The organism is Blautia sp. OF09-25XD (assembly GCF_003482095.1).
GTDB classification, from domain to species: Bacteria; Bacillota; Clostridia; order Lachnospirales; family Lachnospiraceae; genus Fusicatenibacter; species Fusicatenibacter saccharivorans.
The window spans coordinates 57,672-101,159 of record NZ_QUMG01000015.1 but is presented as its reverse complement, the minus strand read 5'-3'; the positions used below and the strand labels follow the sequence as shown (position 1 = coordinate 101,159).

56 protein-coding genes, 1 tRNA gene and 2 pseudogenes (1 of these 59 cut by a window edge) are annotated in these 43,488 nt (G+C 40.6%); all 59 read right to left on the bottom strand.

The window, feature by feature from the left end; translation table 11 throughout:
- Positions 1 to 248 precede the first annotated feature (248 nt).
- Positions 249 to 470, bottom strand: coding sequence for a hypothetical protein (locus DXA93_RS12570; protein ID WP_117802163.1), 222 nt, complete (start codon positions 468 to 470; stop codon positions 249 to 251).
- A gap of 27 nt (positions 471 to 497) precedes the next feature.
- Entirely contained in the window at positions 498 to 686 is a 189-nt protein-coding gene (locus DXA93_RS12565; RefSeq protein ID WP_118640188.1) for a hypothetical protein, read from the bottom strand.
- 474 nt (positions 687 to 1,160) lie between these two features.
- A pseudogene (locus DXA93_RS12560) lies at positions 1,161 to 1,748 on the bottom strand (transposase); the annotation flags it as partial.
- Positions 1,749 to 1,818: 70 nt separating this feature from the next.
- Positions 1,819 to 2,244, bottom strand: a complete 426-nt coding sequence (locus DXA93_RS12555) for a hypothetical protein (RefSeq protein WP_119208514.1) — start codon at positions 2,242 to 2,244, stop codon at positions 1,819 to 1,821.
- Between the two features lie 93 nt (positions 2,245 to 2,337).
- Positions 2,338 to 2,814 (bottom strand): JAB domain-containing protein, encoded by a 477-nt coding sequence (locus DXA93_RS12550; protein WP_118640184.1) that lies wholly within the window; start codon positions 2,812 to 2,814, stop codon positions 2,338 to 2,340.
- Between the two features lie 72 nt (positions 2,815 to 2,886).
- Positions 2,887 to 3,183 carry a DUF5983 family protein gene (locus tag DXA93_RS20970; protein ID WP_119208512.1) on the bottom strand — a complete coding sequence of 99 codons (297 nt, stop codon included), beginning with the start codon at positions 3,181 to 3,183 and terminating at the stop codon, positions 2,887 to 2,889.
- 236 nt (positions 3,184 to 3,419) lie between these two features.
- Positions 3,420 to 3,611: a hypothetical protein gene (locus tag DXA93_RS12540; protein WP_117802169.1), complete on the bottom strand. Its 192-nt coding sequence runs from the start codon at positions 3,609 to 3,611 to the stop codon at positions 3,420 to 3,422.
- A gap of 21 nt (positions 3,612 to 3,632) precedes the next feature.
- Entirely contained in the window at positions 3,633 to 3,812 is a 180-nt protein-coding gene (locus DXA93_RS12535) for a hypothetical protein (RefSeq protein WP_117802170.1), read from the bottom strand.
- A gap of 29 nt (positions 3,813 to 3,841) precedes the next feature.
- A complete protein-coding gene (locus DXA93_RS12530; RefSeq protein WP_118640183.1) occupies positions 3,842 to 4,258 on the bottom strand; it encodes a hypothetical protein in 417 nt (138 codons plus the stop codon).
- Between the two features lie 199 nt (positions 4,259 to 4,457).
- A complete protein-coding gene (locus DXA93_RS12525) occupies positions 4,458 to 4,667 on the bottom strand; it encodes a hypothetical protein (protein ID WP_117802172.1) in 210 nt (69 codons plus the stop codon).
- Between the two features lie 3 nt (positions 4,668 to 4,670).
- A complete protein-coding gene (locus DXA93_RS12520) occupies positions 4,671 to 5,465 on the bottom strand; it encodes a hypothetical protein (RefSeq protein WP_118640181.1) in 795 nt (264 codons plus the stop codon).
- Positions 5,466 to 5,697: 232 nt separating this feature from the next.
- A complete protein-coding gene (locus DXA93_RS12515; protein ID WP_117802174.1) occupies positions 5,698 to 5,934 on the bottom strand; it encodes a hypothetical protein in 237 nt (78 codons plus the stop codon).
- 4 nt (positions 5,935 to 5,938) lie between these two features.
- Complete coding sequence (locus DXA93_RS12510; protein WP_117802175.1) at positions 5,939 to 6,613, bottom strand: hypothetical protein; 675 nt, start codon at positions 6,611 to 6,613, stop codon at positions 5,939 to 5,941.
- Between the two features lie 166 nt (positions 6,614 to 6,779).
- The gene (locus tag DXA93_RS12505) at positions 6,780 to 7,127 is read right to left on the bottom strand and encodes a hypothetical protein (protein ID WP_117802176.1); all 348 of its coding nucleotides are present in this window, start codon (positions 7,125 to 7,127) and stop codon (positions 6,780 to 6,782) included.
- Between the two features lie 39 nt (positions 7,128 to 7,166).
- Positions 7,167 to 7,382 (bottom strand): annotated as a pseudogene (locus DXA93_RS12500) (single-stranded DNA-binding protein); the annotation flags it as partial.
- Positions 7,379 to 7,726 carry an ASCH domain-containing protein gene (locus DXA93_RS12495; protein WP_117802177.1) on the bottom strand — a complete coding sequence of 116 codons (348 nt, stop codon included), beginning with the start codon at positions 7,724 to 7,726 and terminating at the stop codon, positions 7,379 to 7,381. The gene DXA93_RS12495 and the pseudogene DXA93_RS12500, both read right to left, overlap by 4 nt.
- Positions 7,720 to 8,109: a helix-turn-helix domain-containing protein gene (locus DXA93_RS12490; RefSeq protein ID WP_119208510.1), complete on the bottom strand. Its 390-nt coding sequence runs from the start codon at positions 8,107 to 8,109 to the stop codon at positions 7,720 to 7,722. Before DXA93_RS12490 ends, DXA93_RS12495 begins: the two co-directional genes overlap by 7 nt.
- Positions 8,110 to 8,224: 115 nt before the next feature.
- Positions 8,225 to 8,413, bottom strand: a complete 189-nt coding sequence (locus DXA93_RS12485) for a hypothetical protein (protein ID WP_118640177.1) — start codon at positions 8,411 to 8,413, stop codon at positions 8,225 to 8,227.
- 59 nt (positions 8,414 to 8,472) lie between these two features.
- Positions 8,473 to 8,724 carry a hypothetical protein gene (locus DXA93_RS12480; RefSeq protein WP_118640176.1) on the bottom strand — a complete coding sequence of 84 codons (252 nt, stop codon included), beginning with the start codon at positions 8,722 to 8,724 and terminating at the stop codon, positions 8,473 to 8,475.
- 22 nt (positions 8,725 to 8,746) lie between these two features.
- Entirely contained in the window at positions 8,747 to 9,358 is a 612-nt protein-coding gene (locus tag DXA93_RS12475; RefSeq protein WP_119208508.1) for a hypothetical protein, read from the bottom strand.
- A 284-nt stretch (positions 9,359 to 9,642) separates the two neighbouring features.
- Positions 9,643 to 10,035, bottom strand: a complete 393-nt coding sequence (locus DXA93_RS12465; protein WP_119208504.1) for a hypothetical protein — start codon at positions 10,033 to 10,035, stop codon at positions 9,643 to 9,645.
- 15 nt (positions 10,036 to 10,050) lie between these two features.
- Positions 10,051 to 10,320: a hypothetical protein gene (locus tag DXA93_RS12460; RefSeq protein ID WP_147343068.1), complete on the bottom strand. Its 270-nt coding sequence runs from the start codon at positions 10,318 to 10,320 to the stop codon at positions 10,051 to 10,053.
- Between the two features lie 9 nt (positions 10,321 to 10,329).
- The gene (locus DXA93_RS12455) at positions 10,330 to 11,163 is read right to left on the bottom strand and encodes a hypothetical protein (protein ID WP_119208502.1); all 834 of its coding nucleotides are present in this window, start codon (positions 11,161 to 11,163) and stop codon (positions 10,330 to 10,332) included.
- Positions 11,164 to 11,292: 129 nt separating this feature from the next.
- Positions 11,293 to 11,547 (bottom strand): hypothetical protein, encoded by a 255-nt coding sequence (locus tag DXA93_RS12450; RefSeq protein ID WP_119208500.1) that lies wholly within the window; start codon positions 11,545 to 11,547, stop codon positions 11,293 to 11,295.
- Positions 11,548 to 11,858: 311 nt separating this feature from the next.
- Positions 11,859 to 12,533 carry an ImmA/IrrE family metallo-endopeptidase gene (locus DXA93_RS12445; protein ID WP_118640173.1) on the bottom strand — a complete coding sequence of 225 codons (675 nt, stop codon included), beginning with the start codon at positions 12,531 to 12,533 and terminating at the stop codon, positions 11,859 to 11,861.
- A gap of 8 nt (positions 12,534 to 12,541) precedes the next feature.
- On the bottom strand, positions 12,542 to 12,826 hold the full coding sequence (locus tag DXA93_RS12440) for a hypothetical protein (protein ID WP_117802187.1): 285 nt from the start codon (positions 12,824 to 12,826) through the stop codon (positions 12,542 to 12,544).
- Between the two features lie 22 nt (positions 12,827 to 12,848).
- Positions 12,849 to 13,094 carry a hypothetical protein gene (locus tag DXA93_RS12435; protein WP_117802188.1) on the bottom strand — a complete coding sequence of 82 codons (246 nt, stop codon included), beginning with the start codon at positions 13,092 to 13,094 and terminating at the stop codon, positions 12,849 to 12,851.
- A 1-nt stretch (position 13,095) separates the two neighbouring features.
- On the bottom strand, positions 13,096 to 13,260 hold the full coding sequence (locus DXA93_RS17880) for a hypothetical protein (protein ID WP_158568357.1): 165 nt from the start codon (positions 13,258 to 13,260) through the stop codon (positions 13,096 to 13,098).
- A 59-nt stretch (positions 13,261 to 13,319) separates the two neighbouring features.
- Complete coding sequence (locus DXA93_RS17875; protein WP_158568358.1) at positions 13,320 to 13,490, bottom strand: hypothetical protein; 171 nt, start codon at positions 13,488 to 13,490, stop codon at positions 13,320 to 13,322.
- A gap of 325 nt (positions 13,491 to 13,815) precedes the next feature.
- Positions 13,816 to 14,133, bottom strand: a complete 318-nt coding sequence (locus DXA93_RS12430; RefSeq protein ID WP_117802189.1) for a hypothetical protein — start codon at positions 14,131 to 14,133, stop codon at positions 13,816 to 13,818.
- Positions 14,134 to 14,155: 22 nt separating this feature from the next.
- The gene (locus DXA93_RS12425) at positions 14,156 to 14,335 is read right to left on the bottom strand and encodes a hypothetical protein (protein WP_117802190.1); all 180 of its coding nucleotides are present in this window, start codon (positions 14,333 to 14,335) and stop codon (positions 14,156 to 14,158) included.
- Between the two features lie 194 nt (positions 14,336 to 14,529).
- Complete coding sequence (locus DXA93_RS12420; protein ID WP_117802191.1) at positions 14,530 to 14,781, bottom strand: hypothetical protein; 252 nt, start codon at positions 14,779 to 14,781, stop codon at positions 14,530 to 14,532.
- Between the two features lie 6 nt (positions 14,782 to 14,787).
- Positions 14,788 to 15,597, bottom strand: a complete 810-nt coding sequence (locus DXA93_RS12415) for a radical SAM protein (RefSeq protein ID WP_119208498.1) — start codon at positions 15,595 to 15,597, stop codon at positions 14,788 to 14,790.
- A 335-nt stretch (positions 15,598 to 15,932) separates the two neighbouring features.
- Positions 15,933 to 16,005 (bottom strand) — tRNA-Gln (locus DXA93_RS12410).
- 143 nt (positions 16,006 to 16,148) lie between these two features.
- Positions 16,149 to 16,832, bottom strand: coding sequence for a hypothetical protein (locus tag DXA93_RS12405; protein ID WP_158583297.1), 684 nt, complete (start codon positions 16,830 to 16,832; stop codon positions 16,149 to 16,151).
- Between the two features lie 144 nt (positions 16,833 to 16,976).
- On the bottom strand, positions 16,977 to 18,218 hold the full coding sequence (iscB, locus tag DXA93_RS12400) for an RNA-guided endonuclease IscB (RefSeq protein ID WP_119208494.1): 1,242 nt from the start codon (positions 18,216 to 18,218) through the stop codon (positions 16,977 to 16,979).
- A gap of 394 nt (positions 18,219 to 18,612) precedes the next feature.
- Positions 18,613 to 19,011 (bottom strand): hypothetical protein, encoded by a 399-nt coding sequence (locus tag DXA93_RS12395; RefSeq protein WP_147399554.1) that lies wholly within the window; start codon positions 19,009 to 19,011, stop codon positions 18,613 to 18,615.
- Positions 19,001 to 19,195: a hypothetical protein gene (locus DXA93_RS12390; RefSeq protein ID WP_119208490.1), complete on the bottom strand. Its 195-nt coding sequence runs from the start codon at positions 19,193 to 19,195 to the stop codon at positions 19,001 to 19,003. Before DXA93_RS12390 ends, DXA93_RS12395 begins: the two co-directional genes overlap by 11 nt.
- A gap of 159 nt (positions 19,196 to 19,354) precedes the next feature.
- Positions 19,355 to 19,774, bottom strand: coding sequence for a hypothetical protein (locus tag DXA93_RS12385; protein WP_118640166.1), 420 nt, complete (start codon positions 19,772 to 19,774; stop codon positions 19,355 to 19,357).
- Positions 19,775 to 19,954: 180 nt separating this feature from the next.
- The gene (locus DXA93_RS12380; RefSeq protein WP_117802198.1) at positions 19,955 to 20,878 is read right to left on the bottom strand and encodes an AAA family ATPase; all 924 of its coding nucleotides are present in this window, start codon (positions 20,876 to 20,878) and stop codon (positions 19,955 to 19,957) included.
- A gap of 75 nt (positions 20,879 to 20,953) precedes the next feature.
- Complete coding sequence (locus DXA93_RS12375) at positions 20,954 to 21,505, bottom strand: leucine-rich repeat domain-containing protein (protein WP_158581765.1); 552 nt, start codon at positions 21,503 to 21,505, stop codon at positions 20,954 to 20,956.
- Between the two features lie 170 nt (positions 21,506 to 21,675).
- Positions 21,676 to 21,903, bottom strand: coding sequence for a hypothetical protein (locus DXA93_RS12370; protein ID WP_117802200.1), 228 nt, complete (start codon positions 21,901 to 21,903; stop codon positions 21,676 to 21,678).
- A gap of 192 nt (positions 21,904 to 22,095) precedes the next feature.
- Entirely contained in the window at positions 22,096 to 22,635 is a 540-nt protein-coding gene (locus DXA93_RS12365) for a DUF3841 domain-containing protein (protein ID WP_119208486.1), read from the bottom strand.
- A 169-nt stretch (positions 22,636 to 22,804) separates the two neighbouring features.
- A complete protein-coding gene (locus DXA93_RS12360; RefSeq protein ID WP_117802202.1) occupies positions 22,805 to 23,026 on the bottom strand; it encodes a hypothetical protein in 222 nt (73 codons plus the stop codon).
- Positions 23,027 to 23,114: 88 nt separating this feature from the next.
- Positions 23,115 to 23,519, bottom strand: coding sequence for a hypothetical protein (locus DXA93_RS12355; protein WP_119208484.1), 405 nt, complete (start codon positions 23,517 to 23,519; stop codon positions 23,115 to 23,117).
- Between the two features lie 161 nt (positions 23,520 to 23,680).
- On the bottom strand, positions 23,681 to 24,088 hold the full coding sequence (locus tag DXA93_RS12350) for a DUF3592 domain-containing protein (protein WP_117802204.1): 408 nt from the start codon (positions 24,086 to 24,088) through the stop codon (positions 23,681 to 23,683).
- A gap of 648 nt (positions 24,089 to 24,736) precedes the next feature.
- Positions 24,737 to 25,696, bottom strand: coding sequence for a hypothetical protein (locus tag DXA93_RS12345; RefSeq protein WP_119208482.1), 960 nt, complete (start codon positions 25,694 to 25,696; stop codon positions 24,737 to 24,739).
- Positions 25,697 to 25,785: 89 nt separating this feature from the next.
- The gene (locus tag DXA93_RS12340) at positions 25,786 to 28,410 is read right to left on the bottom strand and encodes a CAP domain-containing protein (RefSeq protein WP_119208480.1); all 2,625 of its coding nucleotides are present in this window, start codon (positions 28,408 to 28,410) and stop codon (positions 25,786 to 25,788) included.
- 285 nt (positions 28,411 to 28,695) lie between these two features.
- Entirely contained in the window at positions 28,696 to 28,947 is a 252-nt protein-coding gene (locus DXA93_RS12335; RefSeq protein WP_147399552.1) for a hypothetical protein, read from the bottom strand.
- A gap of 77 nt (positions 28,948 to 29,024) precedes the next feature.
- Positions 29,025 to 29,219 carry a SipW-dependent-type signal peptide-containing protein gene (locus DXA93_RS12330; protein ID WP_119208476.1) on the bottom strand — a complete coding sequence of 65 codons (195 nt, stop codon included), beginning with the start codon at positions 29,217 to 29,219 and terminating at the stop codon, positions 29,025 to 29,027.
- A gap of 17 nt (positions 29,220 to 29,236) precedes the next feature.
- Positions 29,237 to 32,209, bottom strand: a complete 2,973-nt coding sequence (locus DXA93_RS12325; RefSeq protein WP_119208473.1) for an MSCRAMM family protein — start codon at positions 32,207 to 32,209, stop codon at positions 29,237 to 29,239.
- The gene (locus DXA93_RS12320) at positions 32,176 to 33,225 is read right to left on the bottom strand and encodes a hypothetical protein (RefSeq protein ID WP_119208471.1); all 1,050 of its coding nucleotides are present in this window, start codon (positions 33,223 to 33,225) and stop codon (positions 32,176 to 32,178) included. The genes DXA93_RS12325 and DXA93_RS12320 overlap by 34 nt, the downstream gene beginning before the upstream one ends.
- Entirely contained in the window at positions 33,212 to 34,357 is a 1,146-nt protein-coding gene (locus DXA93_RS12315; RefSeq protein WP_119208469.1) for a hypothetical protein, read from the bottom strand. Before DXA93_RS12315 ends, DXA93_RS12320 begins: the two co-directional genes overlap by 14 nt.
- A 105-nt stretch (positions 34,358 to 34,462) precedes the next feature.
- Positions 34,463 to 35,317 carry a SipW-dependent-type signal peptide-containing protein gene (locus tag DXA93_RS12310; protein WP_118640155.1) on the bottom strand — a complete coding sequence of 285 codons (855 nt, stop codon included), beginning with the start codon at positions 35,315 to 35,317 and terminating at the stop codon, positions 34,463 to 34,465.
- Between the two features lie 54 nt (positions 35,318 to 35,371).
- Positions 35,372 to 35,884 (bottom strand): signal peptidase I, encoded by a 513-nt coding sequence (locus DXA93_RS12305; RefSeq protein ID WP_158568361.1) that lies wholly within the window; start codon positions 35,882 to 35,884, stop codon positions 35,372 to 35,374.
- Between the two features lie 20 nt (positions 35,885 to 35,904).
- Positions 35,905 to 36,111 carry a hypothetical protein gene (locus DXA93_RS12300; protein ID WP_117802211.1) on the bottom strand — a complete coding sequence of 69 codons (207 nt, stop codon included), beginning with the start codon at positions 36,109 to 36,111 and terminating at the stop codon, positions 35,905 to 35,907.
- 346 nt (positions 36,112 to 36,457) lie between these two features.
- A complete protein-coding gene (locus DXA93_RS12295; protein WP_119208467.1) occupies positions 36,458 to 36,958 on the bottom strand; it encodes an HD-GYP domain-containing protein in 501 nt (166 codons plus the stop codon).
- 80 nt (positions 36,959 to 37,038) lie between these two features.
- Positions 37,039 to 38,871 carry a VaFE repeat-containing surface-anchored protein gene (locus DXA93_RS12290; RefSeq protein ID WP_256372650.1) on the bottom strand — a complete coding sequence of 611 codons (1,833 nt, stop codon included), beginning with the start codon at positions 38,869 to 38,871 and terminating at the stop codon, positions 37,039 to 37,041.
- Positions 38,853 to 43,488: the 3' portion of a VaFE repeat-containing surface-anchored protein gene (locus DXA93_RS12285; protein WP_119208463.1), read on the bottom strand. It continues 1,181 nt past the right edge of the window; only the last 4,636 of its 5,817 coding nucleotides appear in the window; its start codon lies beyond the right edge, outside the window; it ends in the stop codon at positions 38,853 to 38,855. Before DXA93_RS12285 ends, DXA93_RS12290 begins: the two co-directional genes overlap by 19 nt.

The following is a 43,488-nucleotide window of genomic DNA, read 5'->3' as shown; positions in this document are numbered from 1 at the left end:
ATTCTATTTGTATAACAATAAATCTAATGTTTTTTCTAAATGATAACATCACATTTATGAAATGTTTCTAAAAATTTCTAAAATCCTTATTTCACACTTGTAGTCTAAGAGAAAATATCCTATAATAAAACTGAAGTTATTAGAGTTCACTAGAAGACTCCAAGTATCTTCACTTGAACCGAGAAAAACGTGGAAATAAGGGGCTGTAACAGAGCAAATATTTGCCGATGTTGCAACCCCTTATTTCATTATTCTGGATAATTACGTTGTTTTACGAAGTATTCCGCCCCATATTCTTCCGCATCAGCCCTGTTATACACGGTCTGTACGGTATATTCAGGAATATTGTATCCGTTTTCTGCCTGCCACGATTCAAACAAATCTGTGGCTTCTTTTTTTGTGTAGCTGCAAAACTGAATAGTACCAAATCCATCAACGCTACTGCTGTAATTAAACTGATAGGTATACATTATATCCTCCATTTCATTCTTCTGTTTTTATACCAGTTCGATATAGTCAATGCAATCCCTTTCAAGATTATTTTTGTCACAGAAATCATTCCATAATTGTTCAAGATCCCGAGAACCAAACGCAACGAACTGTCGTTCGTCTCCATCGTAAAATCCAATATCGTAAACATGTCCACCAGGAATGACAACATCTCGGCTTGCTTCTTTATAGGTCATTTTCTAATTAATCCTCCTCATATAATCAAGTGTTTTTTATTGAAAATTCAAGGTTTTTCAACCTTTCATATCTCAGTGAATAAGCCACAGCTATGAGCATTTCGATGTATCAGGTACTGAAATAGCGGTTGAATGGTATACGAAATAAAACGTCATTGATTTTCGCTTTACTGGCCTTGTGTATACCCTTCCCTCTATGGCAGCTAACCTCCTATATCCACCAGGATCATCTCTGTCTCCAGAGGTCCTAACTTCCTTCGTCCTGCCTGTCCATAACCAGGGTGTCAGCTATGCTCCTATACGGGGTCTCGCCCCATGGAAAATATTCCTGCCGACTACTGGCTCATTCTTTGTATTATTGATTACTGACTCGCTTCCTGTTCCAGCACTGTGATCAGTGGACGTTATCTGTTACATTCTGCTTAATTCAGTGGCTATCCACTTGACAGCCTCCATTACAGTTACTTGTCTTTCTTACGCAGCCTGTAGATAAACGGCCGGTCTCTTGATGTCACTGACCATCTTTTTCGGATCATAATCCACACCTTTTGTCAGCATGGCATAAAAGACACGTATCAACTTGGCTGCAATCGCCATAAGTGACTGCATTTTCTTCAACGGATTCAGCCTTCTGGTTGTGTAATAATTATGGAGTTCCCTGAACTCCTGGTTCTTCGACACAAGTGACATTGCAACCTCAAAGAGCAGATATCTGAGTCTCTTTCGACCTCGTCTGCTTATTGTTGTCTCGCCCTTGTGCATTCCCGAACTATTTTCAACCAATGCCAATCCTGCAAGCTTCTGCAGTTCCTTCGGATTGTTGAAGCGGCTGATATCACCTACTTCTGCAAGGAACCCTGACACTGTCCTGATTCCCACACCTTTGATCTCTAACAGCTTTTCAGCCATCGGAATCTTTCTTACCAGTTCTTCAATTAGAACCATAACTTCCTGTAGACGCGTATTTCTGGATTCATAGTCCTCCAGAAGCATTCGGATTTCCATTCTTGCAGACACCGCACCTTCTTTGCTTCCAACGCTGTGCTCTGCAGCTTCTATCAGGTCTTCGCCCTCGCTTTTCCAACTCCAATATCAAGAAACACAAAGCAATTCAATATATAACATGAAATCGTCATTTCTTCTGCTCGTCAATTAAATCCAATACCTCACACAAAGTTTTATATCTACCTTCTTCCATATCATTCATATTGCGATTTACCGTTTCATTTTCTAAATCCTCAATAAGCTGCTCAATTTTAATTCTTAATTCGTCCACTGTTATACCTTCCAATCTCTTTCCAATCTCTTCGTTACTTGGATACTTCTGTAATTGATTTATTGAAACATGTCGCTGTTCAATATAACCATCTTCCATTTCAAAATCAACATCTGCCTCCTCATTTGGGTTTTCCCATGCATAATCTACAAATATTCCAAACAATTTTAAATTTTTGTGAAATACTTTATCACCTTTCTTAAATTTCATTTGTTTCACCTCATCTAATAAATCAAATATATCTCTATATCCATCATATTTTCCTTGCTCTAAATCATTCATATTACGATTTCCAATCAAGTCTATCCCACCTGTCCTGGGAATTTTCAGTCCACATTATGGTCCACATAATTATATCGCTCCTTTTGAAAATTTTTATCCAAATAGTTCCTTTCCATACTCTTCCAGCAGGCTCACATATCGTCCATCGCCAATAATAAGATGGTCCACTAACGGAATCCCTATTGTCCTTCCAGCGTTTACGATATTCTTCGTACTATCGACATCATATTTTGATGGTTGCAAGTGTCCGCTTGGATGATTGTGGCAAATAAGAAAATGGGTTGCTCCAACGATAAGCATTCGAATCAAAATTTCTCTGGCTGAAAGCAAGCTTGCAGCAACAGTACCTCTGCTAATCTCAAAAACACCAATAATACTACTTCTCGTGTTTAGAGCAATAGCATATACATGTTCTTCTGGCAAATTGCTCATTTGAAAACATTTCTCCATGATTTCTGCGACGTTTTCCGGCGAATTACAATTGCTTTCACATAAATACGATTTTTTCTTTTCTAAGTATGGAATTTTTGATGCATTAAGCAGCATCTGATATTCTTGTATTCGTTTCATCCGCTATTTCTCCAATATCTGATTTTCTCGTGCTGTTGCCAGCACGAGAATTTATAAATTGATTTTGCTTGATTACGCACAGCGTCTGCTATTACCACTCATATGTAGGAGCTCACTTGTTTCACACGCATCGGAATCCAAAAGGATCAACTCGATATCATGTTCGTACGCGTACTTCAGCACAATTTGCAGATCATTTGGGAGGGCTTGGAAAAAATCCGCGAACTCCTCTTCGCTGCTTCTATCCGGAACGATAATAAAAACGCCATAGGGGTATTGATAACTATACGGAGGCTGGACTGTATTTAAACTATTCACAGTTTCTTCCGTAAGATGGCTTGTGCATAACTCCAAATATTTTTTGATCATATAATTGTCCTCTTCTGCTGAAAATTTTGAGTTACTTGAATGGCTGCCGAAAATTTGTAATTAAGGCTCAAGCCAATCAAGTTCTTCCGGTGAAAGGCCACATTCTAAAAGTTCAGTTTTTAAATCGCTTATGGTTTTGTCAGGATTGATAGCTAATCCAACAGAGGTTTTTGTAGAAGCTAAATATTCGTCAACTGAAATCGGTCTGATCTCAGAAAAAACATAATAGTCTTCAGCTAGGCCAAAATTCCATATAAATCGGCCATATGATCCCAGTCATCTCCAAACACGATTCCTGAACCGCAATATTCATCCCTTATGAATCCGCCGCCAAATTCTTGAGGAATCAAAATTTTATAAATATCACCAACGGCAATATTTTTTCGTTGTGTCGTTCGTTCGGCTCGCAGCCATGAAAACGCTCCCATATTGTGTTTCCTCCATTTTCCTTATTCGACAATCTCAAATCCGTCATGAAGCCAGCCGCTCATATCAGAAAGCCAATCTGATATAGCATCTACATCCGGACCTGCATCCGAATCCATGAAGCAATCCGGAATAGTGACTTCGTTTGGCAGATCGATTTCATATCCATCAGTTTCCCATTTAATATTAATTACTTTTGCCATAAAATTTCCTCCAGGTCAATGATCCTGTATTACCAAATAAAATCCAGCTTAACACCAGTAATGGACTTAGAATCTGTGTACACTGGGTCCATTAGCCGATATAATCCCGTAAGATTTTCCTTACCATTGTATTCTTCCAGAAATTCCTTATAATTTCCGTCATAAAGTCCATTACGATTTTCAGCGTAAATTTCCCCAATTTCTTTCCATGAACTCAGAATTCCATTTACCTGAATCTCTGAACCATGCCTGGTTTCTATGCTGTTTTTCAAGAGTACCACGGCATCTCCATTGATTGCTTTTTGAATTTCCGCATATGTTTTAAGCAATGTAGATCTTAAATTTCTTACATGAAAATCAAAAAAATTGGAGTTAATTTCCTGATCTTCAGTAAGATACAGCTCATATACCCGTGCTTTGATTTCGGATGTCGATGTGAAATTCATGCTACTTTTAATATCCTTTCTTTGACATAATGTATTTCAGAACGTGTATTTTTCTTCTCCTTTCTTATAGATTGTCCTGATGTGTATAGAATTAGCAAAGAGAGCTAAAATAATATTTCTGTTTTGTAATCTTTAAATCGTTGGGATAAAGAAAACCGCGCCAATATTCGGCGCGGTTTATCAAATAATATGTGTTTGATTAATTTTGGTCTTTACAAAAATCGAACATATCCTTATGCGTTTCTGCGATCGAAACTAAGACAGGATACAGAATATCATGGCTTTCTTTCAGCTTATAGATACTTTTTTCAATCTCTTGAACCTCTATATCATAGATGTCAGCATAGTCATCAGCGTCCATATCTGTACTCAAATTATACAGAATATTTGCAATTTCACAATCTTTCATATGTTATCCTTTCCGGTTGCTCCACAAAAAGCGGTATTGTTCGATCAGCATCATATGGGAACGAATCCACTTTTTAAGCTCTGTTTTATTCAGGCTGCGGACGTACGTTTCTTCACCACTAGGAGAAGTCATAACGAGCAGCCCATCTTCAGACATCTTCTGCATTAATCGCATGATATGGTCTATTGTTTGACCAGATCCGTAATTTCTTCCATCATTTATTCCCAGTCTTTTCAAGCGATGCTTCATCGCAAGCGCTCTGCTGATTTCGATTGCATCATAGAATCGTGTGATTCTCGGAGTTTGGCAAACGTCAAACAGATCTTTTTTGAGGGCTTCATCCTTAAACATAAGATACTTCTCATATGCTTCGTCAGAAAGCACATATACGGTATCATGCAAATCCACCCAGCGAATGGAAGACAGTGACATACATTCAATCGCTTCTGCCACTTTTCTGACATCATTTTTAAGAATGACTCCACTAATTTGCTGTGGATGGGGATATAAGTAAGCACGTTTTTCAGCGCTGTTTTCAACATTATACCCGCTGTCCTCCAGAATGTCAAAGGATGCGATCACTTTGCTTGCTGCAGCATACCACTCATCTCGCGCTTCATCCGATGCAAATCCAAAGGCGGAAGGATCTTTGTCATGCATATATGACGGAGTATTGATATTGAAGTAAACTTCAACGTATTGTGATCCATAGTCATAATCTGGATTCCAATTATCTGTAAGGTAATGATCATCTCCATAATCATTGCCGCATCCATACTGATGATATTTAATTCCCATATTTACCTCATTTCTTTCGAAAATCTTATTATTTGTCAGATCTCAGCTTAGGGCAGAGAGTGAGGCCGCCATCAATCGATGGAACTCTTCTGTAAGCATTTCTGTGCTGGCAACCTTTTTTACTGCATTCCGGGCAATAGCATTTTTGGTATTGCTCATATGACATTTTCCAGTTTGTTCGGCTAAATTCTTCTTTCGTCATCATGATTTTAATCCTTTCCAATCTGTTTGATCAAAGAGCGGCCTGCTGAATTACTTTGAAAAGCTCCCGATCACAACGTAAACCGTTTGAGATGTGTGCGCACAAACCGAACGGTGTTTCTTGTGGATAGGGATACATTTTCGTTACAAAATCGTACAGGCTGGCAGGCTTATTCCATGCTTCCCTGAAATTTCCAAAAGTAACAAACTTCTTTCCGTCAGATTTACGTTCCATCAAATAGCAATAGGTTATTTTACGTTTTTTCATTTTTTTATACCTCCACAATGAAATGTCTGCCCTTGGTCCAGTTTGCCGCATCCAATGCTGTCTGATAGGTGTTGATTTTGACATTTAACTGTCCGAGATCATCAACCCAGTAGCTGGTATTATCGCGTTGCTGGTGAAACAATTCGCAAAACTCTTTCTTCATCTCTTCTACTTTTTTTCTGCGTTTCAGGGTCAATTCGGCATCATACGGGAATTCATCCCCATAACGATATGCTGCAGAAGTGCCTTTTTTCTGACAGTCAGAGAATACACGATATCCGGCAAGATTATGTAACACGACAACCTCTTCAAAATCAGCATTGCAATAGGTATTTACAAAGTTCAGAATATTTTCTTTGGTATATTTCACCTTTTCAATATACAAATTCCGCTCACACGGCAGACGGGATTCCATACAATCATTGATTTTGGGATCATCTGTGATATAATGGCAGGAATCACAAAACATATATCCATATTCGGATTTTATAATCCATTTTTCCCGCATATCTTTTCCAGATTTATCCTCTTTTTTTATTGCTAAACTTTTGCAGCCACATATCAATTCAATGTACACCTTTTTTCCGTCTCTGTTCGTAAAGGCAGTTCTGATTCTTCCGCTCTCAACATCGTTGTGCAGAATATAACAGCCAGCAGCCTCAAAATATAATGTTTTCATATCCGTCTCCTTTTAAAATGAATATTTTCCAATAGTGACATATGGTTTTTCAGAACGTGGTATTGTTACACTCCTTTCTTGAATAATGGTTCTGATAGAGATAGAATATGGAATATTGCAGAAAATAAAATAAGGGACCAAATTGGTCCCTTATCCATGGTAATACTCATGTTGTTTCACGCTCGCTCCATAACGCCGGTACGGAGCAACCATATAATTTGTTACAATATCTATTCATCATGTTGCGGAAAAAGAATTCCTCTTCCGCTGTCAATTCCCAATCAAAAGATTCCATGTGGTCATCGTAGTCTATTTCGTACATTGCTGTGATCCTTCCGTCCTTATGATAGAAAGTATAGAAATTGATCCAACTAGATGATTCACGAGTATGTGTTCCGAAATATTTGTCCACATCAAACCACAGTTCATATGTGATGTTGATGGAATCGTTTGGATACACATCAAAATCATCACAGCACCGAATATCTTCTTTGATAATATCAATTTCTCGCATTAAATCCTCCTATTGTATTTTTAAATCGAATTTCTGCGGCATTATGGTTTTCGTCCCTTTATGCAGGTATCTCTCAGCGAACTCTCCCGCCTTGCCGAATGCAACGCACTGGATGAAGTCTGCTGAGTTTTCCTGGTTTTTTCCTCTTCTGTCAACTGCCAGGGTGTATCTCGCTACTGCCATAGCCTGCTCTCCCTGAGTATATCTAACTTCCGGATCACGTGTGAGGCGACCCATTAAAATTACTTTGTTCATTGTCCTGCTCCTTTCTCGATTTCCTGTATTTTTAACACGTAGTATAACTTTCCCGGCTCAGCTCCCCATTCCGGCTTGCCTTTTCCAAAATGTAATGTGCATTTGCAGATGATTTCCGGAGACTCTTCGGAATAGCCATTTCTAAATACTATTGGTACCGGCCACGGCTTCCGGATTTCTTTCGGTGCTGCATCTCCATATACCATCTGACCTCCAACCAGGAGAAAACCGAACGCATTCATAAACCTGCTGTCGTAATACGGCTTGATTTCTCTGTACTCCTCTTTCTTTTCTCCGGAGGCGATCATATCAAACCACTTCTTTTTTATTGGCAGCGTCAGCATCGCTCTCCACCTTCCTTCTCTTTCAGATATTTTTCACATTTCCGGTATATTTCCGGATCGAACTCTTTCTTCTCGCGTTCGTAGGAACTGTACTCTGCCGGACTACATCCAGCAATCTGCGACATTTTCATCATTGTTATTTTGGCATCTTTCCTCAGTGCTGCAATATGGCCTGCATACATTCCCTTCTGACTGTTCAAGTTCTGAATCTTTATTCTTTCCTTGACTGCCTCTGACTCTGTAAATCTCTTCACTTGATAAACCTCGCACTGCTCATTTTTGCAATCAAACAGGCATCCGTGCCTGCCCCTTGGTCCATCGAAGAACCCTGCCACGTATTTCGTAGGTTCTTTACAGAGATTACATTTTGCATTCACCACCATGCGTCAGTCCTCCCTTGATTTATCCAGCAAATTCGTATGTTTCAATAAACACTTCTTACATCCGTTCTGGGTAAAACTCCTTTCGTAAAAAATTATTATATGTACTTTTCAAATTTCAGTCAGCGGACTTTCCAGAACCTTCAACAGGCGCCTCAATTACTTCAACAATTCCGGCATCGACTAAAATTCTTTCAATTTCTCTTGGCTTTGAATCTTCTGAAAGCCAATCGCAATCGGAAATTCCCATAATTTCCTCAATAATGGAATCCATGGATTCTCTTGTGATTCTGTTAGAATTAGACATCTTTATACCTCTTTCTTTTAATATTTTGCATTACTAAATTTTGGGCCGCATGAAAATAATTACTCCCAATCAACCAAAACCTGTTCTGTATCTCTGTTTACCACAGAATAATCCAATTCCTGATCCAGAGATTCTTTCGCTAGAGATTCTTTCACTTCCAGATCAAAATGCTCCAGCAGTGAATTTACTAATGGACTTTCTCCAGCCCTAATTTTTTCCAGTTGTTCCGGAGTAACATCGAGACATCTTTGAAACCGTATGGTTTTTTCTACAGTAATGCGAATCGGGATCGTTTTAATATCATTTTCCATATCAATCTATTTTCCTTTCTTTTCAATGCCAATCAAACAGCACGGACTCCATCTCACTGTTTACATCTGAATCATCAGCTTCTGCAACCGGAACCTCTTCCTCAGTTTCAGAACCATCTAAGGGCTGTTCTGGATCACCATACGAAAAAGAATATTCGAGTTCATAACCCAGATCAGCTTCGTTGGTGGCGTTAAGTGCATCTAACGTCGCATCCATAAGATTCAGTGTTTCATCCAGGAGTGTAATAGGGACCTCTTTGCTCTCTGCCGAATCCTCTTCTTTAAGTCTCTCTAACTGATCCAGGGTAACATCAAAACGCTTTTTGAACCGAATATTTTTATAGAGAGTAACATAAACAGGGATCGTGTCGGTAAGCTCGTCCTTTATAGGCTGTTGCGCAGAGGCCGTTCTTTCAGCTTTTACGCGGCGGATTTCTTCTGCTACCCTCTTCGGATCAGCAATATCCGTGAGTCGATGCGTAACGAAATTCATTCGTGACGGATTTTCTTTTTGCATGCAAAGAAATTCATGTGCAATTGCCCGATCATGGCATTCGATATTTTTATAAGCGATGAGCTTATCAATCAGCTCATCTTTGGTCATTTTTTTGTATAATACTCTTTCTAAGTCCATATGGTACTTCCTTTCATCATATTTGTTATTCTTGAAAATTATATTCCGGATACACGCAGTCCATATTGAAGTCATTTTCGAACCAGCAATGTTTCGAAATCTCGGGAATATCCACGATAATATGATCCGGATATGTCTCCTTAACTGTCCCTTTGCAAAATTTTTCATCCAGCCGGCATCGAACAGGCTGCCCAATAGTAAATAAATGCGTTAAATCTGACATTTTGTCCTCCAATCAGGATAGAGCCTGCTTGGAGCAGGCTCATTTTCCCCATTTTCATAAATCAAATTCTATCCAGTCTTTCCAGAAAGAAAAACAGCAGTCTCAAAAATCTTTTTACCATTGTCTGAAAACCTGCAGAAAATAAACACGGTGCAGCGGCAATCGCTAAAAGAGATATGAGAATATTGGTCCAGATCCAGTTATATTTTCGCATTAAGAGCGAATCATAATAATAGGCATCCGGTAAGCTGCCAAACATTTTCTGATGCCTTTTCGTTTCCATAAGCTGGCGTAATGCCACGATAATCTTGAACGACTGAAAAAAATCCAGAAAGATTATGTATGTAGCCACTCTGTAGTCAAAGTGATAAGCCGCAAGGATGATTGCACTTAGAAGAAAAAGTATCACTTCTGCTAAACTCACTTCACGAATAGCGTATTCTGGCTTTGCCATAGCTAAATATCCTTTTTAATGACTATATTTTTTCGCAGTGACTTGCAAGACTTTCGCATAGTTCCCGATCGGATATTTAGATGGTCCGCAGTAATCCTTAAAAATTTTACCTGTAACCATACTATTTCGATATACTGCGCCACCAAGATAAAAGGCGGCCAGATATCGTAAATCGGTTGAGGTTAATTCGTTTACATTGATGCCTGGGAGCAGTCCGATAATCACTGTGTCGGTATTCAAGCGATGCAGGAGTGAAAACTTTCCTGCCAATTTGTTCTTTTTCATAACATTCACCTATTCTTCCTCAAGTACAGTTACCTTTGAAAAATCTGTGTGAATCAGTTTTGCTACGCCTTCTGACATAGCGAGAAAACGTTCATCACTTACCTTTTGCATGGTAGAATGCACCTGAATAATCTGGTTGAGTGCCAGATAAACATCAATTCCTGTTCCGGAAGTCATCTGCAGCCGCAGATCTTCTAAGACTTTCTCCGCCGCTTTCTTCGGCAGAAAAGCATTTTTCTTAACCAGGGTCGCAACAACGCCTGGAACGTCTTTTACGTCCATATTGCCTAATTCTTCAATCCGGTCTTCATTCGCCTGCAGAACCGATCCGAGTTCTCCGCATTTCTCCTCAAAGACTTCAACAGAGGCTTTATCTCCTTTGTGTTCCATCTGAATTCCCGTACCAAGCGGCATTGAGATGCCATTGATTTCCAGAAACATACTGAGGAATACACTGGAAAGCCCAAGGTCCGAGGAAGAAAAACGAATGCCAGCTCTTATGGATTTTACGTCACATCCGGCATTTTTCATGGTTAATGCTAATGACTGCTCCATAACCGGATCATTCAGCCAATAGTTGGCAATCAGGTATTCGAAAGACAGCGTTCCAGAGTGAAACTCCAGATCCGGATGTTCTTTCGTTACAACCTTTTTCATTGCTTTCAGAAGATCAATATAAGGCAATGGAACGTACTGATCCGATACGACACCGGGAACGCAGCCATCCAGCGTAATGACATAGCACAGTTTCGAGTTCAACTGGGCTACCCTTGTCAAAATCTGTCCTTTCTCACGCACTGGCAGTGGTAAACGGTCACCACCTTTGATATCAAACCGCATCATGCTCCGCAGTCCATCTCAAGTCGTTTCAGGATAGAAATGTATCCCACAGAGATTAATGGACGGATTTCATATCCGTATTCACCCGGATATGCAAGGAACATGCCGTCTTTTTGAATACAGATAGCATTTTCAGCTATATGGGTCTATGCTGCCGACTTTCAGGGGGGAACCATGCAGATTGACAGCAATATTGCTACACTGCTCCTGCAAAAACAGCTCCTGCTCCTTGTCTATTCCAATTACAGCGACATCATTGATGACACATGGAATATACTTTTCAAGTCGTTTCATCTTCTCAACAAGATCCCAAAGCCGATCTTCTGTGGAGATCTGAATAAGATCCTCTTCTCCACTAAAAATTTTTTCAGTAACTACTTCTCTCATGATTATTATCCTTTCATTGACAAATTGATATTTCAGATCGTTATTTTTTCGTATGCTCCTTTCGTTATATTGATCTGATAAATATAGAATTATAGAAAGGGTAAAAAACAAAACGACCCGCATAAAACTGCGGATCGTTTGTGGAATTCTATTATAATCGTTGAGATGCCGTTCCTGCCCATTTTTATTCTGAATTTGATTTCTTTTTGCGTTAGTCCTGCTTGCCCTTCTATTATTGTTGAGTTTTCCGGTTTCATTACTGCGTAAATTCGATGGTTATATCTTATATCACCATGCTAAAGCCAGAGGTTTTACGACATCTCATAATAAGCTCTTTCAGATAATCCCAAAATCTTTGCTCGAGTATATGCCGCACTCAGCGACACATTGAAGAAGTCCGCCACTGCCTGCATATGAATAGTTCTTTTTCCAGATTCTGCAATGTCCGACGCTGCTTCCAAAGTAAGGAAAAAAATATATCGCGGCATTAAAAGAGCAGCTGCAAACTCATTTGCCTGCCGCACCTTTTCTGGATCTTTTTCTTGAAACGGAACTTTATCAGCTTGTTTTTCCCAAATTTCAGCATTTGTTTTGTACCCCATATGCAGAAAAAGATGCCCTAATTCTTGCGCGATAGCAAAACGTTTTCTCTGTTCATCTTGATATGAAGATACAATTATTTTAAAACCATCTCCATTTTTTTCGAGTGAAGCATAGGAAAAATCTTTTTTCATTTGGATAGATCCGCCCAGTTTCTGAACCAAATCGTTTATATCATCAACTCGGAAACCGATTTTATATATATCTAAAATATCTTCGGCCAAAGAATTGATCATATTTCTTATATAATCCGTCATTTTTGCTTTTTCCTTTTCGTGTATATACAATTCCAGCAATACCTCTTTTTTAGTCAAGGTTAAATCTTTTAAAATATTTTCAATTATGTCCGATGGTAAAAACTGAAAATATTTCTTTACGTCTTTCATTTCATTAATCAGTATAGCTTTTGCGCTTTCTCTATTATTTTTTCATCAGTCACAATATAATTTTTATTTCTAATGGGCATAGGTAAACCATCGTACTCACCAAGATAAAACTTTTCACAAGGTTCTACTTGGAAATCATTTTGACCAGGAATATCCCAATTTTTCCTTAAACATGTTCCCATATACATAATGCTATGTAAAACGTCATCTTCAGATAACCAAATCAAATCTCCAAGTCTAATTACATTATCAGAACTGGCTTTTGTAACCGTATACAATTTATTCCTTTCCATTTGTCTATCTCCATTTGTAATCTTATTTAGAAATGTTTTCTACTTCTCTGACCGTTTCGCTCCATCGTGAGACATCTAAATAGTGTGTCTTGCAAGGCTCGACTTCAAAGTCATTGGTTCCAGAAGCGTCCCATTCTGCCTTTGAGAGCCAACCCTTTCCTTTGCAGCTATTCAGATCTCCATTCGCAGAAAGCCAGATAATGTCTCCAGTCACGAAAGTACCATCAGAACTAGGCTTTGTGACGGTATATAATTTCAGCTTTTCCATTTTACTGTGCTTCCTTTCTTAACTTTTTCAGACACTCCGGGCAAAGATTGCCATATTTTTCGTCATATGCCCAATTTTTGACCATTTTCTTTAGGGTACTCACATCTTTGCTGGTGTTGTAATATCTCGATACAACCCCGCCGCACTGGTCACAAATAACTTCCATAAAAATTATCGCTCGTTTAATTTAGATCACCCTCATTTAACGTAAGAATTGCCTCTGGTTTACTGATCAATATTTGTTCCAAAGATATACAGCCGCAGCAACATGTCCTTTTCTTCGGCAGTCATATCTTCCAGCATACTTTCAATTATGTCTTTAGGCAAAATTTTGAAGTCGTCTTTGACTTTCGCCATCTCATCAATCAGCTCTATTGATGCATGTTTATTATTCATTAGATTCACCTCTCTCTGCAAATCTTTTCCAATAGCTATAGCAAAATTTGTAGTTATCTACGGATTTTTCGGAGCGTCCGCCGGTGTAAGATTCGATGCAACCCAGACATCTTTTAGAATAGTCTGTATCGGAAGAAATGCACTGATTACATCTTGAACGTAGTCCCCATATATCCTTTTCTGTTCTGACGATTTCCTCAAGCTGCTTCAGATCATAGATCTCTTTAAAACTTTTCTCCGTATAGATACGATCCGCTATATACCATTGAATAATTCTTACTTTATCGCACTTTTTGATGAAAATCACTTCCTTTAGAAGGCAAATTTAGTCAATGCCTATGCTGCCATAATCTCTCTCAACGTAGATAATCTTTTCCCGCTTCATTGCAGTAATTACTTTTGAAACTTCGTTTTTCTTAACGTCTAATACGCTGGCCACATAGTCCACGACGGTTTCTTTAGACAGTTGTTTACCCTTCAAATAGGAATAGATACAGTCTCTTATATCAGCATTGGAAATCACAGAATCGTAATTAACTTCCGTTAAGAAATATATTTTTTCAATATCCTCTTTCTTTATGCTTTTTACTGCATCTGCAGAATTTAAAATTTTATCACCGTTAGTTGTTTTTACCAAATACATGTGCAATTCCTCCTTGAAATTATTATATTTCGTTTTTAGCATGTCCTTTTGCTTTTGAACATTTGTTTTTTAAGAGTGATAACTCTTCTATTGCCTCTGAAATAGATCCGTCTTCGTCACTGTCGATGCCGGAACTTAGGACGGCACTCATTATACGACCAGCAATATCAATAGCCTTTTCCAACTTTTTACTTAAATTCATCGATTCTCCTTGTACTTTTTTCTACGCTTTTCTCTGGATTCTGATCTTTGTTGCTTTAACAATTTACATCCGCCGCAATTATTCCGGTTTTTGCAGAACCAGCAATTATCATTGTCAAGCGTCCACCACCAAGGCGGCTGCGGCCGCATTTTTCTTTTTGCCTTTCCCATTGCAGCTCCTATACTTTCCAGAATCTAAATATGTCTTTCCCTATCTGACACCATGCTACCATAAAATCTTTTGGCTGTCTCTTCAAAAAACAGCTTTTCAGCCAAATCAATTGCCTGTGCATTCGTCTCGAAAGGATACACGCTTGCTAATTCTTTAGCATATGCCCTAATCATTGTACTTTTCGAACCAATCATGTTGCTTTCCAGCATATCATGATAGATTTTCAGCATTTTGTCATCTGAAACCTTTGAAAAAATGTCCATTTTACTTCCCATATTATCCTATTTTCCTCCACAAAGATAGTACGCAGTAGGATGAACTTTCTTTAAGTTATCCCATGCAATTTCGCATTTCTGGCAAGTGCATTGTCTAATGTCCTGAATGATTGCCGCTTCACTTTTATATATGTTAGACACTTCAGGACATAATGCCGATTCACCCAGTTTGATACCGCCATTCGGAGCAATCACCGGCGTGCAAACCTTACCGTGCTGGAGCAGGCAGGTTACCATCTGAGAAATGGAGTTTACATTCTGCAAAGTAAGAAGCCTGCAATTTGCACACTTAGGGCCTATAACATTCCAGTCAGCATTTGGAAAATTCTGAAGGGCGCGGCCTTGCGGGTATAAGCACTTCTGCGGATTCTGCGGGTTTCCCGGGACCGCCTCAATGATGGCTCCCAGCTTATTCAACCAATATTTTTCCTGTTTAGACAGTGGATCTGGATAGAAGCGCGGATCATCTGTAACCTGAATCAGTACCAAACGATTCCCATATCTTTTGATAAACTGCGTCACCCTTGCATATACTTCTCTGTCCCGGGCTAATTTACGCCCATTCGTGATAAAACATATGGGACATCTAAATGCCAGCTGGGTCCATTTGAACTCTAAAACATCCAGAATTTCCATGATCTGCGGATGCTCAAACATTTCTCCGCCGGAAAAATTCCATGTTGGGATTTTATAGGTCTGCAGGAAGTTTAAGGAATTTCGAAAGGTCTGTATGGGCATATGCAGCCCATCCGGAGTACAATCTGACATGCAATGGGAACAGCCCATATTGCATGCATAGGTAACATCAATAATCATAAGTCGCCTCCTTTTTATTGTATGCGTAAAGACTATGTAGTCAATTCCATTACCATTTTCGATAAATAAATTTCATCCATATTATATGGCAACGCATTTGTATCAGCATTTATGCCAGCATATTTGTTCTGCAGTCTTGCGTAAAAGGCTGTTATGTTGCAAAAAATACGCCAACATACACTGATTGATTGGAATTTAATATGAAAATACTACATTTCCTTCTGCTTAATGCTGAATTTGTGACAGAATCAAACGTATTCTCTGCATCATATATTGTAGTATCAGCCAAGACTAAAGTAGTCGAAATTGCGACTATTTATGATGCGCGAGAAAAGCTGGGGCAGTCGGATTCGAACCGACACAGTTCAGCAGTCAAAGTGCTGTGCCTTACCGCTTGGCCATACCCCAGTAATGGATAGAAGGCTCAACAAGTTCTTCTTTACATAGTATTATAAAAAATTTTTAGATTCGTTTTCACGTACGAAAAAAAGCTGAGCCTTTTATATTTGTTTATGATTGCTTTTGGCGATTTGAAGCTGTTATTTTTAACATCACTCCGCAGTGTCTTCTCTTCCAGCGGTATAATAAGCGTCCTTGTCCCGGAAGAGCTGGATTTCTTTTTTGCATCCATAACACGGAAAACGGAACTGCTCCTCTTCAATATTTGTCATGTATTTATATGCCATTCCGCAAGTACATTTTAAGAAGACCTTTTTCAAATCTTTCAGCGGAATTGCATTCCCACACTTGCAATGGCATTGCTTTATCGCTTCATGGTAACATGCACCCCAGGTATTCCCGCATTTTGGACACCGGATGAGCAACATGCCCTTATAAAAAACGGGAGCAGTTTTTGTATCTTCATCTGACTTTGTAGCAGCTTCAATTCCTTCTTCTGATGCTGCCGGAGCTTTTTCTTTTGCGGTTTCCGGTTGGAATTTTTTCAAAACATCTGATAATGGATAGGTAAGCGAATCTGGATCTGAAATAGGTTCCACCGGAGCAGGGTCCTCTGAAAGTGGATCGGGATATTCAATCTCAGAGCTAAAAGGTACATCCTGCTGGAAAAGATCCTCTACTGCTGGTAAAGCTTCAATGTTTTTACTCGCTGCCGGACCGATAACGAATTCTGAATTGTCTGGGGCTTCATCGAATTCCGAAACGTCCGGAAGATCAAACGGGGGACAAAATAACGGGTTATTTGAATCCTCCTCATTCAGAGTTGAAACAGCCATCTGATATGCTTCGTCGATAAGTTGTCGTGCCTGCATGGATGTAACCTGAAATTCCATACAGGTATACGGCGTTTTGATTGTTAATAACATAAAAACCTCCTTGAAATAATATAACTAATTACGTCTAAGTATAGACAAACGTGTTTAGCTCGCATTCTCAAACCAATAGATTTTTGAATATTTCCATAGTAATTTGCACTTCCTCGCATTAACTTTTTTACAATGTTTTGTTGGGCTTTGAAAATTAATCGCTTTTTGTTCCGGGTATAGTGCTGTTACATATCCTCTGTGAGTTTCGCCATTTTTTAATGTATACTCAACCAAATCTCTATGCTTAATTCCTAAAACATTGTCGGTTTTCGCTTTGCTTTGTCTACGCATGGGTTTCACTGTCCATTCTTTCATATCATAGGTGTCAGGCTGCAAATTCGTAATACAGACAGCATCATTGGCGTGTGATTTCTCAATATTCCAGTCAATGCGTTTATTGGCTGTATCTCCGCCGTTTGTCAGATATAATACTCCCAAACTGGACAATTGTTTTCTAAGCCACTCTTTACCAATCATTACATGTTGTGCATAATTCAGGTTTTTATGATCAGAAGATTTTAATAGAGAGAAATATCTATCCATATATAATTCTTCCTGGCCTTCCGTTTTCTGATGGCAGCTTTTACATAATGTAATTAGATTATCTAACGTGTCAGAACCATTTCGTCTTCTTGGTTTAATATGATGAACTTCTAACCTGCAATTCAATTTTCCGCATTCCATACACTTGCCGCCATCTCTTAGAATAGCTGCTTTACGGATATTTTCATCCAGTCTATTAGATTTTTGATATTGCCAACGATAAGGTTTATACCCATCTGTCAATGCTCGAATATCAATAGAAACATCTTCTAACCAATAATTTGTTATATTTATCCACTTATTAAGCCAATGGATCACTCTTATTATAGCTTGTCGTTTCTGTAAGATACTTGGAGCAATTCGTTTTTTTCTTTTAGACGATTTACGATTGTCGAATCTTGCCGGCCTATATCTTTTGTGATAACGATGATAGTGTCTATAGCTTCTCCTGACTTCCATAAGATGCTTTACATCATTGCGCTGCTCAATGGTTCCTTTGAAAACAACTTTATTTTTCGTTTTACATTTCTGAACCAGAGCAATACCCACATGAAGCCCACCATCATCGATTCCACAACGAATCTCATCTTTACAGATTTCATTTTCTGGAATTTCTTTCTTCAATTGTATTACCATTGGATATTTACTAACCAATGCTGCTCGTTTCTTGCGGATAAGAAACCATGCTTTTTGTTCTTTTGCCGGTGCTAATTGTTTCCCATTCGCATCTAATACAAAAGCATAACTTGTCATTTCTGACACCTTCCTTACGGAGAATTTCTCTTCGTGCCAAAGTCAAGCAGAGGATCTGTGGTTCCCTGTTATCAATGCAGGACATTAGCATTGTTTCCTGGTTTGCACTCACAGAGCTTCAGACTGAAGATTACATCTAAAGGTGTGTCTTTACCTTACTGCTTAACATAGTTCCTATCTGCAACATGTCTTTCGACAGTAGCAGTCACTTAGGCTTGAGACCTATTGTTAAGCTATAGATAAGAGACTTCATGTGTCCACTCTTATCTATATTTGAATGCATATTTCTATGTTTTTGGTTACTTAACAATTAGTCACTATACATTTTATAATCTCTCGGAATCTTCAGCCCGCTAAAATCAAGCTTTCAGATCCCTCTTTTTATATGAAGAAACTATCCGCCAAGAGATATTAGTATTTGCAAAAGTTCTGAAATGTTCGTACTCAGGATTTCTAAATTACTTAGCTCTGCTGTATCCTTTGAAAAAGCTTGCAGACATTCCTTTCGAGAATATGATTTCGTACCCACTTTCACGATTTCAGGTAAAAAACAGCATTTGAGATACCTGAAGAACTTTGTTACTGATTCTTCAGCATTTGCCAAATATGTCTCCGTGTTAATCCATAGATGACATTGTACGTTATCACCAGAATATCCCAAACCAATCTTGCGGCAACCATTTTGCGTTTCCGCCATCTGCAATGCCACTTTGGCATAGGATATACTGGTTAGCGCGTTTTCGCCTAATGCTGTTACTGTACATATTTCTTGCATTACTCTTTCACTGCTCATCTTGAAATACCGTTTTTTTGCTTTTTTTTCTGGCAGCCCTCTTCCGCATCTGCTCACTAAGATACCGCATCTGCTCCATATCCTCTTCCGGATCTCTTGGATGACCTGGACACATCAAGACCAAGCTCAAAAATCCGAAAAAAAGTCCACAAGCTCCAATAATTCCACCAAGTGTAAGTGCCATAACCTTCCATCTCCTTTTCAAACGTTAGAGAGCTGATTTACACTCTCTTATATAGAATTGCAAATCCACTTTCAAAAATTTCTCACGTACGAAAAAAAGCGCGGAATTCTGTTAAAATTCCACGCTTTGCGAATATTTATTTTCTTTTAAAAGGAGAACTTATTCTTCAGGATATTTTTTTCGGAAACTTTCTAAAACATGTTCAAACATAGTTTCGATTTCTTCCGCTGTCAGATCCACGATCTCCGGGAAGAAATCTTTTTCCTCCTCATCATAATCATCATAGTCGTCCTCATCGTAAGGGTCATCCAGATGATCATGCACAAAATTATAGTCCTCAACGGTATCCAAAAAATCCCGAAAACATTCTGAAAATGTAGTGCCGCCATAGTAAAAAGGACTCATCTCAGTATTCGAACCAGATTGCATACCATTCTGCTCCGCGGCGCGGGCAGCCTGTTCGGCTTCTTCTGGATCTATGATATGTCCCCAAAGTCCATATTCATTTTCCTCCAAAGTTCCAAAGTGTCCATTGCAAATCAGGCACCGGAAAATAGGTTTCTGATCAAAATTCTCCATACGTTTTTCCTCGTTTATCTTTCTTCAACAATTTAGTCTGTATCATATTCTCCCGTTACAGTTCGTTTTGTAGTGTTTCGTGGTGTTTCGTACTGTTACAGCTCAATATGTATCATATCACGATTGCCCCCAAAAGTCATTGCTGTTTTATTATTTCTTGTATTAATTCTAAAATCCCCTCTATTGATTAGCACGTTTCTTCTCTGCTTCCAAAATATCCTGAAGCAGGAGTGACCCAAGCTTTTCCGTAAGGTAATCTACGGTTTCCGCCTGTGAATGGTTCCCTTTTGCATAGTTCTGCAGATCAGTATCCAGTTCTAAGGCATCAATATCTTTAATGAACTTTTGGATCATCTGCAACTCTTCATCCGGTCCATACGGGGTAAACTCCACCTTATTACGGAATCTTCGAAGCAGAGCCTTATCCAGTCTGTCTGAGCGATTTGTTGCTGCAATTACCACTTGCCCTACGGCAAGTGTATCTAAGCATTGCATTAAGGAAATCGTTGTTCGGCCAAGCTCCCCATCTGCTCCCGTATCATGACCGCGCTCAAGACCGATACAATCAATTTCATCCAGCATCAATACACAAGGGACGTTTTGGCAATATTGAAATACCGTCTGCAAATTCTTAGCAGTTTTTCCAAGATAGGATTCAATTAAATTGGAAAAGTTAAGGTATATATAGGGAATTTGCAGTTTATATGCAACATACTTTGCAAATTCCGTCTTTCCAGTTCCCGGTAATCCGTAAATCAAACTGCCGTTACGGTATGAAATAGCATAGTCCGCTAATCTGTATGCAACCTGAGTTCCCGCATAAATCTTATCGTATAACTGCCGTTGAACAGTGCCTACATAATAACGATTTTCGGGAAAATCAGACACATCCTGAATATGGATAAGCCCTTGCAAATTAGCCGGCAAGGTAGTCAACTCTAAGCTGCCGATGTTCAGCAGGTTTTTGCAGTAATTAATCTGCCGTTGATTTTTTTTCGTTGTGTCATTCGCACAACATGCTATTGCTGCTTTTTTCGCATCTTGAATTCTGTTTTTAGCCAAACATTCGATTACGAGTAGCATATTTTTATCCAAACCAGACATTTCAATAAATCCTTTCTATATTTTTCTCGACAATTTCACGTAAAAGATTTCCAAACTTATCGCCAAGATAAACGGTTATTCTTCTACAATTTGTATATTCAAATCGTCATTGCTTTTCATGATTTCCTGTAACCGTGCTTCCGTTTCCGATCCCGCCGGAACGTGAATCTTTAATGGCTCTCCGCACAATGCAAAATTGTCCTCATCAATTTCCTCTACGGTTCCCGGGAGATAAAGATCTGTCAAAGAGCTACACGCTGTGATTGCGTGATCCCCAATCTTTTTTAATCCGTCCGGGAAATTCAGCTCTTGCAAGGAATCGCAGCCATAGAAGCTGCTGTTTTCTAATATCTCCACTGGACCTGAGATTTCAACTTTTTCCAGTGTTGTTGCAAAGTTAAATGCGCTGTTGCCAATTGCCCGAACCGTTTTCGGTAAAATAACCGTCTTTACTTCTTCATTTCCTTCAAAAAGCCGCTCACCAATCTGACTGACTGTCTTTCCGTTAATTTCTTCCGGAATGGCGATGGTATCCTGCGGGGTTGATGTCTCAAAATACCAGATAGATACTGTTCCATTCTCCAGATCCTTTTTAAGATACTGGATATCGGACGTTTCCCTGCTCATTGAAGTTGTAGATACCGAATGGTTGTTCGGATCAGTGTTATTGCCTACTGTTGCATTTTGGGAGCTGCCGCAACTGCTCAAAAGGAGGCAAAATCCACATAATCCTAACACAACTTTTCCCTTTTTCATACCCAAATCCTTTCTCTGAATATTTTTTGATGTATGCGGCGTTACTTCTTTTTAGACACTTCCGAAGCGCAACCCACAATATCCCCAATATAGATTGAGGTTTCGGTTCCATTTTCGTCTTCGACCACAACAATGAAATTGTTCAGATTCGAAATAATTCCAGAAATGCTTGTACCATCAGAAAGCTGCAGACGTACGGCATCATTTACGAAGAATCTGGCATTTTGTGAACCTACATACAAAGAATTCTCAATTGTTATGCTTTGCACAATTCTTCCCTCCTTATAAAATCTTTTCACATATAGTATTAGAAAAAAATGTTAAATCGTATTTCACGTACAAAAAAACAGTATCAACCCTCTAAGTAGACTCGGATGCTACAATCATAAAAAAGAAGATGCCCTTTCTGCAGTATCAGGCATCTCCTTTTGTGGTAAATATTCTATTATTTTAAAAATTGGCTATAAGAATAGCACTTCGCGGATCATTTCCTTCCGGATCTCCCAAAAATGGACATAAACATAATCTGAATGTATGATGTTAAATACCTGATGCCAGGATAACACCCTCATGAATGCTTGTTTGGCAGCGTCAGCATTTCTATATGCTTCATAGTCGCTATCCAATTCTTCCGGTGTATCTCCATGCGGAATGTATTCTCCAAGCGAAATGCTATCCCACATTAAAGAATCACTCAAAAGCAATTTTCGATCCGGAACTTCCAGTGTAAGGCAAACGGAGGCCTCTTCAGGGAAATTGTCAAAATCCAAGTTCTCAGGGATATTGTTTTCGCCGCCATAAAGATAATATCCCCAAATAGGCGCAGCGGAAGGATCTGGCGGAAACCCAATTGTTTGCATCATCTTATTGACGAGCAAAGAATAACCGCCGGGGGTATACGGAAAATCCACAACAGGGCATATCTTTTTATCCCCATAATATGGAATGCCTTCCTGCAACAATCGAAGCGTCTCTCTGGTTATCAGTGTCCATACTTTCAATTAAACCACCTCTTTCTTTTCCAAGCACAACACAATTATCTGGTCACTAATAGTATGTGAAAAAATTAAAATCTCGATTTGAGCGTACAAGAGAAAAAGACAAAAAGAAAAGAGGGAAAATCCCTCTTTCTCATTCATATGTCTATGCTTTTACACAAAAATGCTGCCCTTACACAAAAAATGCCTCGTTTCCTCTTGCTACTTCCGAGGTTCGAAAGAAAATCACAATCTGATGCGGATACGGAGCCGTTGTATCTCCATAATCAATGTTTTCTATATGAAAATCCAAATCTTTCATGCGGATTGTTTCAGTGGGTACATCATCTTTTTCTTGCTCGCATAACAATATGGTAAGAGAGTTTGGGACTCTGCTTTTCATCAAAACTTTCATATTTATCGCTCCTCTTCAAAAATTGTATCATGTTAAAAAATCCTATACAAGCCCTCATATTTCACGAATTTCTTTTCCTTATATTCCCCTATTTTTGTATAAAAATCATGAAAAAAAGTAAAATCAGCATTTCCACCAGTCCGATCGCACATAGTCGAGAAAAATTTTTGTATTTCTGACCAGAAATTCGAAAATCATAGGGATTTTGTGGGTTGATCCAGATTTCTATCGGCATTCCGATCCATAGGGGTTGACTGGGGGATTCTAACAAACAAGGGAGCAGATATCGTTCCGGCCAGAAAAATTCGATCAAAACCATTGGCATGTTCGAGGTTCGAAAACCTTCTATGGAAGCAATACGTCCTTGAAGTTTTTGCGTACAACGTCTTTTCTTACGAAGAACGCAGATTTTTAGAATACATCCCATACAAAAGAAAAATAGGCTGATTACCACTCCGCCCCCTAAAAACAAGCGAGCAGCACTTACAGACATATATCATCCTTCTTTCCTTAAAAATATTTTCCCTATATTTAGTATTACAAATTTTTTGCGTTTTAAGTTGCATTTATATGTGAATGAAAGGACAAGAAAATCTCCGACAGATCAGCGCGCACATATATGCTGGTCATGCCGGAGCAGATAAAAAGCAGAAATTAATGAGTACCTACATAGTAGGCAATCCCGATAGCCACCGCAACAAGTGACTGCATAATTCCTAATATTAAACGGCCTGTCCATGCCGCGTTTTTGACAAATGCATTTTCCGGTTTGGAATTCTGATAATAAACGATCGCAGGCTCTCCTTTTTCCCAAACTGCTTTCGTTGCATTCACTGTTTCACATGTGTAAGAAGCAAGTCCCGCCTGATAGCGGACAACAGCATGGAAAAGCGGCTGCCCTTTGGCGTTTTTGATTTCCACTACATCTTCCACAATACCATCAGCTCTCTCTTTACAGGAAAGCAATTTTCGAATTCGCGGAAGTGCAACGAATCCAAACCATCCAATTGCGTCAATCAGCATGCAAGCATAGAATAATAAACTAAATTGTTCTGAACTCATGAAGTCGTCCTCCTCTTTGATTCGTTTCGTGCAACTATGTAGATAAATTTATTATACATTACAAAAGCATAAACTGCAAATTGTTTACAAAAAAATAATCTTTGGCACGAAATTATTTGAATTTTTATTGCTTCTGCCAGGAATAATGATATAATAAATTCATCAAGAAATTTGGTTTTAAATTAAACTCATGAAGCCAATCTCCTTTTTTGATTCGTTTTGTGTAACCATAATCCAATTTTTTTGCAAACCTTATACATATCTGTCATCTTTCCCAAATAACCTAATGTGTTTGTCCGTCATTGAGCCACCACCGTATCTTCAACCTCGTCAACTAATATTGCTTGCGCCCATCTTCCATATAACAAAAATCAACTGAAGAACACTATGACGTTTAGATTTATAAACATTCTTGACAACCACACATTAAATTGCTCGAAAATAATGTGTGGTTGTCAGATGCCACGGGGTATTAGCCGAACGCAGAAGAAGGTCTAAACGCTCTATACGAGCGCTTTTTACAGGAAGATGCTATTCCAATACAAACTTCAACTGCCCGGGTTTCTAACGTATACAAAAAAGCAAAGAACGGCATAGCCGTTAAGCCATACCGTTCCTCGTTTCCATATTTCTTAAATTACCACCGTGTTACTGGCGTTTTTTTCTGCGGACGGTTTCTTCCAGAACACCGAAAGATCCTGCCGCCAGAGCCATTAAGATGCCGATCGGGGTCGTATCTCCTGTTGCTACGCTTCCGGCTTTGGTGATGGTGGTACCTTTTTCATTGTCTTTTGCAATGCTTCCAGTGCTTGCGGTCAGAGTAGCGCCGCCGCTCTGCTGTTCTTTCTTCACGGTTTCTGCCTTCTTCGCTTCTTCCGCCTTTTTGGCTTCTTCTGCTTTCTTGACTTCTTCCGCTTTCTTCTCCTCTTCTGCTTTCTTCTCTTCCTCTGCCTTTTTCTCTGCATCTACAAACTTCTGATAGTTTGCTTTTGCAATTACAAGGTCCGCAAGAGTCTCGGCATGTTTTGCAGCGGCTTCCTCATAAGCAACTTTCTTCACAGCCGTATTCTCTTTTGCTTTGGCAAGATCAGCTTTTGCTGTCTCGTAAGCGGCTTTTGCAGAATTGATCTTGGTTACGTAATCGTTCAGATAGGTGAAGCCCTCTTCTGTGATCGGGGTCTTCATGGCATCTGCCAGTGTGATATTCTTGGCAATTGCAAGAACACCGCAGGCATCGGTGTATGCCTTATCTTTCTCTTTTACGGCCTGCTTTTTCGCAGCTACATCTTTCTTAGCGGCTTCTACAGCAGATTTCGCAGCGGAAACATTTTCTTTTGCCTTTTTCAGAGCGTTCTGCGCATTCTGGTATGCATTCAGGGATGCTTTGGCAGCTTCGTATGCTTTCTGGAGCGGTGCTACAGCCGCGGATTTAGCGGCAACTTTCTGTGCGGTTGTATCTTTCTCAGCCTGCAGTTTTTCAACCGATTCTTTTGCTTTCGCAAGAGCATCCTCTTTCTGTTTCAGCTCTGCTTTGGCATCCGCAAGGGCGGTCTGTTTCTCTTTCAGAGCAGCTGCTTTCTGATCAGCAACAGCCTGTTTTGCTTCCATATCCTTTTTCAGATCGGCAATGTTTTTGTTCAGCTGTGCCAGATAATCATTCTTTTCTTTTGCGGTCTGCTGATCTGCTGCCAGTTTCTTTACAGCATTGTCATATGTAGCCTGTGCGGCATCGACTGCTGTCTGTCCGTCTGCAATGGCTTTCTGGATATCTGCCAGGCTTTGTCTGCATCTGTCTTGGACAGGTTCTTGATTACCTGTGTTCCGGACGCGGTTACGATCTTATATCCAACAGCTTTCTTTACAGAGCTGTAAGAATGACCCGTTACTGCAGAATGGTCACCAACCGCTTCGATAGCATCCGGTCCATAGCCGAAATCTTCTCCGCATTCATTGCATACCTGATGGTATTCGTAGTTGGTTTCTACTTTGGCATTCTTATCGCCAGTCATTGCGATCACAGATTCTGTCAGCTTGTCAAGAAGCTGATCTCTTTCTGCCTTTGCAGCAGTAAGTGCGTTTTCTTTCTGGTCGGATACCTGTTTGCAGGATGCGATATTTTCTTTTGCAGCATCCACTGCAGATGCGCTCTCAGCAACTGCATTCTGAGCTGTTTCATATGCCGTTGTCTTGGAATCGAGATCCGCTTTTGCTTTATTCAGCTCCTGTACGGCATTGTTGTATGCTTCGGTAGCCTGTTTCAGAGCATCTTCGTTGACGGATTTCTCGTTCTGATACTGTTTCAGAAGTGCATCCCATTTTGCCACTTCATCCTGTGCTGCATTGTAAGCCGCCAGTTTCGCATCGTAATCAGCCTGGGCTTTATCCAGATCGGTCTGGGCTTTAGTAAGTTTGTCAATGTAGGCCTGCAGGAGAGCGCGGAACTCAGCTACTGTGTAGCAGTAACCCTCGTCTTCATCGTTTACAGAGCCAAACACCTGACTCTCACAAGAACTGTATAAATCCGGATTCGTTCTGTTATAGCAGAGTCCAAAACCTGTAACTGTGTTATTGGCGCTGACGAGAGCAAGATAATGCAGTCTTTCGCTTAAAATAGTGCTGTCTTTTTCACTGTCATACCATGCCATATAGGCGATTTCCGGATCATCCATTCCCCATGCAAGGTTTTCACCATAACCGAACTGGAAAGTATGATCTTCTGTATGTAAAGAAGCATTTGCCTGATACTGCGCCGCAGCCATTGCTCTTGCAGAAATTTTAAACTCTTCCAGATTATTTGCTCTTCTGAGTTCATTGGATTTTTCAATAAAATCCAGAGCGTACAGCATGTTTTTCAGACTGGTTGCATCATCTTCCGCACCCATGTTGGTTTTGTCTGGATAATCTCCCTGTGAAAACAGATCAGATGCTGCTGTCTCACCGATACTGTCGAAGAATCCTTTTGATCCCAGTGCTTCCTGCTTCTTCGCTTCTTCTGCAGCCGCTTTTGCCGCATCTAAAGCTGCTTTTGCTGCATCCAGCTCATTTTTGGCTTTTTCTGCATTAGACTCAGCATTTGCTTTGCTGTTCTGTGCATCTGACATGTTGCTTTCGGATTTGGACACTGCATCTTTCTTCGCATCCATTTCAGCTTTGGCGGTATTCTGTGCATTTTCTTTCTGGTCTGCATTGGACTGTGCCGCATCCATCACAGCTTTGGCAGTTTCAGCGGCAGATACTTTTTTCTGGTAATCTGCGGTAAGCTCGTCCAGCTTGCTGTTCGCTGCGATCAGCGCATCAAAGGCATCAGAATATTCTTTCTGCGCGGCATCAACCTTTTTCTGCTGTTCTGCAAGTGCGGCGGCATCTGCGTTCACTTTTGCTTCTGCCAGACCCTTTTTCGCATCTTCCAGCGCATTTTTCTTGGCATCCAGATCTTTTTTCGCATTGTCTGTAACGGTCTGCTGTGCCTTTACAGCGGCATCTGCTTCTTCCGCATCCTTTTTCGCCTGTGCATATTTGGAATCTTTATCTGCAGCATTGGAAGCGGTATCATACAAGTCTTTTGCGGTTTCTGCATCTTTCTTTGCAGCATCCGCGTCTTTTTCTGCATCTTTTACATCGGATTCTGCCTGATCAACTTTATCCTGTGCATCCGCCTTGTCCTGCTCTGCAGAAGATTCATTTTTCTTTGCTTCATCCAGCTCTTCCTGCTTTTTGGCATCCTCTGCTTTGGCATCTTCCAGATCTTTATTTGCTTTATCCAGATCATTCTTTTTCTGATCCACACTTTCCTGTGTTTCATCGGTCGTGGTCTGGTCTGCTTTCTGCTGTGCATCCTGCTCTGCCTTTTCCTGCTCTTCTAAAGCGGCCTGTGCATCCTTTTCTGCCTGCTCTGCTTTTTTCTGGTCCTCAGCGGCTTTATCTGCATCTGCTTTAGCCTGGTCAGCAGCATCCTGTGCATCTTTCTGCGCCTGATCGAAAGCATCCTGTGCATCTTTTTCAGCCTGGTCGATATCTTTCTGCGTCTGATCGGCCTCTGCCTGCTTTTTATCTTCGTCCTCTTTAGCGGCATCATAATCTGCTTTGGCCTGATCGGAATCCTGTTTTGCTTCGTTTTCCTTTTCCTGCGCCTGATCCAGCTGATCCTTGGCTTCTTCTTTGGTTTCCGGGTCTGCCGGAGCTTCGGTTTCTTCTGGAGCCTGTACGGTGTTTTCAGTATTTTCATCTAATGTTTCAGCATGAACAGTGGATGTTCCTCCAACTGCCACACCACCTGCAACAACACCCATAGCCAGAGTTGCAACTACTTTTTCTTTTTTCATTGTCCTATTTCCTCCTGTACTTAGCAATTTTGATAACCAACGATCCTATTCCATTTAGATTCGTTTTTGTCTACATTCATAGTATGACAAAAAAAATTCAAATGAATTTTCACGTACGAAAAAAAATAGAAATTAATCATTATTACAAAACCGCTGTTTTCCACAATGATTGTATTAAGTGTACCACTTTGACCTTGCAAAAGCAATCACTTGATTGTATTTTAGCAAAAAATTGGCAGAACTTCTATCATGTCGTGGTAAAAGTCCTGCCAATAATCCACTTACTTATTTGTTCTTTTTGTATGCACTCCATGCTTCATCCGCAGATTTGAAATATCCAACCTGCAGACTTTCCTCGCGGACGATGATATCAAAATCTTTCATCTCATCTTCTGGCGCATTTTTCGAAACAGTTACTGTAGTAAACAGTGGTGTTGTTTTAGATCCTTTGGGGAGAATCTTCTTATAATAATAGTAGCCATCGCTTTTTAATTCCCAGTCGGTTGTATTCCAGTTTACAGTACAATACTGCTGCATATCACTGTCTGAAAACAAAATCTGCATACGAACATATGTATCGCTGCCATTATTTTTGACGCGAACCTCTTTTTTTACTACGCTTCCGGGCTAAAACTCGGGTCTGGAAAAACCTCTTCGATGTTGGTATCATTTACAGCCACTTTGAGCTTATTATTTGTCTGCTCGGAGTCGGTGAAGTACGCAAGCACTCCACCAATTCCAGCGACAGCACAAAGAAGCATCAAACAAGTAATGAGGAAAAACCGTTTCTTACCTTTTACTTTCTTCATCTTTGTGTCCTCCAAAATTATTTCGCTTTAACAGGTACGGTAAACGAGGCTGTTAATTTAACGCCATCTTTGTTGTAAGTGACAGTTACCGTGCAATTGCCGCTACTATTCGGGAACGTCTGAATACTTGTCGTGTAGGTGCTTGCATCTACAATAACACTGGAATCCTTGGTTCCGTCATTGGTAGTCAATGTGGCTTCAATTTGATTTTTATCTACCGAAGATCCGCCAGATACAGGACTGCTACCAACCCATTTAGCAGTAAAGGTATACTTCACGCTATTGTCTTTAACAGACTGCAGTTTGTTATCGACAACATCAGTGTGTGTATAGTATTGCCAATCGTACTTGAAGTTGGTGAATGTTGCGTTGTAAGTATCGTTATCTGGTGTCATGTTGAAAGTTACATGTTCTCCGGAAACTGTACCGCCTTGAGAGGTAAGCGTAGACAACCTATATCGTCCTGTTTCTTCCTCAGTTGCAACATAATCTCCCATCGGAATATCCTTAAAGACCTCTGACAGAGATACATATCCGTCTGATCCGGTGTTTTTCTTAACGGTGGCAGCATCAAATCGTACCTGTCGATAATAGGTGTGTGATTTTCCCGCATAATCGGTACCCGTCAGTTTAAGAATAAAGATTGGATCACCGTTTTTGAAGTTGATATCAGATGCTTTGATACGTTTTGTAAGTGTGATCTGCTTAGTTTTAGGTAAGTTCTGAAGAGTACCTTTATCTACGGTCGCTCCATTTTCATTAATGGTCACTTCAAAAGACTCCAAAATATAACCTTTATTCGCTGCGCAGGACTGTTCCTCGACGAGATAGGTATCATATAAGAATCCTTTACCACTTCCAAAATTCACATCTTTTTCATAGATATAACCATCACTGGCAGTATTCACAATGTGTGACTCGCCAGTTGTTTTACTCGTGATTTTAAATGGAATATTGGCCATGGCCTTGTTTTTCTCATTTTTTTTATTGAAACGAATGTAACCTCTGTACGGCTTTTCTTTTGATACTGGCTTATTTTTCAATACAGCCTTATCATTTTCGATCACGGAGTTCATAACATATACATTAGAATCCAACTGATATCCTTTTGGAGCCATGGTTTCCTGGAATGTTGTGGTTCCAACTGGGAATACAACTTTTCCGTTCTCCTTATAGAAGTCCGGCCCGCTTACCAGATGATCTGCATCCAGTTTGATCTGACCTTTTGCATCCGTTTTTAATACCCATGTATATTTTGCTTTTCTGCCGGAAGCTGCCGGATCGGTTGTGGACACTACATCATAATATTTCATGGTATATTCCGCACCCTGTAAGGAGCCTGCTCCTTGTGGTTTTGCAAGTCCTGTTTCTGCATCCACTTTTTCGAGAATAACTTCTGGAGCAGGAACCTGTCCCGGTTTATCCTTACCTGTCACGTTGGCAGTTACGACACTGGAGGTCAGAGTTGCTGTCAGTGTATCGGTGGAAAGATAATATCCAGCCGGAGCTTTTAACTCTTTCAGAGTATATGTTCCTAATGGCAGGTTCGATAAAGATCCTTTTCCTTCCGCATCTGTAACGATGGTTCCCACCTTTGTGCCGGCGGCATTGTAAACGCCGTATTCAGCACCTTTTAAATAGTAGGATTCGTAGTCCGAATGCAGATCGGTGGTGGATTTCTTAACAAGATTGATTGTTCCGGTTTTCGGTGGTTCTTTTACGGTAACGGAAAGGTCTTTTTTGTCTACCGTAAACTGCTGATCTTCTGCAAGCGAATATCCCTGAGAAGCAATGGTTTCATGTAACCAATAGGTTCCATTTTTCAGCTTAACAGAGAAAGAACCGTTCTCGTCGGTATAAGCATCGGCTACTTTTGTTGTCTTATCGGAAGCATAAATCTCAAATTTGGCGTTTTTCAGTGCATAGTTTCCGTTATTTGCTGTAATCGTTGTATTGCCGGATACCTTATTCACAGTCACAGTAAAGGTATTCTGTGTATTGGTGGCATCCAGAACAATTGTTTTAACGCCAGCCTGGTCAACGGTAAACTCCTGTGAAAAAGTTCCGGTGTAGCCGTCAGGGTTCTGTGTTTCGACAACTTTGAATTTGTTGCCATCTGCTTCATCGCCCTGAATGTTGTTAAGTAAGTAGCACTTATCTGCTTCTACCCAGTTCATATTGGCGTAGGTCTGCCATTTACTGTTCTTCCATTTGTAAACGGTAAATTTCGCACCTTTTAAGACTGCACCTGAGTCAGAGTCAGTTTTATTGATACGAAGCACACCTACTTTCGACATTGAGCCAACATATTCGGATGTATAACCAAATTCTGAAGTATACCAAGTATTCGGTGATGCTGACGTTGTGTTGGACGAGCCTTCCCATCCATTAAATTTGGAACCTTCTCCATTATAAAATGAATCTGGATATTTTTGGATTCCTTCCTCTTTTAATCCTCCTCCAGGACCTGTAACCTTACTAATCGTGCCTCCATTATAGAAGATAACGGTCTGGCTGTCTCCTTCAAAGGTATATGTTACCCAGCCATTTGAATTATCAGGAGTTGTTCCTCCATCACTTTCACCACCTCTTCTAGCAGACCAGATGGCGTCTGTTCGCGGATCATACACCAGACGATCGTCTGCTTCCTGTGTCAAATAAATATTTTCTACTTTTTCCTGAATATGGAAGCCCTGCGCAAAGTCAAGGTCGGACATGGTAAAATGACCCATTAAGGAGATAGGATCTCCATTCTGTTTGTAATATGCAAACTTGACTTTAATCCATTTTAAACCCTTGATGTCGATTAACGGAGTATATCCTTTGGATAAATCTTTGGAGTTATTCGGGCCAAGAGAAACAATAACGGCATCGATGTCATCTCCGATAGCTGGTTTGTGTGGTGCTTTGTATTCATCCGGAACCTTTGTGTTTTGCCAATCTAGGAACCAGATTTTCATGTTGACAGGGGAGCCGTCATAATATCCCACATTGGTATATTCTGCATACAGATGACCTTGCGCTCCATCATGCGGAATAAAAGAACGTGTATTACTCCAGTTGGTCGTATCAGCTGTGGCGCCCACCAATTGGAAATAGCTTTAGAATAATATTGGGCGTTTTTACAAAATTCATTATCCCATGTATAATTGCTATCGGTTGTACCAAAAGTGATTTTTGTTTTGCTACCGATAATTGGGGTAAAATAATAATTTCCGTCAATTGGTGTATCCTTAGTAACAATACTTCCTTTTTTCATGGTCGCAACAGACTTAAGATCCCCCATACCCGCGGAAACCTTCCCGGATGTTCTTGCGAAAAGACTGATTCTATTGCTTAATTCAATAAGATCACTGGCGCTTAAATGTTCTTTTAAGAACTCATTTTCACCCCAGTCGGCGGTAACATCAGAAAGTCTGTTATTATACTTAACATTTTCTTCTGACGAAGAGGTTGTAGTGTCTGCAGAAGTTTTGGTATCGTCTTCTTTAGCAGTGTTTTTGTCATCTTCCGGAGTTGTAACCACTACAGGAGCCGGAGTCGTTACGGTTGCCGGAGTATCTTCTTCCTGCTTTTCGGCAAATTCAGCAGAAAGCGTAAGCGACTGATCTGCAACAACATTCTGCGTGAGATCGGATTCTTTGCTTTCTACTTCCGTTTCTGTGCCATCAGCATATGATGTACGGATTTTCTGGATCTGATATCCATCATCAGCAGTTACCTCATAAGTGACTTCTGTTCCCTTATTTACAGTAATTGTCTGATTGGTTTTATCTTCACCGTTGATCAGAAATTTTCCATGACCATCGGTCTGAAAAGCAAGATCTACGGTATCATCCGATGCGGTGTTCTCTGCATCCGTATCGAGATTCAGCTCTGTTGTTCCCGTTCCATCTTCTGAATCCGCAAAGGCGGAGAAAGTGCTGACCCCGACAGATGTCATAGCCATAGTAAGAATCAGAAGAAACGAAAGAGCTTTTTTGATTTTTTCGTTAATTTTCTTCATTGCCTTTTCTCCTTTTCGTTGATGCTGAAAGCATAATGATTCCGGCTGCGCCGAGAGAAATGCTTAATCCGGCAAATGCGGATGGAAGAGAAGAATCTCCCGTTGCAACTGTCTTATTTGGAGTTTCCGGTAATTCAGCGGTGAAAATCCATTTGGTCTTGGTCTTATTCATCGCATACTGATTATCCAGCTCTGCAGGAACTGTAAGCGTGTAAGTAAGATCTTTGGAGCTGCCCTGTGCAAAATCACCCAATAACACTTTATTGGTAATCTCGCCAGCCATGCTGCCATCGTATAATGTCTGACCATCGCAGGCGATCTTCAGATGCAGCTTCTGGAGCAGATTATCATCCGCAATCGTGTCCGTTCGGAAGTAAATTTTAACCGACTGGGCATATTTGTTGGAAATCGTGACTTTTCCAGATACCACATCCCCCGGCATAAGGGTTCCCCAGTTGGAGAAGAAATCATCTCCCACCTTAACCAACCCAGCTGCTCCACCTTCGTATGCAACGGAAAACGGGTTATTGCTGGTAACCGGAACTGTATATGCATCCGTTACACTCTGTTCGATAACGGTGCCAAACCACGGATCATCAGATTTGAAATTCGGAGTAAAATTCTTTTCCTGAACTGCATCCGCAGTAAAATTGATTTTCTGATCTTTTTCTGAAAGAGCTTCTGTCCATTCCGCAGGAATGCTGACGGATTTCAGAAATTCTGCAGCTTCGCCATGTTTTACAGGCTTGGTGTAGTAATAATAATCACCACATTTAACCCAGTCAACACCCAGATTCAGCAGCGAATCATCCAGCATATTTCCATCAATGGTCGAATCATCAAATGTGACCTTCATTCGCACCCATGCATCATTGGCCAGATTGAAGATATCAACTAACTCATCGACTACCTGTCCCGGGACAACCACCTGCGCATCATCGAAATCAGTTTTTTCTCCCTTTTCGTCTAAGCCATGTTTTTCCAGACTGATATTGATATTGCCAATGTCTACATTGTTTTCCACAGACACTTCGGACTGTGCGGCGAATACAGGATATGCACTGGCAAACGTTCCTGCTGAAAGCAGAATGCCAAGTAATGTAGCTGAAATTTGCATTCTTTTTTTACTCATATCCACTCTCCTCTTTCTCTTTCCCAAAAAAGGCAGACGGTTCAAGGTCTGCCTTTTGAGAGGAATTAAAAAATTATTTCAAAATTGCAGGCGGCGCGCTGCTGATTAGCGATTGTTGCCATGAACATCTTTGCTGTTGTTGGTGTTCGCGTCTTTTTCGTTGCCGCTGTAGTCATGTCCGGTAGTCGTACCGTGAGCTGCATCGTAGCTTGTTCCCTGTTTGATGAAGATGTCGTAAATGGTCTTCAGATTTGCTGTGGTCAGCTCATCGGTCAGATCTTTTCCGGTCTTGTCCAGGATCTCCTCGGACTGGATTGCAAAGCCTTCAACCTTGATGTCGTTTGCGGAATCCGGAAGAATTTCGTCCTCGATGACGTTTTTCATCTGGATCTTATCGAACAGAGAAGATGTCTTCTGTCCTTTCAGCAGTTTGGTTTTATAACCAAAGACGTAAGTACGAACACCGTCTTTCGAAGCTGTTGCGCCGGTATCCTGAACCTCTTCGTCAACCAGTTCCTGCCAGTTCGCATCGAAGTTGTTTCTTTCCTGATTCTGAGCATCAGCAACATCTTTGAAGTAGAAGATCTCCTGGCTCTTACGGCCGTCTTTGCTTACAGTGCCGTCATCAGCAACCTGGGTAACATATTTGGTCGGAACGGTAACTTTGAGGAATACTACTGCGCTGTTCGATCCGGTGTTTTCGATCAGCGGGTTCTTTGCCAGTTCCTGATTCGGAACAACATCCTCGGCTTTATCCGGGATATTGTTGTTGTTTTTATCGGTTGTATCCCAACCCGGCTCCTGCACATCGATTTTTACTTTGCCGATGGTGAAAGTGTTGGTAGTCTGCTCAGAATCGGTCAGGTAAGCCATTGTGCCTCCTACACCAAGTGCTGCTACAAGTCCACATGCAGCCATTGTTGTTAATGCTTTTTTCTTATTCATTGCTCTTTTTCGCATATCCTTTATTCCAGCAGATAAGGATACGCTCTCCTCTCTAAATTTTTTTTTATTTCAATCCTCATTTTGAGGCTCTGCTGTCTTTTTCTTATCTCCTGAAGAACAGGTACTCTCCAGAATAAGGCTCATTATGTTCAGAATGATAATCCATGCAATTATCACAGGCATCCCTTTTTTGCCCAAAGCTGAAATTAGAAATCCAACTTTTGGAATGCTGAAAAGATACTTTCCAACAATTTGATCCTGTGTAACTGTATGAGCATCTGGATTATCGTTTGCATCGCCCTGAAAGGTATATTCAGACTGATCTTTTTTGATGATACGGTGTGTAACCAGCTCATCATTAGCCAGCCGATACGTTACTACATCTCCTACCTTAACTGCAGTATCTTTCGTATTCACAAAAGCAATTGCGCCTGTATGTATTTGTGGCTCCATAGATCCCGATAGAACAACATAAGGATTTATCCCAAACAATTTCGGGACGACAAAGACAGAAGCCACAAGAGCAATTACAACAGTTAAGATCAAGACGATCCTTCCAAAGGCTTTCGAAAAACTCTTCATTACAAAATCTCCTTTGCTTTTCATATACTTAAAACTTTAGGTTCCGTGTCAAAACCTCTTTTGCTGGTCATCCAGACTTGTGCTGGTCTTGGCTCTTTTAATCCATCCTGATAACCCGCGGCATATGTTTTATTCAGAAGTTTTTCAAAATCTGCCTTTTTAATCACTATTTTATTATTCGGATCTTCTGTATCTGGCTTAAAGTCATAAAACACAATTGGTTCCATAAACTTATTCTCCTATTCTCTAATGATTCTGTCTTACAAATATCCACCATATATAGTATTGTAAATCCAACGAAATTTTACATTCCAAAAATTCATATATGCATTTTGGAGAAGGGAGCAGCCGCAACATTCCTTTTTTGTACCTGTTTAGGATCTTGGTTGTACCGCCGCATTTTTCCGTCTGGGATGAGTGCAGTGCAAATAGCGGTATGATGGGTTTACACATTCGAAAAAGCTCAAAAAAGTCAGGAGGCGACTTTGAGTTCAGCACGTAAAAGAATGCTACGGCTTTTCTTCTTCCATATATAGTATTGTAAATCCAACTGAAAAAAAGCTTCGTTTTTTTTCAGTTGGGCTTTAACCGCGCAAATACCTCGGTCAATTTAGGATCAAACTTTGTTCCAGCGTTATTTTTGAGGTATTGAAGCGCCTTTTCAGGGCTGCAGGGCTCTCTATAGCATCTGAATGATGTCAAAGCATCATATACATCACAGATCCGAAGAATTCTGGCTCCATAGGGGATATCATTTCCCTGCAATCCAAAATATCCGCCGCCATCGTAATCTTCATGGTGGTATAGGACCATTTGGGCGGTTTCCGGTGAAGTATGGCACTGAATCATACGGTATCCAATTTCAGCATGCAACTTCATGATGAAGTATTCCCCCGGAGTTAATTTTCCGGGCTTATTTAGGACCTGCTCTGGAATTTGAGTTTTTCCAATATCATGATAAATTGCTGCCAACTGGACATCCATAGTCGCCTTTTCGTCCATGCCTAACAATATGGTCATATCTGTAACTAAATAGGCCACACGGAGACAATGTTCGCAAAGTCCTGAATTCATGATTTTTCCCTCCTACTTATAGTATTGTAAAAACAAATTGAAAAGCCCTCCGGTTTTTGAATTACCGGAGGGCTTGAAAATTATTTCTTATTTTTTTTCTTTCTTGTTGCAATAAAGAGGCCTGCTCCAAGAACTACAAGTACAGCCGTAACCACTGCCAGAATCGGCATAGTATTGGTATCACCTGTCTGAACAGCCGGAATCGGCGGCGGGGTTAATGTTACGGTCTGATCCGTATCATTAATATCCTTATGCTCGCCAACAGGACTGTCATTGGTCGAGATTGTCTCAAACGCTACCAGAGTTTTGCTTTCAAGACCGTCTCCTTTGAAAGTAAATTCAATTTCAACGGTTCCATCTGCTTTATTCGGGACAAATGTCTTTGTTGCTGTAACTTCTTTTCCGCCAATAACAAGAGCTGATTTAGTCGCCTTGTCCATTAATACACCTGTTACAGTATATTTCTGGCCAGGAATCAAATTTTTATAAGCGATCTTGTCTACTATGGTAAGAGTTCCTTTGGAGGTGAGCTGCTTATCGCCATCTGCCTTATCCGTTGCGGTTGTATGAAGTTCCGGAACATAGATTGTCTGCTTCTCATCATTGATGTCAGCATGAACAGCCACATTCTTTCCTTCATAGGTACAGGTTTCGAATGCTACCAGAGTTTTTCCTTCCAGTCCGGTTGCGTCAAAGGTAAAGGTAACAACAACGGTTCCATCAGCTTTTTCTGGAACAAATTTGGTTTCAGCAGTAACCTCTTTGTCGTTGACAAGAAGTGCTTTTCCTGTTTCTTTGTCCATCAGGGTTCCCGTCATGGTATATTCTTTACCCGGAATCAGTCCCTCGTAAGAAACTGTGTCTTCGAGAGTAACTTTTTCGTCTGCGAGAGCATTATGGCTCTTGCTTTCCGTATCCTGTACTTCAGTCTGGATATGCGGAACATACACGGTCTGCTCTGCGTCATTGATATCTTTATGCTCACGAACGATGATTTCATCATCACCCTTCTGATAATATAAATCCTCGAACGCAACATAAGTGTGTTCAACATCTTCCAGTTCGGTTCCATCAAAGGTAAAGATAACGTCAACTGTTCCGTTCGCTGCCTCTGGGACAAATGTGGTTTGTCCAGTTACAGGAGTGGCTTCATCAGCTACCGTTTCTTCATCATTTTCAGATGTGATCATTTTTGCTTCTACCGCTTTGTAGGTGATCTCACCATCTTCTTCTACTTTTTCCTGCAGTGATCCTTTCAATACATATGTATTTCCCGGGATCAGATTCTCGTAGGTTACAGTATCTGTGATTGTGATATGTCCATCGCGGTAAGAGTTCTTGATACCCGTTTCAGCATCGACTGCTGATGTATGGATATCCGGCAGATATACGGTCTGATTTTCATCGTTAATATCTGCATGTGTTGTCAGCTGAATACCTTTATAAGAAAGATCTTCAAACGCAACTACAGTTTCGCCTGCTACGGATTCTGCATCAAAGACAAAGACTACATCAACAGAACCATCTTTGGTTTCTGCTGTAAAGGTTGTAGATGCCGTAACCTCTTTTCCGTTAACCAGCACAGGTTCTTCCGTATAGGTGACTTCATCTGCAGGCTGTTCGGAATCATCCGGAACATCTGGGGTTTCTGCATCCTGATTGGAATCATTCGATTCGTCCTCATTCTTTACAGGAACTTTCTTCATCAGCTTTCCGGTTACGGTATACTCATGGCCAACGATCAGGTTACGGTACTGTACGGTATCAACAAGTGTTGTCTGTCCAGATACGGCTCCCTGATGATCATCGGTTGTCTGATCTACATTTGTGGTATGGATCTCCGGATAATGCACAGTCTGTCCATCATCTTTCATATCTGCATGAGATGTTACCTTTACGCCATTGTGATACAGATCCTCAAAAATAACGACATCATTTCCCTGTAACTGGTAGAATCCAGGACAAATTCAAGTGTTACTTCGCCGTCTGCTTTTTCCGGAACGAATGTTTTTTCGGAAGTGACATTGTTTCCTTCTGCATCGGTTGCCATTCTGATGCCACTGATTGCACCAGTAGCCGACATTTCAGATGCTGTATAGGTGTATTTCTCGCTGCCACTGGAAATTACAAAGGTAAATACCGGATTCGCATCTTTCAGAGTTTCAGAAGAGTTAATAGTTGCAATAACAGTTCCAGATGCTTCTGTTGGCGTTAATGTACCAGAATAACGTAATTCCGGAATATCATTTCCGTCTGCATCAACTGCAGTTCCCGTTACCTGATATGTCTTTCCAACGGTGAGGCCGTCATATTCAGCGCGGAAACCATACTGATAGGATGCACCCGGATTAACCATTGCGCTTCCTTTTACAGTGTATTCTTTGCCCGGAATTAAATTCTCATAGCGGACTACATCTTTAATGGTTACTGTGCTGCCAATTACGCCTTCTTTATCGTTTGTGGACGCATCGGTTGCGGTTGTATGGATTTTCGGAATATGGACACTCTGATTTTCGTCTGAAATATCTTCATGCCGTGCAACGTCAATATCGTTATGGAACAGTTTCTCAAATGCTACGGTTGTTTTTCCTTCCAGCGCATTGCTGTCGTAGTTAAATAACAGATTAACTGTTCCCGAAGTTTTGGTTGCTGTAAAGGTCATTTCTGAGGTGATTTCTTTTCCATTCTGGGTAATGGCTTTTCCGGTATCCTTATCCATCAGAGTACCTTTTACGGTATAGCTCTTTCCGATAATAAGGTTTTCGTATTTAACCGTATCCACAAAACGGCCATCTTTTGCGGATGTTCCAACGTGATCCTTGGTAGAACCATCAGAAGCAGTCGTACCGATCTTCGGATAGTGGATTGTCTGCTCTTCATCGTTAATATCCGCATGGGATGTTACATTTTTCTTGTTATGGTACAGATTCTCATATACAACGGTAGTTGCCCCAGCTAAATCAGAAGCATCCAGCTTGTATACAAGGTCAATCGTTCCATCTTTTGTCTCTGCCACAAATTCTGCAGACGCTGCGATTTGTTTGCCGCTCGCAACAAGCGGTTTGCCGGTGTCTTTATCCATAAGTACGCCGGAAATGGTATAACGCTTTCCTACTACCAGATTCTTGTAGGATACGTGGTCGATAATCGTTGTCTTTCCGACGGTTCCGACACCATCGTTCGTCTGTTTATCGACTGCGTTCGTACGGATCTCTGGGAAGTAAACGCTCTGCTTATCATCGTTGATATCTGCGTGTGTGGTAACGGTGACTCCGTTATGGAGCAGCTCTTCAAAGATAACAACTGTGCGGTTTTTCAGATTACTTGAATCTAAGGTAAAGGTTAAGGATACTTCGCCGTTCGCTTTTGTTGCCTTAAAGGTAACACTCTGAACAACATCTTTGCCATCTTTGTCTTTTGCAGGAACTGCCTGCTCCGATCCAGATGGTTTAATCATTGCTTTTCCAGAAATGGTGTATTCTTTACCTACTACCAGATTTTTATAGGATACAACATCGGTAATCTGTACTTCTTTACCGATAGTTCCTACCTGATCTCCAGTTTCAACACTTGTAGCTGTTGTCTGAATCTTCGGAATCTGTACAGTCTGGCCTGCATCATTGATATCCTCGTGACGAGCAACATCTTTTTCATTATGATACAGTTTTTCATACGCAACCGTTGTTTTTCCTTCCAGCACGCTGCTGTCATATACAAATGTAAGATCAACGCTTCCTTGGGCTGCCGTAGCTGTAAAACTTGTTTCGGCTGTTACGGCCTTTCCATTCTGCTCAATGGCTTTTCCGGTTTCTTTATCCATCAAGGTACCTTTGATCGTGTACTTCTGTCCAACAATCAAATTGCTGTAAGATACAGTATCAACAAGGCGTGCTTCTTTGGATGAGGTTCCTACATCATCTTTTGTGCTGTGATCCTTTGCAGTGGTGCGGACTTTAGGATAATGAACAGACTGTTCCTCATCATTAATATCCGCATGGGATGTTACATTGATCTTATTGTGAATCAGATCTTCAAAAACAACTACCGTTTTATCTTCCAGCACAGAAGCATCCAGCTTATAGGTCAGATCTACCGTACCGTCTTTGGCGGTTGGCTTGAAGGTTGTTGTTGCTGTGATTTCTTTTCCGTTTACGAGTAACGCCTTTCCGGTGTCTTTATCCATGAGTTTTCCGGAAACCGTATACTCTTTGCCTAGGATCAGATTTTTATATGTTACATGATCAATGATCGTAGTCTGTCCAACAAGTCCTACATGGTCCTTTGTTTGACTATCTGCTGCATTCGTGCGGATGGACGGATAATATACCATTTCGTTTGCATCAGACAGATCGGTTGCTTCTGCTACTTTGGTTTCGCTCTTATCGTCATTGACAAGGTACATTGTCTGTGTGATAACCGCGGTTCCCTCAAAGTCAGATGAATCCCAGTTGAAAGTAACATCGACAGAACCAGATCCTTCCTTGCTGTGTACGTGGAAGTTCTTAGACGCAGTAATTGCTTTTCCATCTGCTCCGGTTAATGCTTTTCCGGTGGACTGATTTACAAGCGTTCCTCTTACAACATATTCCTTGTCATAGGCTAATCCTGTATAGGAAACAGTATCGGTAATCTTGTCATTTTTGCTGCGTACACCACTCTGATCGGCCGTTGCATCATCCTTGGCAACAGTTTTCAGACTCGGAATCGTAACGGTCTGGTCGGTATCGTTGATATCTTCATGGGCCTGGACTTCAATGCCATCCCAATACAGATGCTCAAACGCAACCAGAGATTTTCCTTTCAGTTTCGAACTCTCAAAGCTGAAGGTGATATTCACAGTGCCACTTGATTTTTCAGCAGTAAAAGTCTGCTCTCCGGTGGCAATTACGCTTCTGTCATCTTTTCTGACCAGCTGTCCTTTTAACGTATAAGTACGTCCAACCTTCAGACCACTGTATTTAACTGTATCAACTACGGTAGCCTTTTCACCAACTGGAACACTGTGGGTTCCTGTGGTTGTGTCTTTTGCGGTTGTTTTAAGGACAATTGTATGGTTGACCTGCGGGTTTAAGCTTACATTGGTCTTCTCGGAATCTACGGTTACTGTAGTCTCGATCAGATCTTTTCCATAATTTCCCTTGCAGGCAAGCTCACGGATGGAATAAGTTCCATACTGCAGTGCGCCACGGTCTTTATTTACGGTTCCATCACCAAACCATGTTCCATACTGGCCGGAAAGTTTCGATTCATCGGTAATCTTCTTTCCGTCCTGATATTTATCAAGGCCATTGGTATTGGTTGTATGTGCGATTTCTGAGGTATCTACAACACCATCCTTATTGGAAAGGACAACGTGGGATTCCTTGGTTTCATTATTGGTGATCAGGAATGGAATGTTTGCCATTGCACTTCCATCATCATCGATCTTATAGAAATGAAGATCTCCACGAATGATGTTATCCGAAGCAGTAAATCCATCCTCTGCAATCACGGTATCACCATAATGCAGTACAACTGCATCACCTTTTTTCTGAATAGTACCGAAAAATTTACCTTTTACCGAAACATCGCCATTGGCGAAATTATTGTCTTTGTTGTAGCCTTTGACAGCACTGGTTTCTTCAATAGTAATTGTTCCTAACGGTAAAATTGGGCTGCCATTGGCATCGAGATAGAAGTCATCGCCTTTTACTTTGCATGTTTCACTTAACTGCGCGCGGTAAATGTCTTTGCCTCCAACCGTTCTCTTGATGGCTTTGATAACCCATGTTTTGGTCGCTTTTTCAGGAAGATCAGACTCTTTTTCATAGATCTTATTGTAATATTTTACTGTAAACTCTGTACCGGAAAGATCTTTAGAAGTATCCTTATTTCCTTCAGAATCGACTTTATTGATCGTAATAACTGCTGGGTCATTTAACGGTTCATCTGTCATGGTAACTTCTGCTGTCTTTTCTGGTTCTACTTTAATAGAAGGCATTTCTGTATTAAGTTCAAAGCCCTCTGGAGCAGAAATTTCTTTGACTTTGTATGTTCCAGCATCAACCTTGCCAAAATCGGCAACACCTTTTGCATTTGTTTTTGCTGTTGCCACCTGTTTTCCATTTGAATCGATCAGTGCAAATTCAGCACCCTCTAAGGAATAGCAGCTATTACCATTCGTCAGGGATTCATTGGCAGATTTTTTGATTACCTTTGCTTCGCCCTGCTGCAGCCATGTTACAGTCAGCGATGTAGAGGAAGTATTCGGGAACATCTGGATATAGGTTGTATGCTGTACGGAGTCATCTCCAGTATCAACGATCATTGCCTGAGAATCATTCATGGATGCGCCAAGCTCTCCGGTGGAATAGGTTTTTCCCGGATTCGTGCCGGCCTTCGCAAACAAGAAAAATTTCTGTCCACCATTGATGGTAACATTCTGATTCGTGTACTCTCTGTCGGGAGAATACAGATGGATGTATACACCCTGCGGAATTTTCATTGTTACGCTGTTCATATCATTCGCATTCAGAGTAATATCCGGTGTA

Coding starts and splice junctions, on each gene's coding strand:
- DXA93_RS12305 (WP_158568361.1), bottom strand. CDS start 35,884: ATGAAGAGTTTTTCGAAAGCCTTTGGAAGGATCGTCTTGATCTTAACT.
- DXA93_RS12450 (WP_119208500.1), bottom strand. CDS start 11,547: ATGAGAGAAGTAGTTACTGAAAAAATTTTTAGTGGAGAAGAGGATCTT.
- DXA93_RS12505 (WP_117802176.1), bottom strand. CDS start 7,127: ATGCGAGAAATTGATATTATCAAAGAAGATATTCGGTGCTGTGATGAT.
- DXA93_RS12435 (WP_117802188.1), bottom strand. CDS start 13,094: ATGGAAAAGCTGAAATTATATACCGTCACAAAGCCTAGTTCTGATGGT.
- DXA93_RS12490 (WP_119208510.1), bottom strand. CDS start 8,109: ATGGTGGTGAATGCAAAATGTAATCTCTGTAAAGAACCTACGAAATAC.
- DXA93_RS12550 (WP_118640184.1), bottom strand. CDS start 2,814: ATGAAACGAATACAAGAATATCAGATGCTGCTTAATGCATCAAAAATT.
- DXA93_RS12515 (WP_117802174.1), bottom strand. CDS start 5,934: ATGAAAAAACGTAAAATAACCTATTGCTATTTGATGGAACGTAAATCT.
- DXA93_RS12335 (WP_147399552.1), bottom strand. CDS start 28,947: ATGCAGCAGTATTGTACTGTAAACTGGAATACAACCGACTGGGAATTA.
- DXA93_RS12455 (WP_119208502.1), bottom strand. CDS start 11,163: ATGATGCGGTTTGATATCAAAGGTGGTGACCGTTTACCACTGCCAGTG.
- DXA93_RS12300 (WP_117802211.1), bottom strand. CDS start 36,111: ATGGAACCAATTGTGTTTTATGACTTTAAGCCAGATACAGAAGATCCG.
- DXA93_RS12390 (WP_119208490.1), bottom strand. CDS start 19,195: ATGGCACTTACACTTGGTGGAATTATTGGAGCTTGTGGACTTTTTTTC.
- DXA93_RS12465 (WP_119208504.1), bottom strand. CDS start 10,035: ATGGCAAAGCCAGAATACGCTATTCGTGAAGTGAGTTTAGCAGAAGTG.
- DXA93_RS12530 (WP_118640183.1), bottom strand. CDS start 4,258: ATGAATTTCACATCGACATCCGAAATCAAAGCACGGGTATATGAGCTG.
- DXA93_RS12525 (WP_117802172.1), bottom strand. CDS start 4,667: ATGAAAGATTGTGAAATTGCAAATATTCTGTATAATTTGAGTACAGAT.
- DXA93_RS12495 (WP_117802177.1), bottom strand. CDS start 7,726: ATGCTGACGCTGCCAATAAAAAAGAAGTGGTTTGATATGATCGCCTCC.
- DXA93_RS12570 (WP_117802163.1), bottom strand. CDS start 470: ATGTATACCTATCAGTTTAATTACAGCAGTAGCGTTGATGGATTTGGT.
- DXA93_RS12375 (WP_158581765.1), bottom strand. CDS start 21,505: ATGAGCAGGGAAACGTCCGATATCCAGTATCTTAAAAAGGATCTGGAG.
- DXA93_RS12415 (WP_119208498.1), bottom strand. CDS start 15,597: ATGATTATTGATGTTACCTATGCATGCAATATGGGCTGTTCCCATTGC.
- DXA93_RS12565 (WP_118640188.1), bottom strand. CDS start 686: ATGACCTATAAAGAAGCAAGCCGAGATGTTGTCATTCCTGGTGGACAT.
- DXA93_RS12345 (WP_119208482.1), bottom strand. CDS start 25,696: ATGGAAGCAAAACAGGCTGTTGCTGATCAGAAAGCAGCTGCTCTGAAA.
- DXA93_RS12360 (WP_117802202.1), bottom strand. CDS start 23,026: ATGAAAGTTTTGATGAAAAGCAGAGTCCCAAACTCTCTTACCATATTG.
- DXA93_RS12440 (WP_117802187.1), bottom strand. CDS start 12,826: ATGGAAAGGAATAAATTGTATACGGTTACAAAAGCCAGTTCTGATAAT.
- DXA93_RS12385 (WP_118640166.1), bottom strand. CDS start 19,774: ATGGAGAATTTTGATCAGAAACCTATTTTCCGGTGCCTGATTTGCAAT.
- DXA93_RS12445 (WP_118640173.1), bottom strand. CDS start 12,533: ATGAAAGACGTAAAGAAATATTTTCAGTTTTTACCATCGGACATAATT.
- DXA93_RS12520 (WP_118640181.1), bottom strand. CDS start 5,465: ATGGGAATTAAATATCATCAGTATGGATGCGGCAATGATTATGGAGAT.
- DXA93_RS12340 (WP_119208480.1), bottom strand. CDS start 28,410: ATGAAAAAAGAAAAAGTAGTTGCAACTCTGGCTATGGGTGTTGTTGCA.
- DXA93_RS12320 (WP_119208471.1), bottom strand. CDS start 33,225: ATGAAGAAAATTAACGAAAAAATCAAAAAAGCTCTTTCGTTTCTTCTG.
- DXA93_RS12395 (WP_147399554.1), bottom strand. CDS start 19,011: ATGAGCAGTGAAAGAGTAATGCAAGAAATATGTACAGTAACAGCATTA.
- DXA93_RS20970 (WP_119208512.1), bottom strand. CDS start 3,183: ATGATCAAAAAATATTTGGAGTTATGCACAAGCCATCTTACGGAAGAA.
- DXA93_RS17880 (WP_158568357.1), bottom strand. CDS start 13,260: ATGGAAGTTATTTGTGACCAGTGCGGCGGGGTTGTATCGAGATATTAC.
- iscB (WP_119208494.1), bottom strand. CDS start 18,218: ATGACAAGTTATGCTTTTGTATTAGATGCGAATGGGAAACAATTAGCA.
- DXA93_RS12315 (WP_119208469.1), bottom strand. CDS start 34,357: ATGAGTAAAAAAAGAATGCAAATTTCAGCTACATTACTTGGCATTCTG.
- DXA93_RS12555 (WP_119208514.1), bottom strand. CDS start 2,244: ATGAATGATTTAGAGCAAGGAAAATATGATGGATATAGAGATATATTT.
- DXA93_RS12350 (WP_117802204.1), bottom strand. CDS start 24,088: ATGAGTTCAGAACAATTTAGTTTATTATTCTATGCTTGCATGCTGATT.
- DXA93_RS12330 (WP_119208476.1), bottom strand. CDS start 29,219: ATGAAGAAAGTAAAAGGTAAGAAACGGTTTTTCCTCATTACTTGTTTG.
- DXA93_RS12430 (WP_117802189.1), bottom strand. CDS start 14,133: ATGTATTTGGTAAAAACAACTAACGGTGATAAAATTTTAAATTCTGCA.
- DXA93_RS12405 (WP_158583297.1), bottom strand. CDS start 16,832: ATGGCTGTTTCAACTCTGAATGAGGAGGATTCAAATAACCCGTTATTT.
- DXA93_RS12310 (WP_118640155.1), bottom strand. CDS start 35,317: ATGCGAAAAAGAGCAATGAATAAGAAAAAAGCATTAACAACAATGGCT.
- DXA93_RS12460 (WP_147343068.1), bottom strand. CDS start 10,320: ATGAAAAAGAACAAATTGGCAGGAAAGTTTTCACTCCTGCATCGCTTG.
- DXA93_RS12295 (WP_119208467.1), bottom strand. CDS start 36,958: ATGAATTCAGGACTTTGCGAACATTGTCTCCGTGTGGCCTATTTAGTT.
- DXA93_RS12475 (WP_119208508.1), bottom strand. CDS start 9,358: ATGGACTTAGAAAGAGTATTATACAAAAAAATGACCAAAGATGAGCTG.
- DXA93_RS12535 (WP_117802170.1), bottom strand. CDS start 3,812: ATGGCAAAAGTAATTAATATTAAATGGGAAACTGATGGATATGAAATC.
- DXA93_RS12420 (WP_117802191.1), bottom strand. CDS start 14,781: ATGGGAAGTAAAATGGACATTTTTTCAAAGGTTTCAGATGACAAAATG.
- DXA93_RS12425 (WP_117802190.1), bottom strand. CDS start 14,335: ATGAATTTAAGTAAAAAGTTGGAAAAGGCTATTGATATTGCTGGTCGT.
- DXA93_RS17875 (WP_158568358.1), bottom strand. CDS start 13,490: ATGAATAATAAACATGCATCAATAGAGCTGATTGATGAGATGGCGAAA.
- DXA93_RS12485 (WP_118640177.1), bottom strand. CDS start 8,413: ATGTCTAATTCTAACAGAATCACAAGAGAATCCATGGATTCCATTATT.
- DXA93_RS12355 (WP_119208484.1), bottom strand. CDS start 23,519: ATGTCTGTAAGTGCTGCTCGCTTGTTTTTAGGGGGCGGAGTGGTAATC.
- DXA93_RS12380 (WP_117802198.1), bottom strand. CDS start 20,878: ATGTCTGGTTTGGATAAAAATATGCTACTCGTAATCGAATGTTTGGCT.
- DXA93_RS12510 (WP_117802175.1), bottom strand. CDS start 6,613: ATGAAAACATTATATTTTGAGGCTGCTGGCTGTTATATTCTGCACAAC.
- DXA93_RS12480 (WP_118640176.1), bottom strand. CDS start 8,724: ATGGAAAATGATATTAAAACGATCCCGATTCGCATTACTGTAGAAAAA.
- DXA93_RS12540 (WP_117802169.1), bottom strand. CDS start 3,611: ATGGGAGCGTTTTCATGGCTGCGAGCCGAACGAACGACACAACGAAAA.